Below are 57,267 nucleotides of genomic sequence, written 5' to 3'. Positions count from 1 at the left end.
AATGCAAAAGCGGACGGCCCTGGTGCAACGGGTAGCCGCTGCCCAAAGACCGTCCGCCTGAAATCGGTCAACCTGCTATTTTAAGCGCTAATCGGACCCTCTTTTGGCTCCCGCTTGACGCGGAACGCTGCGGCGTACATTGCCGGCAGCGCCAGCAGGGTCAATACCGTCGCCACGATCAGGCCGCCCATGATGGCCACGGCCATCGGCCCCCAGAACACGCTGCGGGAGAGCGGAATCATCGCCAGCACGGCCGCCGCGGCGGTCAGCACGATCGGCCGCAGGCGCCGCACGGCCGATTCGACGATGGCGTCCCAGGCCGGCACGCCGGCCTCGCGGTCGCTTTCGATCTGGTCGATCAGGATCACCGCGTTGCGCTGGATCATGCCCATCAGCGCGATCACGCCCAGGAGAGCCACGAAGCCGAACGGCCGGTTCAGCACCAGCAGCGCACCGGCCACGCCGGCGATGCCCATGGGGCCGGTGATGAACACCAGCAGCGAGCGGCTGAAACTGTGCAGCTGAAGCATCAGCAGGGTGAACACCACGAACAGCATGATCGGCACGCCCGCGACGATGGAGGCCGAGCCCTTGCTGCTTTCCTCGACCGCGCCCGCCACCTCGATGCGGTAGCCGCCCTGGCCGGCCGCGTGCCAGCCGGCTTCGAGCTGGCGCAGCTTCGGCAGCAGCTGTTCGGTCACCGTGGCGCCCTGCAGGCCTTCGACCACGTCGCCCTGCACCGTGATGGCGTAGTCGCGGTTCTCGCGCCACATCACGCCGGGTTCCCAGCTGAACACCGGCCGCGCGATCTGGGTCAGCGGAATCGAACGGCCCGACGTGGTGGGCAGATAGGCGTTGCCGATGTCCGAGATGGCCTCGCGCTCGTCCGCCGACTGGCGCAGCACGATATCGATCAGCAGGTCGTTCTCGCGGTACTGGCCCACCGTGGTGCCCGAGAACATCGTCTTGGAGGCCTGGGCGATCGCCTGGCTGGTGACGCCGAGCGCACGCGCCTTGGCCTGGTCGACCTCCAGCCGGATCACCTTGACCGATTCGTTCCAGTTGTCGTTCACGCCGCGCATGTTGGCGTTCTCGCGCAGCGCGGCCTTGACCTCGTCGGCGTGCGCGCGCAGCTGCGCGGGCTCGGTGCCGATCACGCGGAACTGCACCGGGTACGGCACCGGCGGCCCGTTGGGCAGCAATTTCACGCGGCCGCGCACTTCCGGGAACTCCTGTGCCAGCAGGGCCGGCAGCTTGATGCGCAGGCGCTCCCGCACCTTCAGGTCCTTGGCCAGCACGATGAGCTGCGACACGTTGGTCTGCGGAAACACCTGATCCAGCGGCAGGTAGAAGCGCGGCACGCCGGAGCCGATCCAGGTGCTGACCGTCTTCACGCCCTCTTCCTTCATGATGCGCTGCTCGACCCGCTTGGCGACCTCTTCGTTCGCGGGGAACGAGGTGCCCTCGGGGAACCAGATGTCGACCATGATCTCGGGCCGGCTCGAATCCGGGAAGAACTGCTGCTGCACCTTGCCCATGCCGAAGATGCCCAGCGCAAAGATCAGCACCGTGGCGCCGATGGTCAGCCATCGATGCTGCACGCACCAGTTCACCGCGCGGCGGAAGGTGTTGTAGAACGGCGTGTCGAACAGCTCGTGCGGAGGCGCGTCGGGGTCGTGCGGCTTCACCTTGAGCAGCAGCGTGCCGAGGTAAGGCACGAAATACACCGAGACGATCCACGACAGCACCAGCGCGATCACCGTCACTGCAAAGATCGCGAAGGTGTATTCGCCTGTCACCGACTTGGCGATGCCGATGGGCAGGAAGCCCGCTGCGGTGATGAGCGTGCCGGTGAGCATGGGCTTGGCCGTCACGTCGTAGGCGAAAGTGGCGGCGCGGACCTTGTCGTAGCCCTCTTCCATCTTACGCACCATCATCTCGACCGCAATGATCGCGTCGTCCACCAGGAGACCGAGCGCGATGATCAGCGACCCCAGCGATATCTTGTGCAGCCCGATGCCGAAGTAGTTCATGGCCAGGAAGGTCACGGCCAGCACCAGGGGGATGGTGATGGCCACCACCAGCCCCGGGCGCATGTCGATGTACCAGCCGAAGCGCCCACCCTTGTGCAGGCCGAGCGAGATGATGCTCACGGCCAGCACGATGGCCACCGCCTCGATCAGCACGCCGACGAATTCATTGACCGAGCTGGACACCGACACCGGCTGGTCCTGCACCTGCGCCAGCTTGACGCCGGCCGGCAGGCGCTGGTCGATCTTTGCGGTGGTGGCGCGCAGCGCCTTGCCCAGCGCAATGATGTCGCCGCCCTTGGCCATGGAGACGCCGAGCGCGATGACCTCCTTGCCCTGGTGGTGTACCTTGACCGCCGGCGGATCGACGTAGCCGCGGTGAATCTCGGCAATGTCGCCGAGCTTCAGCTGGTTGCCCGAACTGCCGCGGATCGGCATCTCGCGCAGCTGCTCGACGCTGGTGAACTGCCCGGCCACGCGCACCTGCACCACGTCGGCGGGCGACTGGATCGTGCCGGCGCTTTCCACCGCGTTCTGGGAGCCGAGCTGGGCCAGCACCGCATTGAAGTCCAGCCCCAGCTGCGCCAGTCGCTTCTGCGAGATCTCGATGTAGACCTTTTCGTCCTGCACGCCGAACTGGTCGACCTTGGCGACGTCCTTCACGCGCAGCAATTGCTGGCGCACTTCGTCGGCCAGGGTCTTGAGTTCGGCATAGCTGAAGCCTTCGCTCTCCAGCGCGTAGATCACGCCATAGACATCGCCGAAATCGTCATTGAAGAACGGGCCCTGGATGCCTGCGGGCAAGGTGTTGCGGATATCGCCGATCTTCTTGCGCACCGTGTACCAGACGTTGGCCACGTCGCCAGGCTTGGAGGAGTCCTTGATCTGGAAAATGATCTGCGACTCGCCGGGTTTCGAATAGCTGCGGATCTTGTCGGCATACGGCGCTTCCTGCAGCGTGCGTTCGAGCCTGTCGGTCACCTGCTCGGCCACCTGCTGCGCGGTGGCGCCGGGCCAGTAGGTGCGCACCACCATCGCACGGAAGGTGAACGGCGGGTCTTCGTCCTGGCCAAGCTGGAAGTAGGCAAAGGCTCCCAGCACCATCAGCACCACCATCAGGTAGCGCGTGAGGGGCGAGTGGTCCAGCGCCCATTTGGAGAGATTGAAGCCTGCGGGCTTGTCGGTGGTCGCAGCGCCCTGCGTCATTTGGCGGCACCTGCTGCGATCTCCTTCTTCGCGGCCGAAACGGCCTCGGCGGACTGCGCGGGTTCCTTCGCATTGGCGGCGGCCGCGGCCGCCTCCTTGCTCTGGTAGATGGTGACCTTCTGTCCCGGCGAGAGCACGTGCACGCCCGCGGCCACGACCATCATGCCGGGCGCCAGCCCGCCGCCAATCACGGCCTCGTTGCCGTCGGCCGTGGCCACCTGCACCGGCTGCGAACGCACCGTCATGCTCGGCTTGTCCAGCACCCAGACCGAGGTGCCCTTGCCCTCCTGGCGCAGCGCGCTGGTCGGCAGCTTCATGACCGCGCCGCCCGTGCGTGCCAGCGCCTGCGGGCGCGCGTAGACCGTGGCGCCGAGCTGCGGCGAGGTGGCCGCGTCGATCGCCACCTTGACCGAATAGGTGCGCGTGACCGCGTCGGCGCTGGCCGCCACTTCTCGCACCTGGCCTTGCAGTTCGGTGCCGCCCGACCAGCCGCGCACCGTGACCGGCGAACCGGGCTTGATCAGCGCGGCCCGGTCTTCGGGCACCGCGAACACCACGTCGCGGGCGCCGTCCTGCGCGATGCGAACGACCGGCGTGCCCGCCTGCACCACCTGTCCCGGTTCGGCCTCGATGGCGGTGATGATGCCGGCCACGTCCGCGACCAGCGTGGTGTAGCTGGCCTGGTTGCCTTGCGACGACAGCTGGGCCTGCGCCTGTTCGAGCTGTGCCTGTGCGGCCTTCCAGGTGGATTCGCGGCGCTCCAGTTCGGCGCCGCTGATGAAGTTCTGCTCGCGCAGTTCGCGGTAGCGCTTGAGGTCGGCCGCCGCGAGATCGCGGTTGGTCTGTGCCGCGGCGAGCTGGGCGCGCGCCGCTTCAGCGGCCAGCCGGTAGTCCTGCGGGTCGAGTTGGGCCAGCACCTGTCCAGCCTGCACGTGCTGGCCGAGCTCGGCCTGGCGCCTGGTGATCTTGCCGGCCACGCGAAAGCCCAGGCGCGATTCGACACGGGCCCGAACCTCGGCCGAGAACTCGGGCTGGGCATCGAATTCGCTGGTGCCCACCGTCACCAGCTTGACCGCACGCACGGGTTCCTCGGCTGGTTTCGACTGCGAACAGCCGGCCAGGAACAAGGCGGGAAGCAGCAGCCATGCAATGGCGCCGCGGGCAGGAAATAAGCCGAAGGAGGCGGTCATGAGACACCCTGGAAAGGTCGAACCTGGTCATTACTGACCCACTGGTTAGTAATCTAGGGTAAACCTCAAGGACTGTCAATCGCAGAGTTCGATGATTCGCTAGGTTCGCTGTCCCATCTCGACCAGGCGGTTGTCCGGAAGCTCGAAATAGTCGGACGCCCTGCCCGCATTGCGCTGCAGCCAGCCAAAGAGCACGCGGCGCACGGGGTTCATGCCCGGAAGGTTTTCTTCCCCGACCGAAGCGCGCGAGACGAAGTACGAGGTCTTCATCGAATCGATGGCCAGCCCCTTCTGGTAGGCGAATATCCGCATGAACTCGGGCACGTCGGGCCGCTCCATGAAGCCGTGGCGCGCCGTGACCACCCAGATGCCGTCCATCAGGTGCTCGGCCTCGATACGGATCACCGCATCGACGCGCGGGGTGTCGCAAGCCAGCACCCGCAGCACGATCACCTGCTCGTGCAGCACCTGGTTGTGCTTGAGGTTGTGAAGCAAGGCATGGGGTACCGCCGTGGCGTCGGCATTCAGGAATACCGCCGTGCCTTTGACGCGGTGCGGCATGGCGAGCGCCAGCGATTCGAAGAAGGGCTTGAGCGGCAGGCTTTCGGCCGCGGCGGCTTCCAGCCCCAGGCGGCGGCCCTTGGACCAAGTCGTGAAAAGCACCATCACCCCTGCTGCCACGGCCAGCGTGAGCCAGCCGCCTTCAGCCACCTTGAGGCTGTTGGCAGCCACGAAAGTCAGGTCGACCACGGCAAAAGCCACCACCCCGAGCACCACCGCCACCCTGTTCCAGCGCCAGAGCCCCCAGGCCACGACGCCGGCCAGCAGCGTGGTGGTCACCATCGTGACCGACACCGCAATGCCGTAGGCCGCCGACAACGCCCCCGAACTGCGAAAGCCCAGCACCAGCAGCAGCACCCCGGTCATCAGCAGCCAGTTGACCACCGGCACATAGATCTGGCCGATGGCCGAGCCCGAGGTCTGCACCACCCGCATGCGCGGCAGGTAGCCCATGCGCATGGCATGGGCTGTCAGGGAAAAGGCGCCCGAGATCACGGCCTGCGAGGCAATCACTGTGGCCATGGCAGCCAGCACCACCATCGGCAAAACGCCCCATGCAGGAAAGAGCCGGAAGAACGGGTTGTCGACGGCCGCCGGATCGGCCAGCACCAGCGCGCCCTGCCCGAAATAATTCAGCACCAGCCCCGGCAGCGCAATGAAGAGCCAGGCGAGCCGGATCGCCCGCGCGCCGAAGTGCCCCATGTCGGCGTACAGCGCTTCACCGCCGGTAAAGGCGAGAAATACTGCGCCCAGCACCCCCATCGACTGGAGCCGGTGCTCGACCAGGAAGCCGATGGCCCGGCGCGGATCGAGTGCCGCCAGCACCTGCGGATGCTGCAGCACCTGCCAGCCGCCTGCGAGGGCCAGCACCCCGAACCACAGCAACATGACCGGCCCGAACACCTTGCCCACCACGCCGGTCCCCTTGCGCTGCACCGCGAAAAGCGCGAGCAGGATGACGATGGTGATCGGAATCACCGCACGCTGCAGCACCGGCGCCCGCACCTCCAGCCCCTCGACCGCAGACAGGACGGAAATGGCCGGCGTGATCAGGCTGTCGCCGTAGAACATGGCCGCGCCGACCAGGCCGAGCACCCCGATGGCATTCCACACCCAGGGCCGGGTCCGCGCGCCTCCGGCCGCATTGCGCGCGAGGGCCTGCAGGGCAAGAATGCCGCCCTCGCCGTCGTGGTCGGCGCGCAGAACGAACACCACGTACTTGAGCGTAACCACGAACATCAGGCCCCAGAAGATGAGCGAGAGCAGGCCCAGTACCGCATCGGGCGTGAACGCCACGCCGTGCTCGGGGTTCAGTGTTTCCTTGAAGGCATAGAGCGGCGAGGTGCCGATGTCGCCAAACACCACGCCCAGCGCCGCGATCATCAGGCCGGGCCCTGCCGCGTGAGACGCCTCGCCGTGCGTTGGACTCTGGGCGGCGGGAACCTGTGCCTGTGCATTCATGAAGCGTGCGATGGGATTGGGGTGACACCCGAGCATAGTGCGCGACGGGTGTCGCGGACAATCGCCGCGTGTCTGCACCATCCCCTATTGCCGCGCCGCCGGCGCATTACGAGAATTTCCCCGTGGCCTCCTGGCTGTGCCCGCCCCATCTGCGACCGCCCATTGCCGCGATCTACCATTTCGCGCGCACCGCGGACGACATCGCGGACGAAGGCGATGCCTCGCCCGACCAGCGGCTGGCCGACCTTCGCGCCTACCGCGAAGAGCTCCGCGCCGCTGCGCATGGCAGCGTGCCGGCCTCCTCGCGCTGGCCGTACGTGTTCGGCCCGCTGGCCCACAGCATCGCCCAGTTCGCCTTGCCCGAGGAGTTGCTGGCCGACCTGCTGAGCGCCTTCATGCAGGACATCGAGAAGACGCAGGGCGGCGGAACCTACGCCGACCGCGCCGAACTGCTCGACTACTGCCGCCGCTCCGCCAACCCGATCGGCCGCCTGCTGCTGCACCTGTACGGCGTGAACGACGCCGAGGCGCTGGCGCAAAGCGACGCCATCTGCAGCGCCCTGCAACTCATCAATTTCTGGCAGGACCCGAGCGTGGACCTGCCGCGCGGCCGCTTCTATCCTCCCCTGGCCGACTGCGCCCGGCGCGGCCTGACGCGCGAGAGCTTCAAGGCCTTCATGCCGCTTGCCGATGCGCCGCCCCCGCAGGAAGCCATCAACCTGATCGCGGTCGAGAGCGCGTGGGCACGCGAGCTCATGGCCCAGGGCGCCCCGCTGGTCCACCGCCTGTCCGGCCGCGCCGGCTGGGAGCTGCGCTTCGTCGTCCAGGGCGGCCTGCGCATTCTCGACAAGATCGAAGACCTGGGATTCGACACCTTCTCGCAACGCCCCACGATCAGCAAGACCGACGCCCCCTTGCTGGCCTGGCGCGCCCTGCGGATGCGGAGACAATTGCCGCCCATGAAAGCGCCCCTCCGATGACTCCCGAGCAATACGTACAAGACAAGGCCGCCGCCTCGGGCAGCAGTTTCTATTACGCGTTCCTGTTTCTTCCCAAGCCGCGGCGTGCCGCGATCACGGCGTTCTATGCCTTCTGCCGCGAGATCGACGACGTGGTCGACGAGGTCAGCGACCCCGGCGTGGCGGCCACCAAGCTCGCCTGGTGGCGCACCGAGGTGGCGCAGTCTTTCTCCGGCCCGCCGCGCCACCCCGTGATGCAAGCCCTGGTGCCGCATGCAGCCGCCTACGGCATCGAGCCCAGGCAGCTCAACGAGGTGATCGACGGCTGCCAGATGGACCTCGACCAGACCCGCTACCTCGACTTTCCCGGCCTCGCGCGCTACTGCCATCTGGTGGCGGGTGTGGTGGGCGAAGTCGCGGCGCGCATCTTCGGCCAGACCGATCCGCAGACCACCGCCTATGCGCACAAGCTGGGGCTGGCACTGCAGCTCACCAACATCATTCGCGACGTTGGCGAAGACGCGCTGCGCGGCCGCATCTACCTGCCCGTGAACGAACTGCAGAAGTTCGACGTCAAGGCGCACGAGATTCTCAACCGCGTGCATTCGGAACGTTTCGTGGCGCTCATGAAGTTCCAGGCCCAGCGCGCGCACGCGGCGTACGACGAAGCCCTCGCCCTGCTGCCCGCCGTGGACCGCCGTGCGCAAAAGCCCGGCCTCATGATGGCCAGCATCTACCGCACGCTGCTGCGCGAGATCGAACGCGACGACTTCCAGGTGCTGAACCAGCGCGTGAGCCTGACGCCCGTGCGCAAGTTCTGGCTGGCTTGGAAAGTGCAGGCGCTGGGGCGCATTTGAAAACCGCCGTTGTCGGCGCCGGCTGGGCCGGGCTCGCCTGCGCCGTCGAAGCCACGCGGCTCGGCCATGCCGTGACGCTGTTCGAGACGGCGCACATGGCAGGCGGGCGCGCGCGGCGCGTCGACCACATGCATGGGCTGACGCTGGACAACGGGCAGCACATCCTCATCGGCGCCTACACCGCCACCTTGAAGCTGATGCGCGAGGTGGGGGTCGATGTGGAACAGGCTCTGCTCCGGCTGCCGCTCTCGCTGCGTTTTTCCGATGGCGGCGGCCTGAAGCTGCCGCGGCTGCCTGCACCGCTCGATCTGCTGGCCGGCATTTTCACGGCACGCGGCTGGACGTGGCGGGACAAGTCCACCCTGCTGCGCACCGCCGTGCAATGGCGCCTGCGCGGGTTTCGGTGCGAGCCGGGCACCACGGTTGCCACGCTCTGCGCCGGCCTCACGCCGCGCGTGATGGAAGAGCTGATCGAGCCGCTGTGCGTCTCCGCGCTCAACACGCCGGTCGATCAATCGAGCGGCGAGGTGTTCCTGCGGGTGCTGCACGACGCGCTCTTCAGCGGCAGCGGCGGGGCCGACCTGCTGCTGCCGCGCGTGGACCTCGGCACGCTTTTTCCCGACGCGGCCCTGGCGTGGCTCGCGACGCGCGACGCAACGCTTCGCGTCGGCATCCGCGTGCGCGCCATCTGGCCCGAGGGCGTGGCATGGCGGGTCGACGGCGAGCGCTTCGACCGCGTCGTCCTGGCCTGTGCGCCGTGGGACGCCGCGCGGTTCGTTCGCGCGTCCGGCCTGTCGGACCTGCCGGCGCACCGCTGGTGCGAGACCACCGAGGCGCTGCGCTTCGAGGCCATTGCCACGGTCTATGTGCGCGGCGCCACGCCGCTCGCGGAACCGATGCTGGCACTGCGCAGCCGTCCCCACACCGCACCGGCGCAGTTCGTGTTCGACCGCGGCCAGCTTGGCGGACCCGCGGGCGTGCTGGCCATGGTCGTCAGCGCGAACGAAACTCCGCGCGAGGCGTTGGAACACCAGGCCATGGCACAGGCCGCGACCCAACTCGGTCAGACCGCGCTGCAACCCGTGCAGACCGTGGTCGAGAAGCGTGCCACCTTTGCCTGCACGCCCGGGCTCTTGCGGCCGCCCTCGGCCATCGCCCCTGGCCTGCAGGCCTGCGGCGACTACACCGAAGGCCCCTACCCCGCCACACTCGAAGGTGCGGTCCTGAGCGGACTGGCCGCCGCCAACGCACTGACATCACCATGACCGAATTGCGCTACCTGGATTTCGACTACAGCGAAGACACCGAAGGCCACGGCACCTTCGACGCCATGGCCTCGACCGTGTCCGAAAAAACGCGCGAAGTGCTGGCCGAGATTGCACGGGTTCTGGCCTGGGCCGACGCGGCCTTTCCGGATGCGCGCGGCGCGCTTGACGATGGCGCAATGTGGGACTTCGACCTGCAGCAGACCCGCGAAGAGCCGAACCTCGACATCGTGACCTTCTCACTCAGCGGCACGGCCGACTTCTGCGCTGCGTTTCGCGAGCAGTTCGCGGTGGATTGAAAAGTCCGACAAGCCCGCAGCCGCGGAGGCTGCGCCCCACAACCATCCGGTCCCGGAAAGAAACATGGTCACCTGCTACCTGCGCTACATCGTCGATCCGTACAAGCTCAAGGAATTCGAGCATTACGGCAAGCTCTGGATCCCGCTGGTCGAAAAGTTCGGAGGAAAGCACCACGGCTACTTCCTGCCGTCCGAAGGCGCGAACAACGTGGCGCTCGCGATGTTCAGCTTTCCGAGCCTCGCAACCTACGAACAGTACCGCGTCGATTCGATGCAGGACCCCGAGTGCCAGGCCGCCTTCAGGTACGCCGAGGACACCCGCTGCATCCTGAGCTACGAGCGCAGCTTCTTCCGGCCGGTGTTCTCGTAAGGTGGAAATTCAAGCGCCGAGCGCCACGCACAGCGCGTGCAGGTTCGGCACGATCAGCTGCGGGCGTGCGCCGTGCACCCAGGGCCGCTCGTCGCGCACCAGCCAAGCCGCCTGCATGCCGGCGTTGAGCGAGCCGACCACGTCGAGCTCCGCGTCGTCGCCCACGTGCAGCACGTCCTTTGGCAGCAGGCCGACCGAAGCGGCCGCGGCGCGGAAGATCGGCGCATGCGGCTTGCCGCTGCCGAAGGCGCGCGCATTGAACGCGGTGCGAAACCAGCGGCCCACGCCGGTCAGGTGGATGTCCGCATTGCCGTTCGAGACCGCCACCAGCGGATAGCGTTCGCTGAGCCACTTGAGGGCCGGCAGCGCATCGTCGTACAAGGTCACGCGCTGGCGTTCGGCAAAGAAGGCATCGAAGGCCGGATCCGCCAGCGCCGGGTCTTCGCCCGCATGCTTCAGCGCCGTGCGGATCGATTCGCGGCGCAGCGCGCTCAGATCATGCGCGAGGTCCGAACGCTCCTTGGCGGTGGCTTCGCGCAACTCGCGCAGGACGCCCGGGTTCAGCAGCAGCGACGCGGTCTTGGGTGCTTCGCGCAGCAGCCATTCCTGCAGCACGGTCTCGGCACGCTCGATGGTCGGCCAGATCGGCCAGAGCGTGTCGTCCAGGTCGAGCGAGATCGCCGAGATGCGCTTGATGTCGAGTGGCTCGGCGCCTGCCAGCGCCGTGGAAACGGAAGTCATGCCCGAGAATATCGCATGCCTCAAGACAACGGGAACAACAGTTCCATCGCCGCGCGCACCGCCGTACTCTGGTGCAACCTGGGCTCGCCCGACGCCCCCACCACGGCTGCGGTGCGTTCCTATCTTGCGGAGTTTCTCGGCGACCCGCGCGTGGTCGAAATTCCCCGGCTGCTCTGGGCCTTGATCCTGCACGGCATCATCCTGCGCGTGCGGCCCGCCAAGTCGGCCGCCAAGTACGCGAGCATCTGGATGGCCGAAGGCTCGCCGCTGAAAGTGTGGACGCAGAAGCAGGCCACCCTGCTTGCCGGCTGGCTCGGCGAACGCGGACACCGCGTGGCCGTGCGCGATGCGATGCGCTATGCCAGCCCCTCGATCGCCTCGCGGCTGGACACGCTGCAGGCCGAAGGCGCGGCGCGCGTGCTGGTGCTGCAGGCCTACCCGCAGTATTCGGCCACCACCACGGCCAGCGTGATCGATGCGGTGAACGACTGGAGCAGCCGCCAGCGCCGCATTCCGGAATTCCGTTTCGTCAACCAGTACCACGACGATCCGGCCTACATCGAGGCGCTTGCGCAAAGCATCGAGCGCCACTGGAAAACCGAAGGCCGTGGCGAGGTGCTCCTGATGAGCTTCCACGGCATTCCGGCGCGCAACATCGCGCTCGGTGATCCATACCAGGCGCAATGCCTCGAAACCGCGCGCCTGCTCGCAGCGCGGCTCGGCCTTTCAGCCGCACGGCACCGCGTTACCTTCCAGTCGCGCTTCGGCCGCGCCAAGTGGCTCGAACCCTATACCGAACCGACCCTGCGCGAACTCGGCGCGAGCGGCATCAAGCGGGTCGACGTGGTGTGCCCCGGTTTCCCTGCCGACTGCCTCGAGACGCTGGAAGAAATTGCGATGGAAGGCCGCGAAGCCTTCATGCATGCCGGAGGCGAGGCTTTCAGCTACATCCCGTGCCTCAACGACAGCCCGGCCTGGATCACCGCGCTGACCGGGATTGCCGAACGCAACCTCGCGGGCTGGCCCACCCAGGCCGCGGCTGGCGCTCAGAACCTGCCCAGGTAGTCCATCTTGCCGACGGGCATGCCCATGTGGCGCAGCACGCCGTAGGCCGTGGTCACGTGGAAGAAGAAATTGGGCAGCGCAAACTGGAGCAGGTAGCGCTGCGCCGTGAAATGCGCCTCGCCTTCGCGCGCCTTGATGGTGACGGAGCGTTCCTCCTGGCCGTCGATCAGCGCGCGGTCCACGGTTGCCAGGAAATCCTGCGTCTTCGCGATGCGGGCCAGCAGTTCGTCGCAGGTCTTTTCCTCATCGGGAAAGCTCGGCGCCGTGATGCCCGCGATGCGCGCCACGCCGAGCTTCGAGGCATCGCTCGCGCGCTGGATCTGGCCGGCCAGGGTGAGCATGTCGGGTGCGAGCCTCGCGTCCACCAGCGTCGCCGGGTCGATGTCGTTGGCCTTGGCGTGCGCCAGGCTCTTCTCGAGCACATGGGTGAGCTGGCCGAGCCCGCGGGAGAAGACCGGCACGGAGAGGTCGTACATCGAAAGCGCCATGGCGTAAATCCTTGTGGTTGGAATCGGCGGCGATTGTCTCGCCGACGCGCTCCTACCGACCGGCGGCCCGGATAAACCCTTCAACCAGATCCAGTTGTTCCGGCACGTTGAGCGCGGGCGCGTGGCCGCACCCCTGGATTTCAACCACCTTCAGCAACCCGGCGGCGCCCGGCCCCCTTTGCTGCATCTGCAGTGTGACCTCAGGCAGCACCAGGTCCGACTCGGCTCCGCGCAGGCACAGCACCGGCACCTCGATGACGTCGTAGTGCGGCCAGATGAGGTAGTCGTTCGCATGCGCGCTGAACTGACGGACCATCGCGGGGTCGTAGTGCGGCGTCACGCGGCCGTCGGGCAGGCGGCGCGTGGAGCTTTCGGTCAGGCGGCGCCACTGCGCATCGCTGAGCCAGCCATAGGGCTTGTAGACGGTGCGAAAGAAAAGCTCGAGCTCCGCCACCGTGTCGAACGCGGGGGGGTCGCCGGCATAGGCACGGATGCGCTCGATGGCCGCCTGCGCGAGCTCCGGCGCGTTGTCGTTGAGCGTGAGGCTCGCAATGCGCGCCCTCATGCGCGGCTCGAACAGGCCCGACGCGCAGACCGTGCCGATGGCGCCACCCATGGAGGTGCCGACCCAGTGCACGCGGCCCAGGCGCAGTTCGTCGCACAGCGCGGCGGCCGTGCGGGCGTAGAACGAAAGCTGGTATTCCTCGTCGGGCACCGGACTCCACTGGCTCAGCCCGCGGCCGATGGTGTCGGGGCAGATCACGCGGAAGCCGCGCGCGGCAAAGTGCTGTGCCAGTTCGTCCATGTCGCGGCAGGTGCGCGCAAGGCCATGCCAGGCGATGACCACCGGCGCATCGGGCGCGCCCCAGTCGAGCCAATGGATTTCGCGGCCCGCGAGCTGGGCGTAGCGGGAAACCGGAACGGGAAGATCGTTGCTCATCGTGCGGCCCTCGCCCTCAGCTTGCCGACGATGCCGGTCGGAAAGTAATAGACCGAGAGCACGAACAGCACCCCCAGCCACAAAAGCCACCGGTCGGGCGACAGCAGCGCCGCGAGCCATGGCAGCCCGCTCGCGGCCTCGCTGCCCACGCGCAGCAGGTCTTGCAAATAGCTTTGCGCCACCACGAACAGCACCGCGCCGATGGCCGCGCCGTAGATCGTGCCCATGCCACCGATCACCACGATCAGCAGCACGTCGATCATGATCTCGAAGCTCAGCGAAGTGTCGGGCCCGTTGTAGCGCAGCCAGATCGCGAGCATGGCGCCGGCCAGCGTGGCAAACAGCGCCGACAGCACGGCCGCGGTGGTGCGGTACACCACCACGCGGTAGCCGATGGCCTCCGCGCGGAACTCGTTCTCGCGGATCGCCTGCAGCACGCGGCCGAAGGGCGAATTGACGATGCGCAGCAGCGCGAGCACCAGCACCACCGCAGCCACGAACAGCAGGTAGTAGCACAGCAGCCGGCCATCGAGCGAGACACCGAGAAAGGGTTCTTCGGAGAACTCGAAGCTCGGCGAGATCAGCTCGGGCAGCTTGAAGGTCAGCCCGTCTTCGCCGCCCGTGAAATCCGACAGCTGCGAGGCCAGCGTCTGGAAGGCCGAGGCCACCGCCAGCGTGATCATCGCGAAGAAGATCGCGCGCACCCTCAGCGAGAACAGCCCGATGGCGAACGAGAGCACGAGCGAGATCGCCAGCGACGCGCCGAGCCCGAGCAGCACCGCACCCCAGCTGGGCCCGAGCCGCGTGGCCGAGATGGCGATGCCGTAGGCGCCGATGCCGAAGAACATGGTGTGCGCGAAGCTCACGATGCCGGTGTAGCCCAGGAGCAGGTCGAAGCTTGCGACCAGCACCACGAACACCAGGATCTTGGCCGCGACGCTGAGCGCCTTCACGCCCGGGAAGATGAAAGGCGCAAAGGCCAGCGCGATGAACAGCGCCACCAGCAGCAGCGCCAGCAGGCGGCTCCTCGGCGTGTCGTTGGAGAGAAGTCGTTTCAGGAACATGGCGGCTTCTTCTTTCTCAGCGGTTGGCAACCGGGTACACGCCCTGCGGGCGCCACAGCAGCACGGCCACCATCAGCAGGATGCTTGCGAACTGCGTGAGCGTGGGCAGCAGAAAGCCGATGTAGTTGGTCATGAGCCCCACCAGCAGTGCACCGATCAGCGCACCGCCCGTCGAGCCCAGTCCGCCGATGATGATCACGATGAAGATCAGCACGTTGACCTGCGCGCCCATCTGCGGCACCAGGTTCTGCTGGAACAGCCCCCACATCACGCCGCCCAGCCCGGCCAGCGCACTGCCCACCACGAACACGCCGACGAACAGCCGGCCGATGCGGTAGCCGAGCGACTCGACCATCTCGCGGTCCTGCACGCCGGCGCGGATCAAGAGGCCGATCTTGGTGCGGCTCAGCGTCCATGCGAGCAGGCCGAACACCACGATGCCCACCGCCACCGCAAGCAGGCGGTACTTGCTGATGGCCGCGTCGCCGATCAGCAGCGAGCCGCGCAAGGCTTCGGGCAGCGGCAGCGGCACCTGGGCCGGCCCCCAGATCACCTTGATGAGCTCCTCGCCGATGATCATGCCGCCCATCGTGATGAGGATCTGCTTCAGGTGCTGGCCGTACACGGGCCGCACGATGAAGCGCTCGAAGGCCAGTCCCACCGCGCCCGCCACCGCCATGGCGACCAGCATGGCCGGGAACACGGCGACGAGGTTGCGCCAAAGCTCGCCCGAACCCGTCCAGTCGCCCATCAGGCCGAGCACGCTGCTGGCCACGAAGGCGCCGAGCGCAATGAACACGCCGTGGCCGAAGTTGAGCACGTCCATGAGCCCGAACACCAGCGTGAGGCCCGAGGCGATGATGAAGATGATCATGCCCATCGCCAGGCCCGCGACCGTGAGCGTGAGCCAGGTCGAGAACGAGCCGGTGAGCGGCAGCGCCACCGCCGCGAGGATGGGGGCGAGCAGCAGCGGCTTCCAGTCGAAGTCGAATTTCATAGGGCCAGTCCCAGCAGCGATTGCTGCAGTTGCGCGTCGGCGGAGAACGCGGCCATGGAGCCGCTGTGCACCACGCGGCCGTTGTCCATCACCGCGACGTTGTCGCCCAGGCGCTGGGCGAAGTTGATGTTCTGCTCCACCAGCAGGATCGTCACGCCGCTCGCCTTGAGCTCGGCAAAGGCGTCGATCATGTTGTTGATCATCACGGGCGCGAGGCCCTTGCTGGGCTCGTCGATCAGCAGCAGCTCGCGCGGCTCGACGATGGCGCGCGACACGGCCAGCATCTGCTTCTGCCCGCCCGAGAGCTTGCCGGCCGGATGGTTCCAGAACTTCTCCACCGCGGGAAAGAGCTTGAAGATCCACTTCAGCCGCGTGTCGTCGATCTGTGCGGCGTTCTTGGCGCCGCGCGCGGCAAGCAGCATGTTCTCCTTCACCGTGAGATCGGAGAAGATGCCCATGTTCTCGGGCACGTAGGCGATGCCGAGCTCGGCGATCTGCGGCGTGTGCATCGCGGCGATGTCCTTGCCGCCAAAGCGCACCCTGCCCTCGGATGCATGCCACAGGCCCATGATGGTCCGCAGCGTGGTCGTCTTGCCCGCGCCGTTGCGGCCAAGCAGCATGGTGAGCTGGCCCTTGGGCACCGCGAGATCGACGCCGTGGAGGATGTGGTACGCCCCGATGTGCGTCTGCACGCCTTCGAGGGTCAACAGGTTCTCGTGTTTCATGGCTTGTCTCCTTCCCCCGTGCGGGGGAAGGTCGGGATGGGGGCGGTCACATGCCGCGGAGCGTCCCCGGCGCCGGCCGCAGGCAAGCCGAGGTAAGCCTCCTGCACCACCGGCGAGGCAATCACCTCGGCCGGCTCGCCGTCGGCCACCAGCGTGCCGTTGTGCAGCACGATGATGCGGTCGGCGAGTTCGCGCACCACGTCCATCTTGTGTTCGACCAGCAGGATGGTCTTGGTCTTGTCCTGCTTGAGCTTGCGGATCAAATCGAGGATAACGGGCGCCTCGGCGGCATTCATGCCGGCGGTCGGCTCGTCGAACATGAAGACCTTGGGCTCCAGGGCCATCAGCAATGCCACCTCGAGCTTGCGCTGGTCGCCGTGCGGCAGGCTCGCCACCGTCGCGTATTCCCGCGATTTCAGCGCCACGTCCGCGAGGATCTGGTCCGCGCGCTCGGTCAGCGCCTTGTGGTCGCTCCAGATGCTCCACAGGTTCAGGCCCCGTCGATGCGCGCCCTCGCGCGTGGCCTGCACCGCCAGGCGCACGTTCTCCAGCACCGTGAGATTCGGGAACAGGTTGGTGAGCTGGAAGGCCCGCCCCAACCCCGCATGCGTGCGCGCCGACGGCGACAGGCCCGAGAGCGATTGCCCATCGAGCGACACCGTGCCCGCGCTCGCCTTGAGCTGGCCCGAGATCAGGTTGAAATAGGTGGTCTTGCCCGCCCCGTTGGGGCCCACGATGGCCGTCAGCGTGCCCGGCGCGAAGGCGCAGCTCACGCCGTTGACGGCCACGTGCCCGCCGAAGCGAATGGTCAGGTCTAGCGTCTCAAGCATCGTTGGTCATTGCGAATGAAAGTCGGTGTAGCTCGGCTCAACAGCTGCCGATCACGTAGTAGTTCGGGCCGGTCTGCTTCAGCGTGGTGGTGACGTAGATGTTCCACAGCCCCATCGATTGCCCGGAGCCGTAGGCATAGGTGAGGCCCCACAGCGCGTAGGCGCGCCCGGCCACGGTGTGCGCATAGTTGCTTGCGGTGTAGCAGGTGCCGCCGCCACCGCTTCCGCCAAGGGTGGTGCCCGTGGCCGCAGTTGACATCGCGCCCTGTGCGTTGCTGGCATCCAGCGCCGCCACGGTCCAGCTGTAGGTGGTCGATGCGGCGAGGCCGCTGTCGGTGTAGTTGGTGCCGGCCACTGGCGAGGCATTGACCTTGCTGCCGCCGCGATAGACGTTGTAGCCACTGGCGCCAGAGACGCCGTTCCATCCGATCACCATGCTGCTGCTGGTCGCGCCGGATGTGCCCACGCCGGTGGGAGCCGGCAGTGCCGAGCCGCCGCCGGAGCCGGTCACCCGGTCGACCATGGCCTTGAGCGCCGCCATCTGCGGGCCCGACTTCTTTGCATAGTTCGCGTTGTCGTAGCCCCACCAGTCCCAGCAGCTGTTGGTGGCCGCAGTGCTGGTCTGCGGATAGATCAGCACGATGTTGTTGGTGTCGGCCCAGCGGTTGTAGCCGGTCTTGCGCACGTACTGTTCGCTCACGTCGGTGTAGTTCTGCTTGCAGCCGTGCAGCACCAGGTGCACGCGGCAGGATGCCGTGGTGCAGGCCTGCGGCACGTAGATCCAGCCGGTGGCGGCCACGCCGTGGCCGGTGATGAACTCCGACTGGTTGAACTCCGTGAACGTGCCGCCCAGCGTGCCGTTGTTGCGCGGATTCAGGGGCCCGTAGAGCTGCTGAAGAATTTCGCCCGCAAGGTCGAAACCGCAGTTGTTGATGTAGGGCGCGGCAGTGGTGCTGCAAGCGCCGCCGTAGTCGTCGGTGACCATCGCGTGGCCGGCCCCGATGTCGTTCTTGTACACGGTATTGGCCGCGGGCACGAAGCTCTGGTAGTAGGTTTTCAGGTCGTCCATCACCGCCTGCTTGACGGTGTTGTCCGAGGTGCCGGAAAACAGGTACAGCCTGGAGCCGGTCATGTTCGACACCGGGTCGATCGCGCCGCTGGCGGCCCAGCTGTTGGTGGTGCTCACGAGGGTCGAAACCGGAATGCCGGTGCTGTGCGCCATGCAACGGCCGGTGGCATTGACCACCGAGCCCTCGGCGCAGTAGTACGGCCCGCCGGCCACCACGCCGGCACCGCGCTTGAAGGTGGCCGAATAGGCCACGTGCAATTGCACGGCCATGAAGCCGCCAGCGGACAGGCCCGACACGCTCACCTCCGCCGGATTGGCGCCGAGAGACGGCAGCGGCACCGCCGCCGTCGCAACCTGCGCCCCCATCGTGATCGCCGCGGCCGCGGCCAGTCCCTTCCAGTTCCATCGCATCGCTGCCATCGCTGTCTCCTTCTGTTGTAGGTGTATCGAACGCTTGCTTGCTGACGAATCGGCCGTTGGTGGCGCCGCGCTCGCGCCGCAAGGGCGCAGGCTGGCGCTTCGCCCGGCGGCCATCCGGGGCGAAGGGAGCACGGCCTCGGGGCCGCGGCTGCGCTTTGACGCTCAGTTCAGCGCTTGTTCTTGATGGGGATGTCCATCTCTTCAGGCTTGATCTCGCGCACCAGCTCGGGCACGCCCCATGCAAACGCCGGGTCGTTCTTGATCTTGAAGTGGTACATCGACTGCATCGCCTGGTGGTCTTCCTTGCGGAAAGTCATCTTGCCCTTGGGCGTGTCGAAGCTCATGCCTTCCATGGCGCCGATGAGCTTGTTGGTGCCGGTGTCCCCGCCCGTCTTCTTGAGCGCCGTGACCACCGCCATCGCGGCCGAGAAACCGCCGGCCGTGAAGAAATCCGGCGGCGTCTTGAATTCCTTGTAGTGGGCCGACACCAGCGCCTCGTTGACGGGGTTCTTCGGAATGCCGAAGTAGTAGTACGCCGCGCCTTCCATGCCTGGCAGGTTCTTGTAGGCGGCCATGGCCGGCAGGATGTTGCCGCCGGTGGCAATCTCGATGCCATAGCGCTTCAGGTCGAGGTCGACGATCTTGAACGGATTGCCCGCGCCGGCCCAGACGATCCAGATGATCTTGCGGCCCGGCTGGTCCTTGAGCTTGTCGATCAGGCGCTGCGCGCCGGCGGTGAAGTCGGTGGTGGCGGGCGGCAGGTATTCCTCGTGCACCAGCTTCGCCTTCTTGAGCGCGGCGCCGAAGGCCTTCACGCCGTCACGGCCGAAGGCGTTGTCCTGCGCGAGCGTGGCAACCGTGACACCGGCCTTGTCGATGGCCACCGCGTTGGAGATGGCGTCCTGGCTCGAATTGCGGCCGGTGCGGAAGATGTACTTGTTCCACTTGTCGCCGGTGATCGAATCGGCGACCGCCGGCTCCACGATCAGGATCTTCTTGTATTCCTCGGCCACCGGCAGCATGGCCAGTGCGACGCCCGAAGCCGTGGGGCCCACCGCCAGCGCGGCCTTGTCGTCGGAATACGCGGCCGCCAGCAGCGACTTGCCGAGGTCGGGCTTGCCCTGGTCGTCCTTCTCGATGACCACCAGCTTCTTGCCGTTGACCGTCATCGTGCCGCCGGTGGCGTAGTCCAGGCCCATCGTGAAGCCGGTCTGCGTCTGCTTGCCATAAGCTTCGAGCGGACCGGTCTTGCTGTAGATGTGGGCAATGCGGATTTCGTTGGACTGGGCCCAGGCGGGGGCTGCGGCGGCGCAGGTGGCGAGTGCGGCCAGGGCGACGAGGTGGCGACGGTTCATTCTTTGTCTCCTGAAGTAGGTGACTGAATATTGCACAGTTCGTGCCACCCGCCCAAGCTATTGATAACAAACGCTTCTTCATTGGAGAAGAAGCGCTTCCGCCTGATTTCAGAACATTTGTTGTGTCTTGTTCTTAGGCAGTTGTCTTTTTATCAGTCAGGGTTTACTAGCAGCCTGCCGAGCCGCAATGCAGCGCTGGACAGCCGCTTTTCGAACTACGGGCGACAGGACACAGGACGACGGGACGGCGCCCATATTTCTCCCAGATTCATGCCTACATTCGCACCTGACACCCCTGGCTACTTCTCCCTCCTCCCTCCGACGCGGGGGCTGTCCCTGACCCGCTTCGGCGGGTCTTTTTTTTGCGGCCATTGCACGGGTGGGGCGGCTGCGCCGCCAGGGTCACTCCGGGTGCTTCAGCGAATCGGATTCGTCATCCGTTCATACAGCGTCGCGCGTGAAATGCCGAGCAGCCGCGACGTCGCGAGCTTGTTGCCGCCGGTGCTCGCGAGCGCGGCGGCAATGGCTTTCTGCTCCAGCTCCGCCACCTGTTGCGCCAGCGGCCGCAGCAGCGCCGCCTCTTCGTCGCCCGACGAATGCAGGACGTCGGGCGGCGCGATCTGATCCAGCCCCGCTTCGCGCAGGATGCGTTCGAGCTGCGCGGCATCGATGCGCTGCGAATCGCTGCGCATGGTCACCTGCTCCAGCACGTTGCGCAGCTCGCGGATGTTGCCGCGCCAATGCTGGCCGGCCAGCAGCGCCAGCGCATCGGGCGTGAGTTCGGGGGGCGCCTCGCCGCTGCGCAGCGCCATGTCTTCGCCCAGCGCCTCGACCAGGGCCGGAATGTCGCTGCGGCGCTCGCGCAGCGGCGGCACGCGCAGCGGCAGCACGTTGAGCCGGTAATACAGGTCTTCGCGGAACTGGCCGCGGCGCACCAGCTCGGGCAGGTCGCGCGAGGTGGCGGCGATCACGCGCGCATCGAAGGGCACCAGCTTGTTGGAGCCGAGCGGCTCGATCTCGCCCTCCTGCAGCGCGCGCAGCAGCTTGGCCTGCAGGCCGAGCGGCATGTCGCCGATCTCGTCGAGAAACAGGCTGCCGCCGTCGGCCAGCTTGAATTTTCCTTCGCGGCCGCGGCGGTCGGCGCCGGTGAAGGCACCCGGTGCGAAGCCGAAGAATTCGGCCTCCAGCAGCGTGTCGGGCACGGCCGCGATGTTGACGCTGACGAACTGCCCCTTGGCCCGCGCCGACGATGCGTGAATCGCATGCGCGAGCAACTCCTTGCCGGTGCCGGTTTCGCCAAGCAGCAGCACCGGGCTGGTGGACTGCGCGGCGCGGCGCGCATGGCGCTTCACCTCCACGGCCGCGGGGCTGCTGCCGATGAAGCTGGCAAAGGTGTACTTGGAGCGGCGCTGCCCATCAGCCGCGTGCTGGTACAGCGGGTTGTTGCGCTGGCTCGCCAGTTCGCGCCGCGCGTCGTCGAGGTCGCGCTGCAGCAGCGCAAATTTGCTGATCAGCGGCTGCAGCGTGGTCTCGGGCTGGTCGAACAGCACGATGCCGATGGCGCCAATGACTTCTCCCGCCCTGCCCTCGCGCCCATCGCTTTCGGCGCGCAACGGAATGCGGCTGACGACGAAGGTGCCCGCCTTGTTGGTGAGCAGGTCGACCAATATCGGCTCGCCGGTTTCGAGCACGCGCCGCATCTGCGTGTTGGGAATGACGTCCTCGACCATGTGCCCCATGAACTGGTCGATCGACGAGAAACCCAGGGCCGGCAGAAAACGCCGGTACCCTTCGTTCACCCACACGATGCGCCCGCTGCGGTCGACCAGGAACATGCCCTGGCTGATGCTCGAGAACAGATGGAACATCGAGCGAGCGGCCAGTGCGAGGATGCCTTCGGCATCGAGCGGCAGGGTGGGCGGTGCGGCAACAGGCGGAGCGGCGGACATGCGCGGATCGTAGCGCGCATCAATCGGCGCCGAATCAAGCATCAACGAGCGGCCGAAACATACCCACAATCCACATCCGCCGGCCCATACGAAGAAAGCCCTCATGCAGCCATAAGTAAATCAATCGTTTGATTGCCCCCATGGTCTAATGCCGGCATGAGCGCCCCTGCCCTCCAAGCCCTTTCCGCGCGCGCGCCGCGCAGCGACGGCGTCGAAGCGCGCCAGCGCCTTCTGTATGCCGCGCTCGCCCTCTTCGCCGCCAACGGCTACGCCAAGACCTCGACCCGCGAGATCGCACGCGCGGCGGACGTGAACATTTCGGCCATCAGCTATTACTTCGGCGACAAGGCGGGGTTGTATGCCGCCACCTTCGGCGAGCCGATGGGCGGCAATGCGGGAGACTTCGTTTCGCTGTACGACGCGCCCGACCTGCCGATGGAGGAAGCGCTGCGCATCTTCTTCGCCCACATGATCGAGCCGCTCAAGCAAGGCGAGATCGTGCGGCAGTGCATCCAGCTGCACATGCGTGAGATGCTCGAGCCGACCAGCCAGTGGGCCAAGGAATTCGAGCGCGACATCAAGGCACCGCACATCGCCGTCGCCGGCGTGCTGTGCCGCCACCTCGGTCTTGCGCGGCCGGACGACGACGTGCATCGCCTCACCTTCGCCATCACCGGACTCGCGGTGCAGCTTTTCGTGAGCCAGGATCTCGTCGACGCCATACGCCCCTCGTTGCTGAACACACCCAAAAACGTGGACACCTGGGCGCAGCGCCTCACGGGCTATGCCGTTGCGCTGGTCGAGGCGGAAGCACTGCGCCGCAAAGCCGCCGCCAAGCCCGCGGCGGTATCTGCCGTCCGCTCCGGGAGAAAGAAAACATGAAACGACTCCGATGGATTGCTGCCGCCTGCCTGGGCCTCGGCCTTGCCGGCTGCGGCCTGACGCGCCCGCCGGCCACGGTGGAGGCGCCGTTCCCCGCGCAGTGGCATGTGCCGCTGCCCCACGGCGGCTCGGTGGCTTCGCTGGCGGAATGGTGGAGCCAGCTCGACGACCCGCTGCTGGTCGAACTGATTGCCGCGGCCGAAGCCGCAAGCCCCAATCTCGCGAGCGCCGCGGCGCGCGTGGCCGAGGCGCGCTCCACGCGCGTGCAGGCCGGCGCGGCGCTGCTGCCCAACCTGGACGGCACGGCGTCGGCCAGCCGCGGCGTCTCGGGCTCCTCTTTCGGCTCGGGCGGCACGACTTCCTCGTCCAGCAGCAGCGCGGCCATCGCACCGGTGACCACGCTGCAGGCCGGCCTGCAGTCCAAGTGGGAGATCGACCTCTTCGGCCGCCTGCGCGCCGATCGCGATTCGGCCGAGCAGAAGCTGAGCAGCGCCACCGCCAAATGGCACGACGCGCGCGTGACCGTCGCGGCCGAAACGGCCAATGCGTACTTCGCCGAACGCGCCTGCCAGCAGCAACTGCGCGTGGCCGAATCGGATGCGAAATCGCGCGGCGAAACCGCGCGCCTCACCGACCTGTCCGCGCGCGCCGGCTTCACCGCGCCTGCCGATGCTGCGCTCGCGCGCGCCAGCGCCTCGGACGCCTCGGGCCGCCTCACGCAGCAGCGCGCCCAATGCGCGGTGCAGCGCAAGGCGCTGGTGGCGCTCAGCGGCATCGACGAGCCCACGCTCGAACAGAAGCTCGTGGCCTCGCCCACGCAGCGTGCGCTGCCAGTGGTCGGCAGCATTGCCAGCGTGCCGGCCGATGCCATCTCGCAGCGGCCCGACGTGTACGCGGCCGAACTCGGCGTGGCATCGGCCAGCGCCGACGTGGGCTCCGCCGAAGCCGAGCGCTATCCCAAGCTCAGCATCTCAGGCTCCATCGGCCGCATGCAGATCCGCACCAGCGGCTTCCGGGAATCGCTCGACACCTGGTCGATCGGCCCGGTGTCGCTCACGGTGCCGCTGCTGGACGGTGGCGCGCGCGCGGCCAACAGCGATGCGGCCAAGGCGCGCTATACCGAAGCCGTGTCGCTCTACCGCGCGAACGTGCGGCAGGCGGTGCGCGAGGTCGAAGAAGCACTGGTCAACCTCGATGCCACCGATACGCGCGCCACCGACGCCGACTCCGCGGTGAAGAACTACCAGGCTTCGTTCGACGCCACCCAGGCCCGCTACCAGAGCGGCCTGGCCAGCCTGTTCGAACTCGAGGATTCGCGCCGCACGCTCTTTGCCGCGCAGACTGCGCGCGTCTCGCTGCAACGCGAACGCGCCCAGGCCTGGGTTGCGCTCTACCGCTCGATGGGCGGCGGCTGGGCCCGCCCCGGATCGCCCGCAATGACTTCCAACCCGGCCGCCAAGGTCGCGACGTTGCCATGAAAAATATCAAACGCTCCACCCTCGCCATCGCGCTGCTGGCGCTCGTCATCGTCGTTGCGGCGGCTGTGTGGCTCGCGCGCAAGCCCGCGGACGAAGCCGGCACCCCGGCTGCGGCGGCCAAGGCCAAGCCGGGTGCACCGGCTGCCCGCCCGACCTTGACGGTCACGGTCGCCAAACCCGAGCTCACCGAGCTCACGCTGACGCTCGCGGCCAACGGCAACGTGGCCGCCTGGCAGGAGGCCATCGTGGGCTCCGAGTCCACCGGGCTCCGGCTCGCCGAAGTGCGCGTGAACGTGGGCGACGTGGTGAAGAAGGGCCAGGTGCTCGCCGTCTTCTCGCCCGAGACGGTGCAGGCGGACATTGCGCAATCGCGTGCCTCGCTGGCCGAGGCCAGGGCCACCGCGGCCGATGCTGCGGGCAACGCGGCGCGAGCGCGCACGCTGCAGGCCACGGGCGCGCTGAGCCAGCAGCAGATCAACCAGTACCAGACCACCGAGCAGACTGCCAAGGCGCGCGTCGAAGCCGCCCAAGCCGTGCTGGCCGCGCAGGAAGTTCGCGGACGCAACACGCAGGTACTGGCACCCGACGACGGCGTGATCTCGGCCCGCACCGCCACCGTCGGCAGCGTGGTGGCGGCCGGCACCGAACTGTTCCGGCTGATCCGCCAGGGCCGGCTCGAATGGCGCGCCGAAGTCACCTCGGCCGAGCTCAGCCGCATCGCGGTGGGCACCACGGCCTTCGTGGTCAGCGCCAGCGGCGCGCAGGTGCGCGGCAAGGTGCGCAGCATCGCGCCCACGGTCGATCCGCAAACGCGCGCCGCGCTGGTCTACGTCGACCTGCCGAATGTGCAACAGAACACCGGCGTCAAGGCCGGCATGTTCGCGCGCGGCGACTTCGAGCTCGGCCGCAGCTCCGCGCCCACGGTGCCGCAGACCTCCATCGTTCCGCGCGACGGCTTCAACAACGTCTTCATGCTGCTGCCCGACAACCGCGTGGCGCAGCTCAAGGTGCAGACCGGCCGCCGCGTGGGCGAGCGCGTGGAGATCACCAGCGCGCTGCCCGAGGGTGCCCAGATCGTGGTGCAGGGCGCCGGCTTCCTGAACGACGGCGACCTGGTGCGCGTCGTGCCGGCGTCCGCTCCTGCGGCCGCGGGTGCACAGCCCGCCGCGGCGCCGGCCTCGGCCGCCGCGGGCAAGCAGGACACCAGCGAAACGAAGGCACGCCCATGAACGTTTCCGCATGGTCCATCCGCAACCCGATTCCGGCGGTGATGCTGTTCGTGCTGCTCACCTTCGGTGGGCTGCTCTCGTTCAACGCGATGAAGGTGCAGAACTTTCCGGACATCGACCTGCCGACCGTCACGGTATCGGCCTCGCTGCCCGGCGCTGCGCCTTCGCAGCTCGAGACCGACGTCGCGCGCAAGCTCGAGAACTCCATTGCCACGGTGCAGGGCCTGAAGCACATCACGACCAAGGTGCAGGACGGCGCCGCCACGCTGATCGTCGAGTTCCGCCTCGAGAAGCCGGTGCAGGAAGCCGTGGACGACGTGCGCTCCGCGGTGCAGCGCGTGCGCGCCGACCTGCCGGCCGACGTGCGCGACCCGGTGGTCACCAAGCTCGACTTCGCGGCCCAGCCGGTGCTGGCCTTCACCATCGCCTCGTCGCGCATGGACATCGAGGCGCTGAGCTGGTACGTGGACAACGACATCACCAAGAAGCTGCTCGCGCTTCCGGGCGTGGGTGCGGTGAACCGCGTGGGCGGCGTCACACGCCAGGTGCACGTCGATCTCGATCCGGCCAAGCTGCAGGCGCTGGGCGCCTCGGCGGCCGACATCTCGCGCCAGCTGCGCCAGGTGCAGACCGAAAGCGCCGGCGGCCGCATCGACCTGGGCGGCAGCGAGCAGCCGGTGCGCACCATGGCCACCGTGCAGTCGGCCGACCAGCTTGCCGACATGCAGATCGCGCTCTCCGACGGCCGCCGCGTCCGGCTCGACCAGGTGGCGCGCATCAGCGACACCATCGCCGAGCCGCGCGCCGCCGCGTTGCTCAACGGCAAGCCGGTCGTCGGCTTCGAAGTAGCCCGAAGCCGCGGCGCCAGCGAGGTGGAGGTGGGCCGCGCCATCCAGAAGGCGCTGGCCGACCTGCGCGTGCAGCGCCCCGACATCGAGCTGACGGAGGCCTTCAACTTCGTCGACCCGGTGGAAGAGGAGTACGACGGCTCGCTGCACCTGCTGTACGAGGGCGCGATCCTGGCCGTGATCGTGGTGTGGCTGTTCCTGCGCGACTGGCGCGCCACTTTCGTCTCGGCCGTGGCATTGCCCATGTCCGTGATTCCGGCCTTCATCGGCATGCACCTGCTGGGCTTCTCGGTCAACGTGATCTCGCTGCTCGCGCTCTCGCTGGTGGTCGGGATATTGGTGGACGATGCCATCGTGGAGGTGGAAAACATCGTGCGCCACCTGCGCATGGGCAAGTCGCCTTACGAGGCGGCCATGGAGGCGGCCGACGAAATCGGCCTGGCGGTGATCGCCACCACCTTCACGCTGATCGCGGTATTCCTGCCCACGGCCTTCATGAGCGGCGTGGCCGGCAAGTTCTTCAAGCAGTTCGGCTGGACAGCCTCGCTGGCGGTGTTCGCGTCGCTGGTGGTGGCGCGGGTGCTCACGCCCATGATGGCGGCCTATATCCTGAAGCCGGTGGTCGGTGCCGAAAAGGAGCCGCGCTGGCTCACCGCCTACATGCGCGCCGTGGAATGGAGCACGCACCATCGCTTCAAGACGATGGTGCTCGCCACCCTCTTCTTCTTCGGTTCGCTGGCGATGATCCCGCTGCTGAAGACCGGCTTCATTCCGCCGGACGACAACTCGCAGACACAGATCTATCTTTCGCTCGCTCCCGGCTCCACGCTCGCGCAGACCACCGCGGCCGCGGAAGAAACGCGGCGCCGCGTGATGCAGATCAAGCACGTGAAAAGCGTCTACACCACCGTGGCGGGCGGCAGCGCGGGCGGCGATCCCTTCGCCAACTTCGGTACGCCCGAAACGCGCAAGGCCACGCTCACCATCAAGCTCGACGAGCGCGGCGACCGCCCGCGCAAGCAGATGATCGAGAACCAGATCCGCGCGGCGCTCGAAACCCTGCCCGGCGTGCGCAGCACCGTGGGCCTCGGCGGCTCGGGCGAAAAATACATCCTCGCGCTCACCGGTGAAGACCCGGCGGCGCTGGCCAGTGCGGCCAGCGCGGTCGAGAAAGACCTGCGCACGGTTCCCGGCCTCGGCAACATCACCTCGACCGCGAGCCTCGTGCGCCCCGAGATTGCCGTGCGCCCCGACTTCGCACGCGCCGCCGACCTGGGCGTGACCAGTTCCGCCATCGCCGAGACGCTGCGCGTGGCCACGCTGGGCGACTACGACCAGGCGCTGGCCAAGCTGAACCTCGCGCAGCGGCAGGTGCCCATCGTGGTGAAGCTCGAAGACTCGGCACGGCAGAACCTCGACCTGCTCGGCCGCCTCTCGGTGCCCGGCGCACGCGGGCCCGTCATGCTGAGTCAGGTGGCTTCGCTGACGATGGAAGGCGGCCCGGCCGTCATCGACCGCTATGACCGCTCGCGCAACGTCAACTTCGAGATCGAGCTTTCGGGCGTGGGCCTCGGCGATGCCAAGACCGCGGTCACGGCGCTACCCTCGATCCAGAAGCTGCCGCCCGGCGTGCGCGTGACCGAAGTGGGCGATGCGGAAGTGATGACCGAGCTGTTCGCGAGCTTCGGCCTTGCGATGCTCACGGGCGTGCTGTGCATCTACATCGTGCTGGTGCTGCTCTTCAAGGACTTCCTGCATCCGGTGACGATTCTTTGCGCACTGCCCCTGGCGCTTGGCGGCGCCTTCGTGGGCCTGCTCATTGGGCAGAAGGCGCTGTCGATGCCGTCGCTGATCGGGTTGATCATGCTGATGGGTGTTGCCACCAAGAACTCGATCCTGCTGGTGGAGTACGCAATCGTGGCGCGCCGCGACCACGGCATGACCCGCTGGGAGGCCCTGCGCGATGCCTGCCACAAGCGCGCCCGGCCGATCATCATGACCACGCTGGCCATGGGTGCGGGCATGCTGCCGATCGCCATCGGCCTGGGCGCCGCCGATTCGAGCTTCCGGTCACCGATGGCGATGGCGGTGATTGGCGGGCTGATTACGTCGACCGTGCTGAGCTTGCTGGTGGTGCCGGCTGTGTTCACTTATGTGGACGACATCGAACACTGGATTCGGCGTACGGTGCGCAAGGTGCGGGGGCAGCCGGCCGATCCGCATATCGATGATGACTTGGTTGAGCGGACGGCTGGCTGACTCTTGACTCTCTTTGAGAGGGGGCGGCCTCTTTGATGCTGCGCGGTGTTTGTTTTCCGAGGCCGGGATATCCGCCCGGCGGCGGACTCACTTTCTTTTGCTTCGCCAAAAGAAAGTAAGCAAAGAAAAGGCGACCCTACTGTCTGCGTCCCTCCGCTTCGCTACGGGCAACCTGCGGTGCTCGACTCCGGCGGGGGTCCGCAGAACTCGCTTCGCTCAAACAGCTGCGGCCCTGATCCCGCCTCCATCTGCGCTCCTCGGCGCATACAGAAGGGGTGGGAGCGGGCAGCCTTCGCTCTCGCTCGGCCCCAACAGCCAATACCAACCACCGCGGCGCGCAGCGCCGCGGTGGCCTGGTGGCCGAGCGAAGCAAAGGCCCGTTCGGTCTCCCAGCCCCTCTGTATGCGCCGAGGAGCGCAGGGTTTCGCGGATCAGGGCTCGCAGCTGTCTGAGCGAAGCGAGTTCTGCGAGACCCCGCGAAACCCGAGCACCGCAGGTTGCCCCGTAGCGCAGCGAAGGGGTCGCAGACAGTGGGGTCGCCTTTTCTTTGGCTACTTTCTTTTGGCGAAGCAAAAGAAAGTAGCTCGCCCGCCGGGGCGAGGCCCGGCCTCGGGAAACAAACGCCGCACAGCGGCAAAAAACAACTACCCTTCGCCCCCTAAAAAGAGGGCAAAGTCAGACCGCCAGCCGAGCCAACTTCCGCTCACTCATGCGCTTGGCCACGCGCGGCAACACCAGCACAGCCACGATGATGACCACCAGCGTGATCGACATCGGCCGCTGGAAGAACACCCCAGCACTGCCCTCTCCGATCGACATGGCATTGCGCAATTGCGCTTCGGCGAGCGGCCCGAGGATCATGCCCACCACCACGGGAGCGGTCGGGAAGTCGAAGCGCCGCATCACCACGCCGAGCAGGCCGATGGCGTAGAGCAGGAACAGGTCGAACGCGCTCTGGCGCATGCCGTAGGCACCCACCGTCGCGAAGATCAGGATGCCCGCGTAGAGCTGCGGCTTGGGAATCTTCAGCAGCTTGACCCACAGCCCGACCATCGGCAGGTTCAGCACCAGCAGCATCACGTTGCCGATATAGAGCGACGCGATCAGCGCCCACACCAGCGCGGCCGAGGTGGTGAACAACTGCGGCCCCGGCTGGATGCCGTAGTTCTGGAACGCGCCGAGCAGGATGGCGGTGGTGTTCGACGTCGGAATGCCGAGCGTGAGCAGCGGAATCAGCGCCGCGGTCACGGTGGCGTTGTTGGCGGCTTCGGGGCCGGCCACGCCTTCGATGGCGCCAGCGGTACCGAACTCGGCCTTGTCTTCCGGCTTCTTGGCCAGCTTCTTTTCCATCGCATAGCTCAGGAACGTCGGAATCTCCGTGCCGCCCGCGGGAATGCAGCCGAAGGGCGTGCCAATGGCGGTGCCGCGCAACCATGCGGGAATCGAGCGTTTCCAGTCGCGCTTGGTCATGTGGACGCGGCTCAGCTTGTTCTGGCCTTCGACCACCTTGCCCTCGTAGAGCACCGCGTACAGCACTTCGGCCACCGCAAACAGGCCGACCGCCACCAGCACGATCTCGATGCCGTCGAGCAGTTCGGGGATGCCGCCGGTGTAGCGGCCCTGGCCCGAGATCTGGTCGAGGCCGACGCAGCCGGCCGCGAGGCCGATGAACAGCGCCGTCATGCCGCGCAGCGTGCTCTTGCCCAGCACCGCGCTCACCGTGGTGAAGGCCAGCAGCATCAGCAGGAAATACTCGGGCGGCCCGAGCTTCACGGCAAACTCGGCCACGAAGGGCGCGAACAGCGTGACGATGACGGTGGCGATGGTGCCGGCCACGAAGGAGCCGATGGCGGCGGTGGCGAGCGCAGCGCCTGCGCGTCCGCTCTTGGCCATCTTGTTGCCTTCCATCGCCGTGACCATGCTGGCCGTTTCACCCGGCGTGTTGAGCAGGATCGACGTGGTCGAGCCGCCGTACATGGCGCCGTAGTAGATGCCCGAGAAGAAGATCATCGAGGCCGTGATGTCGACCTTGCCGGTAATGGGCAGCAGCATGGCCACCGCCACGGCCGGGCCGATGCCCGGCAACACGCCGACGGCCGTGCCGAGGGCGCAGCCCACCAGGCACCAGAGCAGATTGACCGGGGTGATCGCCGCGGCGAAACCCGTCATGAGTGCGTTGAAGATTTCCATGTCAGATCCAGCCCGTGGTCGTGAGGCCCGGCAGGTTGATGGCCAGGAACTTGGTGAACATCCAGAACACGGGCGCCGAGATGAGGGCACCGGTCAGGAGGTCGATGGCCCAGGTGCGCGGCTGGTTCGCCGAAGGCTGGCCGCTCGCGCGGCGCAGGCCCTGCACGGCCAGCACGTAGCACAGCGTGCAGCTCAGGATGAAGCCGAGCTGGGTGATGAGCGCCGCATTGAGCAGCAGGCCGGCCGACACCCAGACGAAACCCGGCCAGTAGGCATGTTCGGCGCCCGTAGGTGCGTCGAGCTCGCGAAAGCCGCCGGTGCGTGCTTCCCAGAGGATCCAGCCGCCGCACAGCGTGAGTACGCCCGACACCAGCCAGGGCAGGAAGTTGGGGCCGACGCCGCCATAGCCGGCCTCGGAAGGAATGCCGATGGCGCCGAAAGCCAGCGCCAGGCCGGTCAGCAGCACGCCGGCGCCGACCAGGGTTTGCGGCCAGACAGCCGCGGGTTGCGGCGAGACCGAGGATTCTGGAGTTGTCATTTTTTGCTCCGCAGTCAGGGAAAAGAATGGTGGGCCGCTGAACGGCGTCCCACGATTCGAAAGAGCCCCCGCCCCCTTCCAGAAACACCGAGGAACCGGCTCCGCCGGGCCTCTGGTGTTGCCCCCGGTAGGGGGCTGGCGTAGCGACACGAAGTGCGCGAAGACTGGGGGCGAGCCAAATTCAGATCATTCCGGACTTGGCCATGATGGCGCGCAGGCTGGCGAAGTCGTCATCGACGAACTTGGCAAAGGCCTCGCCCGAAAGCACGGCCGGCGTCCAGTCGTTCTTCTTGAGCGATTCGGCCCACGACGGGCTCTTGAGGGCAGCCAGCACCATGTCGGTCAGCGCCTTGCGCTGCTCGGCGGTGATGCCAGGGGCGCCGTAGACGCCGCGCCAGTTGCCGATCTCGACGTCGATGCCCTGCTCCTTGAGCGTGGGCACGTTGATGCCCGGCAGACGCTGGGCAGACGTGACGGCGACAGCTTTCATCTTGCCGGCGGCAATGTACTCGGCGAACTCGCTGTAGCCGCTGCCGCCGATGGTGACGTTGCCGCCCAGGATGGCCGCCGTGGCCTCGCCGCCGCCCCGGAAGGCCACGTAGTTGATCTTGGACGGATCGGCGCCGACCTTCTGCGCGATCATGGCCGCGGCAATGTGTTCGGTGGAGCCGCGCGAACCGCCGCCCCACTTGACGCTGCCGGGGTCTTTCTTGAGCTGCTCGACCACGTCCTTCATGGTCTTGAAGGGCGAATTGGCCGGCAGCACGAAGACGTTGTATTCGGTGGTCATGCGCGCGATGGGCGTGGCCTGCGACAGATTGACCGGCGGCTTGCCGGTGATGATGCCGCCGAGCATGACGGAGCCCATCACCATGAGCGCGTTCGGATCGCCCTTGGAGCCGTTCACGAACTGGGCCAGGCCCAGTGCGCCAGCGGCGCCGCCCTTGTTGTCATAGGTGACCGTGTCGGCCAGCTTGGCTTCGGTCATTGCCTTGCCCAGCGCGCGGCCCGTGGTGTCCCAGCCACCGCCCGGGTTGGCTGGAATCATCATCTTGACGTTGGCTGCGGCGCGCGCCGACAACGGCAGCGCTCCGGCGGCGGCCAGCGCGGCCAATGACTTCAAAAAGGTGTCGCGACGCATCGATGTCTCCTGGTAACTAAAGAAAACCTGACTTGGACCTGAGCCGCTATCATGCGCCGCCCTGCTGTCAGTTGGCTGTCCACCGGACTGGGGAAAACACCGAAGTACCATTCCCCCTTTCACACCCATGAAGCTGCTGCTGGTCGAAGACGATCCCTCGATGCAGGTCACCCTGCAGCGCGCCCTCGCCCGCAGCAAGATCGACGTGCGCATCTGCGGCGACGGCGCCTTGGCCGTCGAGCAATGGCGAGCCCTGGAGCCCGACGTGGTGGCGCTCGACCTGAGCCTGCCGAACCTGGACGGCCTCCAGGTGCTGGCCGAGGCGCGCGCTGCGGGGCTGCGCACGCCCGTGCTGCTGCTGACGGCCCGCGGCACGGTGGGCGACCGCATCATGGGCCTGAACGCCGGCGCCGACGACTACCTGCCGAAGCCTTTCGATCTCGACGAACTGGAGGCGCGCATCCGCGCCCTGCGCCGGCGCCACCAGAACGCCGGCGCCGACGCGATCCTGAATCCGCAGGAAGTCGGCGGCCTGCGCTTCGAGCCCGAAAGCGGCGCCATCTACCACCGCGGCGGCATCCTGGAACTCACGCCACGCGAACTGGCGCTGCTCAAGGCGCTGATGATGAAGCCGGGCCATGCGGTCAGCAAGGAACGGCTTTTCGAGCTCGTGTTTCCAGGCGAAACCGACGTGCAGTACGAGGCTGTCGAGGTGGTGGTCTATCGCCTGCGCAAGAAGCTCGTGGGCACCGGTGCCGCGCTGATGACGCTGCGCGGCCTGGGCTATCTCTTGCGCGCGGAGTCATGAGGGCGGCCCTGTCGCTGCGCGCGAGGCTGCTGTTCGGCATTCTCGCGCCGGTGGCGCTTTTCATCGTGATCAACAGCGTGAGCCTGTACCGGCAGAGCCTGGCCGCCGCCACCACCGCCTACGACCGCACGCTGCTCGCTTCGGCCAAGACCATCGGCGAGCAGCTCGACGTGGAAGGCTACGACGAAGGAGCGCGGCTGCGCGCCATCGTGCCCTATTCCGCGCTCGAGGCCTTCGAGGCAGACAACCGCAGCCGCCTTTTCTACCGTGTTTCCGCCCTCGACGGCGAAATGGTCTCGGGCTTTGCCGAACTGCCGTTCTGGCGCGGCCGCATTCCCGATCGCGGAGCCTATTCGGCGCTGGTCGATTTCTACGACGCACGCTTTCGCGGCCAGCCCGTTCGGATGGCTGTGTTGCTGCAACCCGTGTCCAGCGGCCGCGGCCGCGGCATGGCCGTGGTGCAGGTGGCCGAAACCCTCGAGCTGCGCGAAACGCTGGTGCGCAAGCTGCTCGTCGACATGCTGTGGCGGCAGCTGCTGCTGATGGGCGTCATCGCGCTGGTCACGGTGCTGGTGGTGCAGCGCGCCACGCGGCCGGTGCGGGAGCTCGGTGAAGCCATCGAGAAGCGCGCGGCCGACGATCTTTCGCCGATCGATGCACCCGACGCGCCACGCGAACTGCGGCCGCTGGTCGATGCCACCACCGAGGTCATGGGCCGGCTGCAGCGCCTGCTCGACCACCAGAAGCGCTTCGTGCGCGACAGTGCCCATCAGTTGCGCACGCCGCTGGCCGTGCTCAAGGCGCAGGTGCAGTCGGCAAGGCGCGGCGATGTGGCGCCCGAACAGGCACTGGGCGAGATCAGCCAGACGGTGGAGCGTGCCACCACGCTCGCCAACCAGATGCTGTCGCTCGCCAAGGTGGAGCAGCTGCGTCAGCAGCCGGAATCGGTTCCGCTGGAGCTCGGCGCGGTGGTGCGCCAGATTGCGCTGGACCTCTCGCCGCTGATTGCCGACAAGTCGCTGGATTTCGAACTGGACGTCGACCACCCCGTGACGGTCCGCGCGCACCAGTGGATGCTGCAGGAACTCACGCGCAACTTGTTGCACAACGCCATCAAGCAGAGCCCCCGGGGTGGCGCGCTTTCCGTCATGGTGCGCTCCGACGCGCACGAAGCCGTGCTGACGGTGCGCGACGAGGGACCCGGCATTTCGGCCGAACTGCGCCAGCGCCTGTTCGCGCCCTTCTCCGCCGGCGACACGGCCAGCGGCTCCGGGCTGGGCCTCGCGATCTGCCGCGAGATCGTGCTGGCGCTCGGCGGGCGCATCAGCCTGGACAACCGCAGCGCGCAGGAAAATTCCGCACAGGTGGTCGGGCTCGACGCCGTCGTGCGGCTCCCGGTCTACCGCCACAATTCTTGAATATGGATCGCTTGCGCATCGACAAATGGCTCTGGGCCGCCCGTTTCTTCAAGACGCGATCCCTGGCTGCGGATGAAATCGGCAAGAACCGGGTGCAGGTCAACGGCGACATCGCCAAGGCCTCCCGCGAGGTCAAGGCGGGGGACACCGTGGCCATCCGTCTCGGGGCCGTGACGCGCACGGTCACAGTGCTCGGCTTGAGCGGCCAGCGAGGCCCGGCGCCCGTGGCGCAGCAGCTCTATGAAGAAACGCCGGAGAGCATTGCGGCGCAGGCCGCGATGCGGGAACAGCGACGCATGGGCAGCGAACCGGCACTGGCCATCGTGCAGGGCCGGCCCACCAAGCGCGATCGGCGCGAACTCGACGGCGCGGCACGGCATGCCGACTGGGACAACCGCTGGAGCGCTTCCATCGATCCGGACGACGAGACCGATCGCTGATCGCGTACGCTGCGTGTCTTTGCACGGAGCCCGGGTTCATGGCCAACCTCAAGAAATACCGCGTCGGCAGCAAGTTCAAACTCTCGCAGGTGAGCCCCGCCGAAACCCCCTTTCTCGAGGGAAACACGGCCGCGCAGGTCGCCGAGATCGACGCCCTCGCGGTCGAGCTCGACGAAATGCAGGATCTGCTGCATGCCGAAGGCCGCCGCAAGGTCCTGCTGGTGCTGCAGGGCATGGACACCAGCGGCAAGGACGGCACCATACGCTGGGTCTTTTCGCGCACCTCGCCGATGGGCGTGCGCGTCACGGCCTTCAAGGCGCCCAGCGACGACGAGCGCGCGCACGACTACCTCTGGCGCTGTCATGCGGTCGTGCCGCGCAGCGGTGAAATCGCGGTGTGGAACCGCAGCCACTATGAAGACGTGCTGGTGCCCGTGGTCGAAGGCTGGATCGACAAGGCCGAGACCCAGCGGCGCTACGCGCAGATCAACGATTTCGAGCGTCTGCTCGCCGAAACCGGCACGGTGATCGTCAAGTGCATGCTGCACATCGACAAGAACGAACAGCGCGAACGCCTGCAGGCGCGCATCGACACGCCCGGCAAGGAATGGAAGTTCGATCTGGGCGACCTCGAGGTGCGCACCAAGTGGAACGCCTACCAGCAGGCCTACGACAGGGCGCTGCGCGCCACCTCGACGGACCACGCGCCCTGGTATGTGATACCCGCCAACCACAAGCGGCACCGCAATCTCATGATCGCGCAGCTGCTCATGAAAGCCTTGCGGCAGATGAAGTTGAAGGCGCCCGCCGCCGACCCCGCGCTCAAAGGCATGATCATCAAGTGATCAGGCGAGCGCTGGCGGTTGCCGCGCCGGCATGGGCGAGCGTCAGGAGCGGCGGACGGCCGCTTGGCCCAGCACGCGGCACTTGCCGAACTCGCAGCGCACGGCCCACGTGGCGCCGTTCGAACACGGCACGCTGTAAGACTCGTAGCCCGGGCCCTTGGCCGTCAGTTCAGCCCGCGGCTGAATGCTGCATTGGCCGGCCTTGGCAAGAATTTCGGCGTTGTAGGTGTCAACGCCCGTCCTGCGCGGCGCCAGCACGATCTCGGGGTTGAAGGCATGGCCGTAGAACGTGTCGCGCACGTTGGGGTCGAGATTGCGGTAGCCGCGCTTGGCCATGCAGTGCACCAGCGCGATCTGCTGATGCTCGGCAATCAGGCTGGCATCCGGCCGGTAGGACATGTCGATCGCCGCCGCCGAAATACCCGTGTACGAAGCCGCGGCGACGATGCCCTGCCCGTGCACCGTGATCAGGCCCAGGCCCAATGCCAGCCACATGGCGTCGCCGGACTCGCTACGCGCGGTGATCCGCATCGCCGCAGTGCGGCAATCGGCCACGTCGCTGTCGTAGCGAGCCTTGTCGACACCCTCCATGGCCACCATGGGCACATAGGACAGCCCCGATCCTGTTCCTGGCTGCGTCGGAGTCGGCGGCGTGCTGACGCACCCGGCCAATGCAACAACGGCGCACACGATGCTCAGCAGCAGCTTCATGGAATTTCCCTCGTCCTCTTTCGCGATATTTCCGCCGATTTAACCATACACATGGTTACTTTTGCGCCAATTTTGTCGCAAAGCCGCGACGGCCGGCCCTTTGAATGCTTTCGGCTTCAGGCTCCGGGATTACCGCGGGACTCGTGGCAACGCTGCCTTTTTTCATGCAACGATCCCCCCACACGCGCCGCCGGTTTCCAGTAACAAGGAGCGGCCCCACCACTGCATGAACACGAACCCCGGCAACGCGATCCGCGAACTCTATTCAGCCCTTTGGCACTTTGCGGCCGGCGCCCGCGGGCAACTGCTGGGGGCTACGGCACTGCTCGGCGCATCCCAGCTGATCCGGCTGGCCCTGCCCTACCTGGCGGGCCAGGCCATCAACGCGCTGCAGCGCAACGACTTCGGCGCCGCCGGCCGCTGGATCGCCACGCTGGCAGGCGTGTACATCGGCGCGTGGGCCTTGCACGGCCCCGGCCGCATCTTCGAGCGCAACGTGGGCGTGAAGGTGCGCGAGGCGCTCGCCGACCGGCTTTATGCCCGCCTTGCCGCAGCGCCGCTGGTGTGGCACGACAGCCACCATTCGGGCGAACTGCAGCACCGCGTGCACCAGGCCAGCCGGGCGCTGTCGGACTTTGCGCAGAATCAGTTCATCTGGCTCACGAACGCCGTCAACTTCGTCGGGCCGCTGTTCGCGCTGGCGCTGTTGTCGCGCAGCAGCGGCCTCACGGCCCTGGCAGGCTATGTACTCATCGCCATCGTCATCGTGCAGATCGACAAGGCGCTGATGCGCCTGGCCCGCGCCGAGAACGACGCCGACCGCCGCTATGTGGCGGCCCTGCTCGACTTTCTGGGCAACGCCTCGACGGTGATCGGCCTGCGCCTGCAGGGTGCCTCGCGGCTGCTGCTGCGCCGCCGCATGGCCGCCATTTCGAAGCCGCTCAAGCGCACGGTCGTTCTCAACGAGGGCAAGTGGTTCGCGGTCGATCTGATGGGCCTGGCACTGACCTGGGGGCTGGTGGTGATCTATGTCTGGCAGGCGCGCACGCCGGGACAGGCCGTGATGCTGGGCGCGGTGTTCATGATCTACCAGTACGCGCAGCAGGCCGCCGGCGTGGTGACGTCGGTCGCGGCCAATTTTTCGTTCTTCGCGCGCATGCATACCGACTACAGCAGTGCCGAGCCGATCTGGCAGGCGCCCACGGGCAACGCGGGGGAAACCCCGCCCGACCGGGTGCCCGAGCATGAGCGTATCGATCCCGAGGCTGCATGGAAGACCCTGGAGGTCGACGCCTTGCAATGGAACTACGCCCCGCGCGGCGCGGCAGCGCCGTCCGACGGCGAGCCGGAGCCCGGTGGACTCAAGGCCGTGGCGCTGACGCTGCGCCGCGGCGAACGCATCGCGCTTGTCGGCGCGAGCGGCGGCGGCAAGAGCACGCTGTTGCGCATCCTTGCGGGCCTGTATGCGCCGCACGGAGGCACGCTCGCCATCGACGGCCAACCTGCAGACTGGGCGCGGCTGCGCCGCATTGGCACGTTGATCCCGCAGGAAACCGAAGTGTTCGAAGCCACCGTGCGCGAAAACCTTTCATTCGGACAGCCGCTCGCCGACGAAGCTCTGCACGCGGCGTTGCACGTAAGCGCATTCGACGAAGTGCTCAGGGCCACGAATGGCGATCTGGAAACCCCCGTGTCCGAGCGCGGCTTCAATCTGTCGGGCGGGCAGCGCCAGCGCCTTTGCCTGGCGCGCGGCGTTCTTGCGGCGCAGGGCAGTTCGTTACTGCTGCTCGACGAGCCCACGAGCGCGCTGGACGCCGGCACCGAGGCACGTGTGCTGGAGCGGATTGCCAATGCCTTCCCGCGCGCCTGCGTGATCGCGTCTATCCATCGCCTGAGCCTGCTCGACCGCTTCGACACTGTGGTGGTGATGGAAGCCGGCAGGGTGCTCGACGCCGGGCCGCGCGACGCGGTTCTGAAGCGCCATCCGCTGCTGCAGCGGATGGCCGCTCCCAGCGAGGAGGAGGTTCCGCAATGAAAACCGCCCTTGCGGGGCGTCAATGAAAAACGCCCCTTGCGGGGCGTTTTAAAGCGTTGAAAACGCTTGGCTTGGCGGAACCGGAGGGATTCGAACCCTCGATGAGGCTCTACACCCCATACTCCCTTAGCAGGGGAGCACCTTCGGCCACTCGGTCACAGTTCCTGAAAGAAGCCGAGATTATGCCACCGTCAGGCGGCCGGTTGATCCAGATCGAAGGCTTTGTGCAACGCGCGCACGGCCAATTCCATATATTTTTCGTCGATCACGACCGAGGTCTTGATCTCGCTGGTCGAAATCATCTGGATGTTGATGCCCTCTTCGCTCAGCACGCGGAACATCTTGCTGGCCACGCCGACGTGGCTGCGCATGCCGATGCCGACGATGCTGACCTTGCAGATCTTGGTATCGCCCACGATCTCGGTCGCGCCCAGCGAGGGCATGACCTTCGACTGCAGCAGGTCGACGGTCTTCGCGTACTCGTTGCGATGCACGGTAAAGCTGAAGTCGGTGCGGCCGTCCTTGCTGAGGTTCTGGATGATCACATCGACTTCGATGTTGGCGTCCGCCACGGCACCGAGGATGTGATACGCGATGCCCGGCTTGTCGGGCACGCCGAGCACCGAGATCTTGGCCTCGTCGCGGTTGAAAGCGATGCCGGATACGACGGCTTGTTCCATGTTTTCGTCTTCCTCGAAAGTGATCAGCGTGCCGGACTTGGCCTCTTCATTGATGTCGATGTCCCACGGCGTGAAGCTCGAGAGCACGCGCAGCGGCACCTTGTACTTGCCGGCGAATTCGACCGAGCGGATTTGCAGCACCTTGGAGCCCAGGCTCGCCATTTCGAGCATCTCTTCGAAGCTCACGGTCGAGAGGCGGCGCGCGTCGGGCTCCACGCGCGGGTCGGTGGTGTAGACGCCATCGACGTCGGTGTAGATCAGGCACTCGTGCGCCTTCATGGCGGCGGCAATGGCCACGGCGGAGGTGTCGCTGCCGCCACGGCCCAGCGTGGTGATGTTGCCGTCATCGTCCACACCCTGGAAACCGGTGATGACGACGACCTTGCCGGCGTCGAGGTCGGCGCGCACGCGCTCGTCGTCGATGCTCTCGATGCGGGCCTTGGTGTAGGAGTTGTCGGTGCGCACCGACACCTGCCAGCCGGCATAGCTCACGGCTTCCATGCCTTCGGCCTGGAGGGCAATGGCCAGCAGCGCCGACGAAGCCTGCTCGCCGGTCGAGGCAAGCATGTCGAGTTCGCGACCATGCGCCTCGCTGGGTTTGCTCGGCGCAAGCTCCTTGGCCAGGCCAAGCAGGCGATTGGTTTCGCCGCTCATTGCGCTCGGGACCACGATCATCTGGTGGCCGGCGCGTGCCCATTTGGCGACGCGCTTGGCGACATTCTTGATGCGCTCGGTCGAGCCCATCGACGTACCGCCGTATTTGTGAACGATCAATGCCATGGGTGAATTCAGAGAAAAAGAAAGGGCCGCTCCACTCCGGAGTGCAAGCGCGGCGCCCTGCAAGCCGTCAGCGCGAAGCCTTGGGCGAGGGCCCGGAATTGTACCAATGCAGAAAATCGCCCCTGCGCTCGATGAAACCGCCGGCCACCTTCAGGTGGATGCGATGGCCGCGGGTGGTGCAGGCATGAACCTGACCCAGCAGCTGGTCCAGCTGCGCCGCGCTGGGCGCACAGCCGTGTGCCTGCATCAGCCAGTGCCGCAGCACGTTGGCCTGCCGCGCGCGTGAAAGCGCCTGCAGTCCGGCGATGCGGGGCGGGTCTCCCACCGCGGCCAGGTCCTGTGCCGCGAGTTCATTCAGCAACTGCTGCGCCTGCGCCGCATGGCCGATGCTGCGGGCAAAGGTGGCGCGGAATTGCGGAAAAGCCTGCGCCAGCGCGGGCAGCAGCACCGCGCGGATCCGGTTGCGCGTGTAGCGCTCGTTCTCGTTGGTCGGGTCCTCGATCCATGGCAAATCGAGGCCTTCGAGCCAAGCCCGGATGTCCGCGCCGGGGACGGCCAGCAGCGGCCGATAGATGTCGAGCCCGTGGCGCTGCGCATGGGTGGGCATCGCGGCCAAGCCCGGGAGCCCGGCACCCCGGGACAAAGCCAGCAAGAGCGTTTCGACCTGGTCGTCCGCGTGGTGCCCCAAGGCTATGGATTTGATAGCACCGACAGGTTCACCGGTGCGGGCCATTGCCGCAAAAGCTTCGTATCGGGCGCGCCGGGCCGCATCTTCAGGGCTGTCGCCCTGCGCATGCCGGGCATCGACACGGTGCACCACCAGCGGCACGCCGAGGCGCTCGCACACCGCGGCGCAGTGCCGTTCGAAATCGTCGGCTGCGGCCTGCAGGCCGTGGTGCACGTGAAAGGCGATGACCTGCCCGGGCCAGGCCGACGCGCACGCGGCCAGCAAGGCCGTGGAATCCGCGCCGCCGCTGAAGCCCACCGCCAGCGGCAGATGCGCCGGCTCGAACGCGGCCATCGCGCGTTCGAAGGCTTCGTTCATGGGACGCTTGCTTATCTGCCGGTGTCGGCCTTGGTGTCGTTGAAGCGGCCGTAGCTCTGCAGGCGCTCATAGCGGCGATCGAGCAGTTCCTTCGGCTTCAGGTCGCTGACCTGGCGGAATGCATCGTTGAGCGCGCGCTTGAGGAAAGCGGCCATCTGGCGATGGTCGCGGTGCGCGCCGCCAACCGGCTCATTGACGATCTTGTCGACCAGCCCCAGGGCCTTGAGGCGGTGCGCCGTGATGCCGAGGGCATCGGCCGCTTCCTGCGCCTTGTCGCTGGTCTTCCAGAGAATGGAAGCGCAGCCTTCGGGGCTGATTACCGAGTAGATGGAGTACTGCAGCATCACGAGCTGGTCGCCCACCGAGATGGCCAGCGCGCCGCCGGAGCCGCCCTCCCCGATGATGGTGACGATGATCGGCACTTCGAGCTGCGCCATCTCGAAGATGTTGCGGCCGATGGCTTCGGACTGGCCGCGCTCCTCGGCATCGATGCCCGGGTAGGCGCCGGGCGTATCGACGAAGGTGAAGACCGGCAGCTTGAACTTTTCGGCCGTCTTCATGAGGCGCAGGGCCTTGCGGTAGCCCTCGGGCTTGCTCATGCCGAAGTTGCGTGCGGTGCGCTCCCGGGTGTCGCGGCCCTTCTGATGGCCAAGCACCATGCAGGGCGTGCCGTTGAAGCGCGCGAGGCCACCCACGATCGAGAGGTCGTCGGCAAAGTGCCGGTCGCCGTGCAGTTCGACGAAGTCGGTGAAGATCTCGTTGACGTAGTCGAGCGTGTAGGGGCGCTCCGGATGCCGGGCGATCTTGGTGATCTGCCAGGGCGTCAGGTCGCTGTAGATGTCCTTGGTGAGCTGCTGGCTTTTCTTGCCGAGCTGGTCGATTTCCTCCGAGATGTCGACCGCCGATTCGGTCTGCACATAGCGCAGTTCTTCGATCTTGGATTCGAGTTCAGCAATGGGCTGCTCGAAGTCGAGGAAGGTTCGTTTCGCCAACGTCTTCTCCTGTTGTTCAATATGCGACCGGTACCGGGTCGAGCGATCGCCAAATATACCAAGTCGCCACGCTGCAATACGGCGCCCAGGCCACGGCAACGTCGCGGGCATCGCTTCGGCTCACCGGATCGCCCGAAAAATAGTTGACGCTGATGCCGTTGAGCAGCCCGAGGTCGTCGACCGGCAGCACATTGGGGCGCATCAGGTGGAAGATGAGGAACATTTCGGCCGTCCAGCGGCCGATGCCGCGGATGGCAACCAGTTCATCGACGATGAGCTCGTCGGCCATGTCCTTCCAGGCGTCGACATGCACCGCGCCGGAATCGAAATGGATGGCCAGGTCGACCAGGTACTCGACCTTGCGGGCCGACAGCCCTGCCCCGCGCATGTCGTCGACCTTGAGCTTGAGCACGTTGGCCGGCGTCAGTTTGCGCGGCAACACCGCGAACTTGTCCCAGACCGTTTGCGCGGCTTTCACCGAAATCTGCTGGCCCACGATGCTTCGCGCGAGCGTGGTGAACGCGTCGCCGCGCGATTCGAGGCAGGCATCTCCGAACTTCGGAATCAACCGCTTCATCACCCGATCCTTCTTGGCCAGGTGCTTGCAGGCCTCTTCCCAATAGTCCGGCGTGTAGATCTTTACCGTCGGATTCTTGGAAGCGGGCATGGGGTTGGTCGTTCCGTTCACTGCGCGGCGGCCCAGGTCGTGCCCGTGGGCGAATCCTTGAGCACAATGCCCTGCGCGAGAAGTTCGTTGCGGATGCGGTCGGCCTCGGCGAAGTTCTTCGCGGCCTTGGCGGCCGCGCGCGCGTCGATCTGCGCCCGGATGGTGGCCTCGTCCAGCGTCGCGCCCGCGCGCAGGAAGCTCGTCGGATCGCTCTGCAGAATGTTGAGGCAGCCGCCCAACGCCTTCAGCAGCCCGGCTTGCGCGGGCGATTGCGTGCGGTTCACCTCGCCCGCCAGGTCGAACAGCACCGCAACCGCCTCGGGCGTAGCAAAGTCTTCGTCCATTGCGGCCTTGAAGCGCGCCGCATAGGGATCGCTCCAGTCGACGACCACGTCCTCCGGCGCGACGAGGTCGAGCGCCGTATAGAGCCGCTTGAGCGAATTGCGGGCATCGTCCAGGTGCACGTCGCTGTAGTTGAGCGGACGGCGATAGTGCGCCCGCACCACGAAAAAGCGAATGGTCTCGGCGTCGTACTTCTTGAGCACATCGCGGATCAGGAAGAAGTTGCCAAGGCTCTTGGACATCTTCTCGTTGTCGGTCACGATGAAGCCGTTGTGCATCCAGTAGTTGGCCAGCGGCTTGCCGGTGGCACCCTCGCTCTGCGCAATCTCGTTCTCGTGATGCGGGAACTGCAGGTCTTCACCGCCGCCGTGGATGTCGAGCGTTTCGCCGAGCAGTTCGCAGGCCATGGCCGAGCATTCGATGTGCCAGCCTGGACGGCCAGGGCCGAATTCGCTGGCCCACTTCACTTCATCGGGCTCGCTGGCCTTGGCGCTCTTCCAGAGCACGGGGTCGAGCGGGTCGTCCTTGCCATCGAGCACAGCCACGCGTTCGCCCGCGTGCAGCTCGTCGATGGACTTGCCGCTGAGCTTGCCGTAGCCCGGAAACTTGCGAATTGCGTAGTTCACGTCGCCGTTGTCCGAGCGATAGGCCAGGCCCTTCTTCTCGAGCGTGCCGATCATCGACAGCATCTGCGGGATGTAGTCGGTGGCGCGGGGTTCATGCGTGGGGCGCTCGATGCCGAGCGCATCGGCGTCTTCGTGCAGCGCGTCGATCATGCGGTCGGTGAGCGAGCGGATCGTCTCGCCGTTCTCGACGGCGCGGCGGATGATCTTGTCGTCGATGTCGGTGATGTTGCGCACATAGGTCACGCCGTACCCGCTGGCCTTGAGCCAGCGCTGCACGAGATCGAACGCAATCATGGAGCGGGCGTGGCCCAGATGGCAGAGGTCGTAGACCGTCATGCCGCAAACGTACATGCGCACCTTGCCGGCTTGCAATGGGGAGAATTCCTCCAGTTCACGCGAGAGCGTGTTGTAGATGCGCAGACTCATGAGGCTCGGAAAGCGTCGCTTCGCGCACGTGCGGCACGGGCGAACGACGGTGTATTTCAGGGGTGACGGGGCAGTGGCTGCGAGGGGTTGGACATGGCCCCTCGGCTACAATGCAGCGCAGTATAAACGGCTACTGCCGTGTCCTTCCGGGTGTTTTCGAGGCCCGCATTTCCCAATCCTGCCGAGGCTTCATGAAGCACGTCGCATTCACCAAATTCTCCCTCGCCTTTGCACTGCTCTTCAGCCTGTGGGGTTCCGCCGCGTATGCCAACGACTACGACGACGTGAACACCCTGCTGCGCCAGGGCAAGTCGAACGAAGCGCTCGCCAAGGCCGATGCCTACATTGCCGGCAAGCCGCGCGATCCGCAGATGCGCTTTCTGCGCGGCGTGATCCTCACCGAGCAGAAAAAGCAGAACGAGGCCATCGCCGCGTTCACGCAGCTGACGCAAGACTTCCCGGAATTGCCCGAGCCCTACAACAACCTGGCCGCGCTCTACGCATCGCAGAGCAAGTTCGACCAGGCGCGCGCGGCGCTGGAACAGGCGCTCAAGCTCAACCCGAACTACGCCACCGCGCACGAGAACCTGGGCGATGTCTACGCCCGCCTCGCGGCCCAGGAATATGTGCGCGCGCAGCAATTTGCCAGCACCAATGCCAGCGTTGCGCCCAAGCTCTCGCTGATCCGCCAGATCTTCACCCCCAAGACCGAAGCCGATGCAGCGGCACTGCCCGCGGCACCGCCCGAAGTTCGCAAGCCGGTCGGCCGCGCCAGCAAGTAGTCTGCGCGCAGCCGCCAGCGACGCGTTGGTGCCGCGGCAGCTTGCATTGACCGGCCCGAGCCCCACATCATTCGCACACCGGAGCTTTCCTTGACGACCCAAGTTCTCATCCAATCCGCCCGATTCAGCCGCCGCGCCGCGCTGGTGCTGGCGTCCGCCCTCGCCTTCGCCGGCGCCGCACATGCAGAGGCCGGACCGCGCGTGAAGCTAGACACTTCGGCGGGCGACATCCTGATCGAACTCGACCAGGCCAAGGCACCCAAGACGGTCGAGAACTTTGTTCAGTACGTCAAGGACAAGCACTACGACGGCACCGTGTTTCATCGCGTGATCGACGGCTTCATGATCCAGGGCGGCGGCTTCACGCCCGAAATGCAACAAAAGCCAACCCGTGCCCCCATTGCGCTCGAAGCCAGCAACGGCCTCAAGAATGACAGGTACACGATCGCGATGGCACGCACCGGGAATCCGAACTCGGCCACCTCGCAGTTCTTCATCAACGTGAAGAACAACGATTCGCTCAACGCGCCCAGCCCCGATGGCTACGGCTACACCGTGTTCGGCCGCGTCGTGGCCGGCACCGACGTGGTCGACAAGATCCGTGCGGTGCAAACCGGTAACAAGGGCGGCATGCAGAACGTGCCGCTCGAGCCCATCATCATCAAGTCAGCCACACTGGCGAAGTAATTTCCGAACATCCGAAAGAAGGACTCCCTCATGAGCAATCCCAAAATCGAACTCCACATCAAGAACTACGGCGTGATCACGCTCGAGCTGGACAGCGTCAAGGCGCCGAAGTCGGCCGAGAATTTCGTCAACTACGTGAAGAACGGCCACTACGACAACACGGTGTTCCACCGCGTGATCCCGGGCTTCATGGTGCAGGGCGGCGGCTTCGAGCCCGGCATGAAGCAAAAGCCCACCGGCGCCGAAATCGAGAACGAAGCCAACAATGGCCTCAAGAACGACAACTACACCGTTGCCATGGCGCGCACGAGCGCACCGCACTCGGCCACCGCCCAGTTCTTCATCAACGTGGCCGACAACGGCTTCCTGAACCACACCGCTCCCTCGGCCCAGGGCTGGGGCTATGCGGTGTTCGGCAAGGTCACCGGCGGCACCGACGTGGTCGACAAGATCAAGGCCGTGAAGACGGGCCGCAAGGGCTTCCATGACGACGTGCCGCTCGAAGACGTCGTGATCGAAAAGGCCGTGGTCGTCTCGGAATAAAGACCGGCGCGGCATGGGCTCGGACATGGCGGCCCCCCCGGCTTTCAAGGAGCTGCTCGCCCCGCCCGCATGGCGCACCGTCGACCTGATTTCCGACCTGCATCTGCAGGCCGGCGAGCCCGCCACCTTCGAGGCCTGGCGGGGCTATTTGGAGACCACGCCGGCCGATGCGCTGATCATCCTCGGCGACCTGTTCGAGGTGTGGGTGGGTGACGACGCGGCCGACCTGCCCGGCTTCGAGGCCGAATGCGCCGAGCTGCTGCGCCGCACGGCCGAGCGGCTGCCGGTGTACTTCATGCACGGCAACCGAGACTTCCTCGTCGGCCCGGCGCTGGCCGCCCGATGCGGCTTCACGCTGCTGGACGACCCCACGGTGCTGGTGCTGCACGGTGAACGCTGGCTCCTGAGCCACGGCGACATTCTTTGCCTGGACGACACCGACTATCTCAAGTTTCGCGGCCAGGTGCGCACGCCTGAATGGCAGGCCGCGTTTCTTGCCAGGCCGCTCGCCGAACGCCGCGCACTTGCGCGCTCCATGCGCGCGCAAAGCGAGGACCGCAAGCGCGACCCGTCGGCGCGCTGGGCCGACGTGGACGGCGGCGCCGCCCGCCAATGGCTTCATCAGGCGCGTGCGCGCACGCTGGTGCATGGCCACACGCACCGCCCCGCCAATCACGACCTGGGCGACGGGCTGCAGCGCATGGTGCTGAGCGACTGGGACGCCGCGGCCCATCCGCCGCGCGCGCAGCTGCTCTGCCTTTCCACCGCCGGCGCGCAACGCGTCGACCTGCGCTAGCGCGGCCCATGTTCAAGTGGCTGCGCCGGCTGCGCGCCCTGCCCCCGATTCCCGAAGCTGCCTGGCGTGCCACGCTCGAGCGCTATGCTTTTCTAGGCGCACTGCCCTTCGACGCGCAGCAGCGGCTGCGCACCCTGGCCGCCGAATTTCTGCGCGACAAGGAATTCCACGGCACCCAGGGCTTCGTCATCACCGACGAGGTTGCGCTGGCCATTGCCGCGCAGGCGGTGCTGCCGGTCCTGAACCTGAAGGGCGGGCTGGACTGGTATGACGATTTTGTCGGCATCGTGGTGCACCCGTCCGAGGTGGTCGCGCGTCGCAAGATCGTCGACGAAGCGCAGGTGGTGCACGAATACGACGAGGTGGTGGCCGGCGAGGCCATGGACCGCGGACCGGTGATGCTGAGCTGGCAGGACGTGCTCGCAAGCAGCATCACGGCGGGCGGCGGCTACAACGTCGTGATCCACGAGTTCGCCCACAAGATCGACATGCGCGGCGGCGACGCCGACGGCTGTCCGCCGCTGCCGCCAGGCTTTGCGGGCAAGCGCAGTGCCCGCGAATCCCGCGCCGCCTGGATCGCAGTGCTGCAGCCCGCCTATGAGGATTTTCGCGAGAAGACGATCCTCGCCGACCGCTTCGGCGCCGAAGCGCCCTGGCTCGACGACTACGGCGCGACATCGATCAGCGAATTCTTCGCAGTGGCTTGCGAGGCCTACTTCGTGAATCGTCCGAACTTCGCCCGCGACTTCCCTGCGGTGCTGGTTCTCTTCGACGAGTTCTTTCGGGCCGAACAGGCCTGAGCGCCCATCGCAATCTGCGTTTCCTTGCTTACGTGCACGATGCGGCCCGCGTACCCTGTCCAGGGGATGAGTTGCCAGCGCGGCATCTTGTCTTTGCAAGCCCCAGGCGTAGCATTGCTGCTGCCATCGCCCACCACGGCAGCGTTGCGCGCGTGATGACCTGAAGCGTCGCCATCGGGGGCGGCGTTGCTTCATGTGATGCATCCCCCGCGGACTACACAGGAGCGAAAAATGGTGACCTATATCGGTATGCTGAATTTCACGGACAAGGGCATCCAGAGCGTCAAGGAAACCACCAAGCGCGCCGCTGCCGCCAAAGAAGCGGCCAAAAAGCTCGGCGTCAATATGCGCGACATCTACTGGACCATGGGCGACTGCGATGTGGTCTGCGTACTGGAGTCCGAGGACGAGCAGGCGCTGGCCGCATTCAGCCTGGCGATTGCCATGCAGGGCAATGTGCGCACCCGCTCCCTGCGCGCCTACACCGCCGGGGAAATGGACGCCATCCTGGCCAAGCTGCCTTGAGCTGGCTCGATGGAGCGACGAGTCGGATCTGTAGCGGTCCTTGATCGACGAAATGAAAAAGCCCGCGCGCGGCGGGCTTTCTCGTGAACTTGCACCTACGCCTTACTTGCGTAGCAAGGCCTTCAGTGCGTTCTGCAAGCGGCGCGCGCTCGCAGTGTCGTGCGCCGCAGCCAGCACCTTGCCTGCGTCCTGGCCCCAGGTCTGGGCCGGTGCCGGGTCGCCCCGCTTCGTCAGCAGCTTGAGTTGCAGGGCGCGGCGCGCGTCGAGCTGCTCGGCGGGCGTCGGCACTTCGGCAGCCATTTCCAGGCGCAACAGTGCTTCGGCTGCTTCATCGGGAGCGGCCTTGGGTGCCGAACCGATGGCTTGAGACCAGCCGCTGCGCACCGCAGGCGTCACCGCACGCCCCAGTTCCTGGACGCTGGGCAGCTTTGAGGCATCGCGCTGTTCCCATGCGCCAAGCACTTGCGTCAGCGCTTCACCATGTGCCTGCGCTGCCAGCTTGCGCAGCGCCATGTCCGCACGCTCGAGGGCTTCGCGCTGGGCGCGGAAGGCGGCATCGCCGAGCCTCGGGCCGCGGTCCTCGAAGCGCGGCGGACGATCGCCGAAGCGTCCGGCCGGCGCACCGCGGTCGCCGCGGGCATCGGGACGAGGACCGCCGCGATCGCCGGGGCGACCCGGACCACCAGGACCTGGCCGGCCGCCGTCACGCCGGTCGCCGAAGCGGCCTGCACCACGGCCTGCGGGTGCCGCATCCGTCTTCTTGCTGCCAGGACGGTCGTCGCCGCGCATGGCCACGACTGGCTTGGGTGCAGGCTTCGGTGCCTGGCTCTCTACAACAGCCGCTTCGCCGGCCTCGTGTGCCGCGTCATCGGTGCGCGCAGCGGCGTCGGCGCCGTCGGCCGGTGCCACGAGGTCGGGAGTCGCAGTTTGAGCGGCCTCGACATGTGCAGCCGGCAAGGCTTCCGCATCGCTGGAGCCCGGCGCCTGCTCGGCGCTTTCGCCGAATTCGGCCGCCGCCTGTCCGGGCGCGACCACTTCGGTTGCGCCGACCGAGGGGCCGTCGCTGGAAGCAGCCCGGGCCTGCTCGGGCTTCGCGGCGGGTGCCGGTGGGGGCGCTTCGCCGCGCAACGCGGCTTCCAGGCGCGCGATGGCGGCGCGGATCTTCTGCACGTCGCCGCCGGCGTTGGCCGCATCGAGCGCCTTGGAAGCCTCAAGCACGTGGCGATCGTGTTCGCTCATGGCAGAGGCAGACTTCTCGCGCTCTGCCGTCTTGCGGTTGAAGGCTTCGTCGATGGGCGCGCGGAACGCGTCCCACAACTTCTGTTCGTGGCGGCGGTCGAGCGGCACGCTCTGGGCTTCCGCCTGCCAGCGCTGCTGCAGCGCCTTGACGGCATCGATGCGCAGCATGGGTTGGGCCCCGAGTTCGGCAGCCTCCGCGATCATGGCCTGGCGCCGTTCGATGCTGGCTTTTTGTGCGGCCTCGAAGGGAGCACGCGCGGCACCGAAGGCTTCGTTCCACTGCGGCTGCAGCTCCGCGAAGACCTTCTCGCCCACATGACCGGCATCGCGCCAGCGGTCGGCAAACTGATGCAGCGCGCGGTTGTGCGCCTTCAGGTCGGAAGAGGCGGCATGCTCCGCCGCCCAGGCCTTGACCTCCTCGATGAGAGCCACGCGGTGGGCGCGGTGCTCGGCTGCATCGGCGCGAACCTTCTCGAGCCAGGCTTCCACCACCTTGTGGGCTTCGTTGCAGGCTTCGTCGAAGCGCTTCCAGAGCGCGTGGTTCGGCACGCCGCCCTGATCGGCCTGCTTCCACTGGTCGCGCAGCGAGCGCAGCGTTTCCTGCATCTTGCGGCCGCCGAGCGCCTGGCCTTCGGGGCGCTTGAGCAGGCCTTCGGCCTTGGCGACGAGGTCTTCGCGCACCTTGTCGGCGCTCCAGCGCTGCCAGCCTTCGAGCTCGCCCGCGGCGACCAGCGCGGCATGCACCCGTGCTTCGAGCGGTGCATCGACCAGCTTGCCATGTTCCTTGAGCACTGCGCGCAATGCGGCAGCCGCACCGGCGCTGGCCTTGCCGTGGCCTTCGGCGGTTTCCTGTTCGAGCTTGGCGAGCGCAGCCTGCACGGCATCTTGCGCGGCGGCGCGTACGGACGGGTCGACCTTGGGGGCGGCGGGCTTGGCAGGCGCGGGCTTGGGGGCCACCACCTCGCCGCGGGCGGCACGCAGTTCATCGGCCCAGACGGGCACCGGCGGCAGGGAGGCAGTGGCATCGGCCGCCGCAGCCTGCGCCTGGGCCAGCGCACCGTGGAACGCATCGGAGACGACCAGCAATTGCGCCTTCGACGACTCGAGCTGCGGAGCAAACCTGGCGTCGAGGCTGTTCCAGTTGGCATCGGCCGTGATGTCGGCTGCCTGCTGCTGCCAGTGGGTCACGTCGGCGCGCAGCGATTCCTCGGCGGCTTGCGCATCCTGCCAGCTCTTGGTCGACAGCACTTCGAAGCGCTGTGCGAGCAGCACGGCGGCCTCGCGGTGCACCTGGGCGCGGTGCTGCAGGTCTTCGATGCCCTTGACGCGCTCGGCGAGTTGCACCTTGAAACCCGCCAGCGGCTCGCGCGAGAGTGGCGCACCAGCCTTGGCGGCATCGCGCTGCCAGGCGAGCGCATCGGCAATGTTGAGCTTGGACTGGGCCAGCAAGGCCTCGGCCTTTTGCGCCCATTCGGCGGCAATGGCTTCCTGGCCCTTGGCGCGCTTGAGCTCGTCGAGCTTTTCGCGCAAGAGGCGCGCCGCACCCTTGTCGCGGCCGCTCAGCTCCTTGAAGACTTCCTGCATTTGCTCGGGCGCGGGGTTGCCCGCGAGCCAGTCGCGGATGCGCGCGGCGCGCTCGCCCGAAGTTGGCGCGGTGAAGGCGCCGCCGGTGAGCGTGTCGAGGGCCTGGAGGTCGTGTGGCTTGGAAGAAGTAGAGGTCACTTGCGCGAAATCGTTGTCTGAAGAGAGAAAGCGAAGGCGCCGGCAAAGGCCGGCGCACATCGACATTTTCACCCAGTTGTGGCGGGCGGTTGAATTACATGCCGCAACAGCAGCCAAATGGCCGCGGGAATATCGGTGCCGACTGCCTACATATATAGCGCGGCCGCATGAAAAACCAAGTGTCTCCTGGTCATTTCATGGCCAGCTTGAGTTCGGCGCCGGGCTTCCAGTCGGCACCGCTCGCCGTGGCTTTCACGGCGCCAAGGAACAGGCGTTCGCTGGGCAGCTTTTGCGCAAGCAGGTAGTCGCGCACCACGGCGCCGCGCTCGACCGCCAGTTGCCGGATCGACTCCTCGTCGACCGGAACGCTTGCGAGCAGCAGGTTTTCCATCTCCTTCAGGGGGAGGTCCTTGGCGAGTCCGACCATGTTGCGCGGCTTGGTGATGTCGGCGCGCTTGTACACGGCGGCCAGCAGCTCGGGGTATTCGGCATCGGTGACCGGCGGCACGTCGGTGCCCGCCTGGCCGGCGCGCACCACCACGCGCCGCTTCTCGGCCTGGGCCAGCTGGCGCAGGCGCTGGCGCTGGTAGGCGTCGCGCTCCCGCTCGAGGCTGGCCGTGCCGACCACGGTCATCTGCAGGGCCGGGCGCTCCGTCAATGCCTTGACGACCTTGTCAAGGCTCTCCTTTGCGCTGGCGCTGAGCTCCGAGCTTCCGGGTTCGAAAGCGATGGTGCTCGATTCGCTGCTGCCGCCGCCCAGTCCGCCGGTCAGAAGATTGAAGGGCGCGGTCGCCGCTTTCACGATGAGGTTGACCACGGCCTTGAAGATCAGCGGGCCGATGCTGAACTGCGGATCGTTGAGCGAGCCGCTGAGCGGCAGGTCGACATCGATCACGCCGTTGCGGTCGGCCAGCAGCGCCACCGCGAGGCGCACCGGCAGGCTGTTGGGCGCGCCCTGCACTTCGTCTCCGAACTGCAGCTGGTTGAGCACCAGCTTGTTGGTGGCCGTCAGTTGGCCATCGGGCGCCACCTTGTAGTTCACGTCCATGCTCATCTTGCCGCGCTCGATACCGTGGCCCGAATAGCGCACGGAATATGGCGAGAGCGGGGCCAGGTCGAGGTCGCGCATCTTGGCCGTGATGTCGAGCTCGATCGGCTTGACCAGCGGGTTGAGCTTGCCGGTAATTTCCAGCGCGGCGGTCTGCTGCGCCTTCCCGCGCAGTTCCAGGTCGGCCAGCGCGGGCCGGCCGCTCTCTCCCTTGGGCGGATTCGACGAGAAGGAGCTGAGCTTGCCGGTCAGTTCGCTCAGGTCGGCCGAGTAGTTGGGCTTCACGAACAGATCGGTGAAGTCGATCCGGCCGTTGACGAGACTCATCGGGCCGAAGTTGATGACTGGCTTGGGCCCGGCGTCGGCTGCGGCCTGCGCTGTTGCAGCGGGCGCCGAGGCCGGCCTGGCCGGCTCCGGGCTGCCGCCGACCATGGACTCGGCCGACACCGGCGCGCCGCCCACCTGCGGCGGTGGCCGGGTGGTGGTGCTCGTTCCGCCCAGGCTCCTGCGGGTCTTTGCCTCGGTGGTGGCCGCTGCGGCGGCATTGGCCTCCGCTTCGCCCTTCTTGGTGAGGTTCACAAGGTTCAGGCGGCCTGTGGGATCGACGATCACGCGGGCGAAGAAGTCGGTCAGCGTGGTTTCGCGCACGTCCACCGCCGGCGCCGCATTGGGCGCCAGGCTCACCTGCAGGCCGCGCAGGCTCAGGGTCTTCCAGCTCAGCAACTGGTTGTTGTTGCGGTCGAAGCCGGGCGATTGCGTGAGCGAGATGCTGTTGGCCCGGAAGTCGTCGAGCGCAGTGTCGCCCGCCAGCTTGAGGGTCATGCCTGCCGGTGCGCTCGCAAAGCGCACGGTGCCGCGGTAGCTCGCGAAGGCACGGCGGATGTCCACGTTGAGGGCATCGGCGTAGTAGGCCTTGAAGGCATGGGCGGGAAACGATGCCACGTCGAGCCGGCCCTCGGCCGCGAGCGGCTTGAGCACCAGGTTGCCCTTGTAGTCGAAGCGGCCCGGCTCGGAACGCCGCGAACCGATGCGGCCCGAAATCTGCAGGGGCGACACCGTGGCGGTGTCGGGTGCGACTTTCTGGGCGTTCACGTTCAGCGCCGTGATCTCGACCGCGACCGGCGTCGCGCTGGCCTTGTCGGCATAAGAAAGCGTGCCGTTCTCGACCGCCAGGGTGCCGATGGTCAAGGCCCAGGGCTTGGTGTTGGCGCCGGGCGGTGCCGTTGCGGGGCCCGCGCCGGCAGGCTTGGGCGCAGCCACCTTGGCCTGTGCCGTGGCCCCGTTGCCGGCGGCCGGCGCCTTGAGCCAGCGCTCGAACATCCAGCGCTTTTCGTTGTCGCGCTCGACGTTCACCTTCGGGTTGGTGGCCGTGAACGAAGCCACGTTCAGCGTGTGCTTCGTCATGTCGACTTCGGCATCGACCAGCTCGAAGCGGCCGACGCTTGCCAGCGCGGTCTTTGCCTGGGTGAGCGCGAGGCCGTCGGCGGCCAGGCGGCGGGCCTTGAACCTGAGATCGGGCTCCGCCCAGACGATGTCGATATGCCCGCTGAGCTTGCCGTCGAGCGTGGGCTCGAGGCTGTGCGCCAGGTAAGGTGCCGCCAGGGACAGCGGCAGCGCATCGACTTCGGTCTGCACGTCGGCCTTCTTGTCGGTGGCGCTGCCCTGGAACTTGAGCGTTGCGCCGCCAATGGCAGTGCTGCCGCTGAACTGGGCCGGCTTCTCCATGGGCCAGGTGACGCCGGTCAGGTCGAGGCCGAGCGCGCTCGCCTCGACGGCCGCCGCGGGCTGAACCGTTTCATCGCGCCACCCGATGCGCCCACCGCTGAGGGCGACCTTGTCGACCTGGACCTTCAGCTTCGGCTTTTCAGCCGTCTTTCCGGCCGGGGCGCTGGCTGCGGACGCAGGCGGCGCCACCTTTTCGGCGGCCCCCGTGGCCGGGTCGGTGGCGAGCAGGTTGAGCCGGCCTTGCGCATCGCGTGCGACCGCAAGCTGCGGGTTGGACAGTGCAACTTCGCTCAGATGGAATACCGACTCCAGCGGACGCACGTCCGCCAGCGCCAGCTTGAGCGAGTCGAAGCCCAGCAGGTCCCGGCCCCGGGCGTCGCCCAGCCTGGCCCCCTGCGCTTCGACCGTGCCGGTGATCTTGAGGCCGGCCGTGGCGGCTTGCTCGAAGTCGATTTTCAGGTCGGCGTCCAGGCTGCCCGCCTGCAGCTTCACAGGCAGGCCGCCCGGCAGGTAACCCAGATAGGGCGCGAGGTCGAGGCCCTTGAACTGCAGATGGGCGTCGGTCTTGCGGCTTTTCGCGAACGGCGTGGTGAGGGCCGCCGAATCGAACTTGCTGCCGTTGAGCGCGAACGCGAGCTTGGGCTCGGTGTTGACGTCGCGCTTGGAGGCGAGGTTGCTCAGGAAGGGCACGTTGAGCACGAAATCGCGCAGCTCGTGCTTGCGCTTGACCGTCTGGTCATCGAAGTCGACCGCGCCGTTCTTGATCGAGATGTTGTAGATCGCGAAGCGCGCCGGCTCCGCATTGGGGTCGGACGGCGGAACGGCAGCCAGCTTGGCCAGGATGTCGTCGATGTCGTACTTGCCGTCGGCAAGGTGCGTGAGCAGGATGGCCGGCGATTCGATGGTGACGGCGTCGATCACCGGCGCCAGGCGGGCGAGCGATTGCAGTTCGGCGTCGGCATAGATTCGCTTGACGGCCACCTGGGGTCGGCTGCCGTCGGCCGTGGCAATGCGCAGGTCGTCCAGCGCAAGTTCGAGGGTCCAGGGCTTGAAGTCGATCTTGCCGACCGTGACCTGCCGACCGAGCTTCTCGCTCGCGATCTTCTGAAGCTGGCTCTTGGCGATCGGCGGTACCGCCAGCCAGGCCACGATCCAGAGCGCCAGAAGAGCAAGCACCGCGACGATCCCACGTCGCACCCATTTGTTTTGTTTGAGCGAAGCTGCATCCATCGAGGGAGTGTGCCGCAAAGAAAGAACAAGGCAGAAACAAGAAAGCCCGGCAATCAGACGAATGTCTCATTACCGGGCTTGATGGCGGGCCTAAGACCCATGCCATCGATTCGCGCGACCGGAAGTCAATGGTTCCTGCCGTGCTGGCAGCAAGAGATTGCCGCCGTGGGTCCTCTGTCATTCGAGCCTTCGACTTGCACCTCGGGCTACCTGACTTCGGAACACGCCTGATCACTCAGGCGTGTCCAGATTAGGCGCCCCTCCCCTGCATTGCAATCCCATCCACCAAGGGATTACCCTTGGGTAGGCCTGCTCAATGGGAACAATCTGTTTAAATATGTAATTGCATAAGAACAAGGCTTCTTATGCTTGACCGGGTATTTAGCCACGCTAGAATCCGGCCTGCCCCTGGCTGCCCAGACCCAGCAGGGGCCTCCTGAATCCGCCGCCGAATTCCCCCGGCTTGATCAGGTCGCCGCGCTCCTACCCCTACACCTCCATGCGCGGAGCCTGATTCGTACCAATCCAAGCGCCGCAGCCTTCATCCACCGCCTTCCAGCGTTGCGAACAGGTGCCGCACAGAAAGGAAGAGCGATGAACAAGGCGTTTGATGCCACGGCCCGCGGGCTGAGGACCTTTGCGTCCGATGTGGCAGACGGCTTTTTTGAAATCACCCACAACGGGTTTGCACTGGTCGGCCTGGCCATCGTGTTCGCGGCCCTCGCCCTCGTGGCACGCCCGGACCTGCGACAGACCGGTGAGGAGCAACTGATGGGCTGGCTGCAATCGCGCAAGCCGGCACCGGAAGCCACTGACCTCGAGCCGACCGCCATCGTGCGCACCACGGCCGCAAGCCCCGGCGACCTGCCCAAGCAGCAGGCCGCCGTGGCCTATTGGCTCAGCAAGAAGTACCGCGTGGCGGCCGAACCGCTGAGCGTGCTGGTCGCCGAGGCCTATCAACTCGGCAAGCGCACCAAGCTCGACCCGACGCTGATCCTCGCCATCATGGCCGTCGAATCGAGCTTCAACCCATTTGCCCAGAGCCAGGTGGGCGCCCAGGGCCTGATGCAGGTCATGACACGCGTGCACGGCGACAAGTACGAAAGCGCGGGCGGCACGCTCACCGCCTTCGACCCGGTGACCAACATGCGCGTTGGCGTGAAGGTCCTGCAGGAATGCATTGCCCGCGCCGGATCGCTCGAAGGCGGGCTGCGTTACTACGTGGGTGCCGCCAACCTCGAAGACGACGGCGGCTACGCATCCAAGGTGCTCGCCGAGCACGAACGGTTGCTGCAGGTGGCCAATGGCCGCAATCCGCCCACGACGGCGCCGATCGTGCGCGCGCAGCCGATTCCCGTTGCGACGCCCCCGAAGCGGCAACAGGCCTCCGAGCCGGCCGCCGACCCGCAGAAGGTGGCCCTGCTTTCGGAAGTTTCCTGAGCCCCTCGGCGATGGTCAAAAGCGTGGGGTGCGCTACACTTCACCCCGTACGCGACTGGCGATAGGCGCAGCACCCCTCGGTGCCCCGCGCTGACGTGGAATACCACTGGGAAGCGTGCCGCCTGGCATCCATACAGGCGTTCAGCCGTTCGCCTGGGCAGCCCTTGTTTGGTTGAAGAACAAGGACCTCGTCTTCAAAGGACTGCCATGTACCACCGCAATATCCTGGTCGAACAGACCGACCCCGAAATCTGGGCTGCCATCCAGGCCGAAAACGCGCGCCAGGAACACCACATCGAGCTGATCGCGAGCGAAAACTACGCCTCGCCGGCCGTCATGGCCGCCCAGGGCTCGCAGCTCACCAACAAGTACGCCGAAGGCTACCCCGGCAAGCGCTACTACGGCGGCTGCGAACACGTCGACGTGGCCGAGCAGCTCGCCATCGACCGCATCAAGCAGATCTTCGGCGCCGACGCCGCCAACGTGCAGCCGCATTGCGGCGCCTCGGC

47 protein-coding genes, 1 tRNA gene and 1 riboswitch (1 of these 49 only partly in view) are annotated in these 57,267 nt (G+C 66.8%); of the genes, 23 read left to right on the top strand and 25 right to left on the bottom strand.

The window, feature by feature from the left end; genetic code table 11:
- Positions 1–80 precede the first annotated feature (80 nt).
- The 3 genes from ACAM55_RS09790 to ACAM55_RS09780 all read right to left on the bottom strand — a co-directional run bounded on the left by ACAM55_RS09790 (position 81) and on the right by ACAM55_RS09780 (position 6,370).
- Complete coding sequence (locus tag ACAM55_RS09790; RefSeq protein ID WP_369655828.1) at positions 81–3,236, bottom strand: efflux RND transporter permease subunit; 3,156 nt, start codon at positions 3,234–3,236, stop codon at positions 81–83.
- Entirely contained in the window at positions 3,233–4,426 is a 1,194-nt protein-coding gene (locus ACAM55_RS09785) for an efflux RND transporter periplasmic adaptor subunit (protein WP_369655827.1), read from the bottom strand. Before ACAM55_RS09785 ends, ACAM55_RS09790 begins: the two co-directional genes overlap by 4 nt.
- A 99-nt stretch (positions 4,427–4,525) precedes the next feature.
- Positions 4,526–6,370: a potassium transporter Kup gene (locus ACAM55_RS09780; RefSeq protein WP_369656366.1), complete on the bottom strand. Its 1,845-nt coding sequence runs from the start codon at positions 6,368–6,370 to the stop codon at positions 4,526–4,528.
- A 200-nt stretch (positions 6,371–6,570) separates the two neighbouring features.
- On the opposite strand from ACAM55_RS09780, the gene hpnC reads away from it, so the two are divergent.
- The 5 genes from hpnC to ACAM55_RS09755 all read left to right on the top strand — a co-directional run bounded on the left by hpnC (position 6,571) and on the right by ACAM55_RS09755 (position 10,198).
- Entirely contained in the window at positions 6,571–7,428 is an 858-nt protein-coding gene (gene hpnC / locus ACAM55_RS09775) for a squalene synthase HpnC (protein WP_369656365.1), read from the top strand.
- A complete protein-coding gene (gene hpnD / locus ACAM55_RS09770; RefSeq protein ID WP_369655826.1) occupies positions 7,425–8,264 on the top strand; it encodes a presqualene diphosphate synthase HpnD in 840 nt (279 codons plus the stop codon). The genes hpnC and hpnD overlap by 4 nt, the downstream gene beginning before the upstream one ends.
- Positions 8,261–9,529 (top strand): hydroxysqualene dehydroxylase HpnE, encoded by a 1,269-nt coding sequence (hpnE, locus tag ACAM55_RS09765; RefSeq protein WP_369655825.1) that lies wholly within the window; start codon positions 8,261–8,263, stop codon positions 9,527–9,529. The genes hpnD and hpnE overlap by 4 nt, the downstream gene beginning before the upstream one ends.
- Entirely contained in the window at positions 9,526–9,828 is a 303-nt protein-coding gene (locus ACAM55_RS09760) for a hypothetical protein (protein ID WP_369655824.1), read from the top strand. Before hpnE ends, ACAM55_RS09760 begins: the two co-directional genes overlap by 4 nt.
- Before the next feature lie 64 nt (positions 9,829–9,892).
- On the top strand, positions 9,893–10,198 hold the full coding sequence (locus ACAM55_RS09755) for an NIPSNAP family protein (protein WP_369655823.1): 306 nt from the start codon (positions 9,893–9,895) through the stop codon (positions 10,196–10,198).
- A 9-nt stretch (positions 10,199–10,207) separates the two neighbouring features.
- Here ACAM55_RS09755 and ACAM55_RS09750 read toward each other — a convergent pair whose 3' ends face one another.
- Entirely contained in the window at positions 10,208–10,939 is a 732-nt protein-coding gene (locus tag ACAM55_RS09750; RefSeq protein WP_369655822.1) for an HAD family hydrolase, read from the bottom strand.
- Between the two features lie 15 nt (positions 10,940–10,954).
- Here ACAM55_RS09750 and hemH point away from each other — a divergent pair, with 15 nt between their 5' ends.
- On the top strand, positions 10,955–12,004 hold the full coding sequence (hemH, locus tag ACAM55_RS09745; RefSeq protein ID WP_369655821.1) for a ferrochelatase: 1,050 nt from the start codon (positions 10,955–10,957) through the stop codon (positions 12,002–12,004).
- Here the strand turns inward: hemH and ACAM55_RS09740 are convergent.
- From ACAM55_RS09740 to ACAM55_RS09700, 9 genes are all read right to left on the bottom strand, one after another.
- The gene (locus tag ACAM55_RS09740) at positions 11,986–12,492 is read right to left on the bottom strand and encodes a DUF1993 family protein (RefSeq protein ID WP_369655820.1); all 507 of its coding nucleotides are present in this window, start codon (positions 12,490–12,492) and stop codon (positions 11,986–11,988) included. The two genes, hemH and ACAM55_RS09740, sit on opposite strands and share 19 nt — an antisense overlap.
- A 52-nt stretch (positions 12,493–12,544) precedes the next feature.
- Positions 12,545–13,432, bottom strand: coding sequence for an alpha/beta fold hydrolase (locus ACAM55_RS09735; RefSeq protein WP_369655819.1), 888 nt, complete (start codon positions 13,430–13,432; stop codon positions 12,545–12,547).
- Entirely contained in the window at positions 13,429–14,496 is a 1,068-nt protein-coding gene (locus tag ACAM55_RS09730; protein ID WP_369655818.1) for a branched-chain amino acid ABC transporter permease, read from the bottom strand. Before ACAM55_RS09730 ends, ACAM55_RS09735 begins: the two co-directional genes overlap by 4 nt.
- A gap of 16 nt (positions 14,497–14,512) precedes the next feature.
- On the bottom strand, positions 14,513–15,493 hold the full coding sequence (locus tag ACAM55_RS09725; RefSeq protein ID WP_369655817.1) for a branched-chain amino acid ABC transporter permease: 981 nt from the start codon (positions 15,491–15,493) through the stop codon (positions 14,513–14,515).
- Positions 15,490–16,218 (bottom strand): ABC transporter ATP-binding protein, encoded by a 729-nt coding sequence (locus tag ACAM55_RS09720; RefSeq protein WP_369655816.1) that lies wholly within the window; start codon positions 16,216–16,218, stop codon positions 15,490–15,492. Before ACAM55_RS09720 ends, ACAM55_RS09725 begins: the two co-directional genes overlap by 4 nt.
- Positions 16,215–17,048 carry an ABC transporter ATP-binding protein gene (locus ACAM55_RS09715; RefSeq protein ID WP_369655815.1) on the bottom strand — a complete coding sequence of 278 codons (834 nt, stop codon included), beginning with the start codon at positions 17,046–17,048 and terminating at the stop codon, positions 16,215–16,217. Before ACAM55_RS09715 ends, ACAM55_RS09720 begins: the two co-directional genes overlap by 4 nt.
- A gap of 37 nt (positions 17,049–17,085) precedes the next feature.
- Complete coding sequence (locus ACAM55_RS09710; RefSeq protein WP_369655814.1) at positions 17,086–18,537, bottom strand: PHB depolymerase family esterase; 1,452 nt, start codon at positions 18,535–18,537, stop codon at positions 17,086–17,088.
- Positions 18,538–18,704: 167 nt separating this feature from the next.
- Positions 18,705–19,892, bottom strand: a complete 1,188-nt coding sequence (locus ACAM55_RS09705; protein WP_369655813.1) for a substrate-binding domain-containing protein — start codon at positions 19,890–19,892, stop codon at positions 18,705–18,707.
- A gap of 416 nt (positions 19,893–20,308) precedes the next feature.
- Positions 20,309–21,841: a sigma-54 interaction domain-containing protein gene (locus ACAM55_RS09700; protein ID WP_369655812.1), complete on the bottom strand. Its 1,533-nt coding sequence runs from the start codon at positions 21,839–21,841 to the stop codon at positions 20,309–20,311.
- A gap of 156 nt (positions 21,842–21,997) precedes the next feature.
- Between ACAM55_RS09700 and ACAM55_RS09695 the strand changes: the two genes are divergently transcribed.
- The 4 genes from ACAM55_RS09695 to ACAM55_RS09680 are packed head-to-tail and all read left to right on the top strand — an operon-like array spanning position 21,998 to position 28,537.
- Positions 21,998–22,723 carry a CerR family C-terminal domain-containing protein gene (locus tag ACAM55_RS09695; RefSeq protein ID WP_369655811.1) on the top strand — a complete coding sequence of 242 codons (726 nt, stop codon included), beginning with the start codon at positions 21,998–22,000 and terminating at the stop codon, positions 22,721–22,723.
- Positions 22,720–24,201, top strand: a complete 1,482-nt coding sequence (locus ACAM55_RS09690) for an efflux transporter outer membrane subunit (RefSeq protein ID WP_369655810.1) — start codon at positions 22,720–22,722, stop codon at positions 24,199–24,201. Before ACAM55_RS09695 ends, ACAM55_RS09690 begins: the two co-directional genes overlap by 4 nt.
- Entirely contained in the window at positions 24,198–25,430 is a 1,233-nt protein-coding gene (locus ACAM55_RS09685) for an efflux RND transporter periplasmic adaptor subunit (protein WP_369655809.1), read from the top strand. The genes ACAM55_RS09690 and ACAM55_RS09685 overlap by 4 nt, the downstream gene beginning before the upstream one ends.
- Complete coding sequence (locus tag ACAM55_RS09680) at positions 25,427–28,537, top strand: efflux RND transporter permease subunit (RefSeq protein ID WP_369655808.1); 3,111 nt, start codon at positions 25,427–25,429, stop codon at positions 28,535–28,537. Before ACAM55_RS09685 ends, ACAM55_RS09680 begins: the two co-directional genes overlap by 4 nt.
- Before the next feature lie 675 nt (positions 28,538–29,212).
- On the opposite strand, the gene ACAM55_RS09675 is transcribed toward ACAM55_RS09680, so the two are convergent.
- From ACAM55_RS09675 to ACAM55_RS09665, 3 genes are all read right to left on the bottom strand, one after another.
- Complete coding sequence (locus tag ACAM55_RS09675; RefSeq protein WP_369655807.1) at positions 29,213–30,727, bottom strand: tripartite tricarboxylate transporter permease; 1,515 nt, start codon at positions 30,725–30,727, stop codon at positions 29,213–29,215.
- 1 nt (position 30,728) lies between these two features.
- Positions 30,729–31,265: a tripartite tricarboxylate transporter TctB family protein gene (locus ACAM55_RS09670; RefSeq protein ID WP_369655806.1), complete on the bottom strand. Its 537-nt coding sequence runs from the start codon at positions 31,263–31,265 to the stop codon at positions 30,729–30,731.
- Positions 31,266–31,446: 181 nt separating this feature from the next.
- Complete coding sequence (locus tag ACAM55_RS09665; protein WP_369655805.1) at positions 31,447–32,406, bottom strand: tripartite tricarboxylate transporter substrate binding protein; 960 nt, start codon at positions 32,404–32,406, stop codon at positions 31,447–31,449.
- Between the two features lie 127 nt (positions 32,407–32,533).
- Between ACAM55_RS09665 and ACAM55_RS09660 the strand changes: the two genes are divergently transcribed.
- The 4 genes from ACAM55_RS09660 to ACAM55_RS09645 are packed head-to-tail and all read left to right on the top strand — an operon-like array spanning position 32,534 to position 35,917.
- A complete protein-coding gene (locus ACAM55_RS09660; RefSeq protein WP_369655804.1) occupies positions 32,534–33,214 on the top strand; it encodes a response regulator in 681 nt (226 codons plus the stop codon).
- Positions 33,211–34,632: a sensor histidine kinase gene (locus ACAM55_RS09655; RefSeq protein ID WP_369655803.1), complete on the top strand. Its 1,422-nt coding sequence runs from the start codon at positions 33,211–33,213 to the stop codon at positions 34,630–34,632. Before ACAM55_RS09660 ends, ACAM55_RS09655 begins: the two co-directional genes overlap by 4 nt.
- Before the next feature lie 2 nt (positions 34,633–34,634).
- Positions 34,635–35,072, top strand: a complete 438-nt coding sequence (locus ACAM55_RS09650) for an RNA-binding S4 domain-containing protein (RefSeq protein WP_369655802.1) — start codon at positions 34,635–34,637, stop codon at positions 35,070–35,072.
- A 38-nt stretch (positions 35,073–35,110) separates the two neighbouring features.
- Entirely contained in the window at positions 35,111–35,917 is an 807-nt protein-coding gene (locus ACAM55_RS09645; RefSeq protein WP_369655801.1) for a PPK2 family polyphosphate kinase, read from the top strand.
- 42 nt (positions 35,918–35,959) lie between these two features.
- Here the strand turns inward: ACAM55_RS09645 and ACAM55_RS09640 are convergent, their stop codons facing one another.
- Complete coding sequence (locus ACAM55_RS09640; protein WP_369655800.1) at positions 35,960–36,628, bottom strand: hypothetical protein; 669 nt, start codon at positions 36,626–36,628, stop codon at positions 35,960–35,962.
- 226 nt (positions 36,629–36,854) lie between these two features.
- Between ACAM55_RS09640 and ACAM55_RS09635 the strand changes: the two genes are divergently transcribed.
- Positions 36,855–38,663 (top strand): ABC transporter ATP-binding protein, encoded by a 1,809-nt coding sequence (locus ACAM55_RS09635; protein ID WP_369655799.1) that lies wholly within the window; start codon positions 36,855–36,857, stop codon positions 38,661–38,663.
- 72 nt (positions 38,664–38,735) lie between these two features.
- Here ACAM55_RS09635 and ACAM55_RS09630 read toward each other — a convergent pair.
- The 6 genes from ACAM55_RS09630 to cysS form a co-directional block, all read right to left on the bottom strand.
- Positions 38,736–38,828 (bottom strand) — tRNA-Ser (locus ACAM55_RS09630).
- Between the two features lie 26 nt (positions 38,829–38,854).
- Entirely contained in the window at positions 38,855–40,123 is a 1,269-nt protein-coding gene (locus ACAM55_RS09625; protein ID WP_145745019.1) for an aspartate kinase, read from the bottom strand.
- 67 nt (positions 40,124–40,190) lie between these two features.
- Positions 40,191–41,168 carry a tRNA lysidine(34) synthetase TilS gene (tilS, locus tag ACAM55_RS09620; RefSeq protein WP_369655798.1) on the bottom strand — a complete coding sequence of 326 codons (978 nt, stop codon included), beginning with the start codon at positions 41,166–41,168 and terminating at the stop codon, positions 40,191–40,193.
- A gap of 11 nt (positions 41,169–41,179) precedes the next feature.
- Positions 41,180–42,160: an acetyl-CoA carboxylase carboxyltransferase subunit alpha gene (locus tag ACAM55_RS09615; RefSeq protein ID WP_307576649.1), complete on the bottom strand. Its 981-nt coding sequence runs from the start codon at positions 42,158–42,160 to the stop codon at positions 41,180–41,182.
- A gap of 16 nt (positions 42,161–42,176) precedes the next feature.
- Positions 42,177–42,827 (bottom strand): DNA-3-methyladenine glycosylase, encoded by a 651-nt coding sequence (locus tag ACAM55_RS09610; protein ID WP_369655797.1) that lies wholly within the window; start codon positions 42,825–42,827, stop codon positions 42,177–42,179.
- 17 nt (positions 42,828–42,844) lie between these two features.
- Positions 42,845–44,221: a cysteine--tRNA ligase gene (gene cysS, locus ACAM55_RS09605; protein WP_369655796.1), complete on the bottom strand. Its 1,377-nt coding sequence runs from the start codon at positions 44,219–44,221 to the stop codon at positions 42,845–42,847.
- Positions 44,222–44,412: 191 nt separating this feature from the next.
- Between cysS and ACAM55_RS09600 the strand changes: the two genes are divergently transcribed.
- From ACAM55_RS09600 to ACAM55_RS09575, 6 genes are all read left to right on the top strand, one after another.
- A complete protein-coding gene (locus ACAM55_RS09600; RefSeq protein ID WP_369655795.1) occupies positions 44,413–45,003 on the top strand; it encodes a tetratricopeptide repeat protein in 591 nt (196 codons plus the stop codon).
- 141 nt (positions 45,004–45,144) lie between these two features.
- Positions 45,145–45,690, top strand: a complete 546-nt coding sequence (locus tag ACAM55_RS09595; protein ID WP_369656364.1) for a peptidylprolyl isomerase — start codon at positions 45,145–45,147, stop codon at positions 45,688–45,690.
- A gap of 30 nt (positions 45,691–45,720) precedes the next feature.
- Positions 45,721–46,233 (top strand): peptidylprolyl isomerase, encoded by a 513-nt coding sequence (locus tag ACAM55_RS09590; protein WP_369655794.1) that lies wholly within the window; start codon positions 45,721–45,723, stop codon positions 46,231–46,233.
- Positions 46,234–46,258: 25 nt separating this feature from the next.
- Positions 46,259–47,029 carry a UDP-2,3-diacylglucosamine diphosphatase gene (locus tag ACAM55_RS09585; protein WP_369655793.1) on the top strand — a complete coding sequence of 257 codons (771 nt, stop codon included), beginning with the start codon at positions 46,259–46,261 and terminating at the stop codon, positions 47,027–47,029.
- Positions 47,030–47,037: 8 nt separating this feature from the next.
- A complete protein-coding gene (locus ACAM55_RS09580; protein WP_369655792.1) occupies positions 47,038–47,829 on the top strand; it encodes a zinc-dependent peptidase in 792 nt (263 codons plus the stop codon).
- 231 nt (positions 47,830–48,060) lie between these two features.
- On the top strand, positions 48,061–48,354 hold the full coding sequence (locus ACAM55_RS09575) for a GYD domain-containing protein (RefSeq protein WP_369655791.1): 294 nt from the start codon (positions 48,061–48,063) through the stop codon (positions 48,352–48,354).
- A 102-nt stretch (positions 48,355–48,456) separates the two neighbouring features.
- Here the strand turns inward: ACAM55_RS09575 and ACAM55_RS09570 are convergent, their stop codons facing one another.
- Positions 48,457–51,315, bottom strand: coding sequence for a DUF349 domain-containing protein (locus ACAM55_RS09570; RefSeq protein WP_369655790.1), 2,859 nt, complete (start codon positions 51,313–51,315; stop codon positions 48,457–48,459).
- 190 nt (positions 51,316–51,505) lie between these two features.
- The gene (locus ACAM55_RS09565) at positions 51,506–55,318 is read right to left on the bottom strand and encodes a DUF748 domain-containing protein (RefSeq protein ID WP_369655789.1); all 3,813 of its coding nucleotides are present in this window, start codon (positions 55,316–55,318) and stop codon (positions 51,506–51,508) included.
- 594 nt (positions 55,319–55,912) lie between these two features.
- Here ACAM55_RS09565 and ACAM55_RS09560 point away from each other — a divergent pair.
- Positions 55,913–56,758: a transglycosylase SLT domain-containing protein gene (locus tag ACAM55_RS09560; RefSeq protein ID WP_369655788.1), complete on the top strand. Its 846-nt coding sequence runs from the start codon at positions 55,913–55,915 to the stop codon at positions 56,756–56,758.
- 41 nt (positions 56,759–56,799) lie between these two features.
- A riboswitch (ZMP/ZTP riboswitch) is annotated at positions 56,800–56,924 on the top strand.
- A gap of 41 nt (positions 56,925–56,965) precedes the next feature.
- Positions 56,966–57,267, top strand: partial view of a serine hydroxymethyltransferase gene (gene glyA, locus ACAM55_RS09555; protein WP_369655787.1) — the beginning only. It continues 943 nt past the right edge of the window; the window shows 302 of its 1,245 coding nt (coding positions 1–302); it begins with the start codon at positions 56,966–56,968; the stop codon falls past the right edge of the window.

This window comes from Variovorax sp. V213 (assembly GCF_041154455.1).
Classification (GTDB): Bacteria; Pseudomonadota; Gammaproteobacteria; order Burkholderiales; family Burkholderiaceae_C; genus Variovorax.
Note: the sequence above shows the minus strand (reverse complement) of the source record. Positions and strands in the feature narration are given on the sequence as shown.

Coding starts and splice junctions, on each gene's coding strand:
- ACAM55_RS09730 (WP_369655818.1), bottom strand. CDS start 14,496: ATGTTCCTGAAACGACTTCTCTCCAACGACACGCCGAGGAGCCGCCTG.
- ACAM55_RS09625 (WP_145745019.1), bottom strand. CDS start 40,123: ATGGCATTGATCGTTCACAAATACGGCGGTACGTCGATGGGCTCGACC.
- ACAM55_RS09785 (WP_369655827.1), bottom strand. CDS start 4,426: ATGACCGCCTCCTTCGGCTTATTTCCTGCCCGCGGCGCCATTGCATGG.
- ACAM55_RS09755 (WP_369655823.1), top strand. CDS start 9,893: ATGGTCACCTGCTACCTGCGCTACATCGTCGATCCGTACAAGCTCAAG.
- ACAM55_RS09645 (WP_369655801.1), top strand. CDS start 35,111: ATGGCCAACCTCAAGAAATACCGCGTCGGCAGCAAGTTCAAACTCTCG.
- ACAM55_RS09740 (WP_369655820.1), bottom strand. CDS start 12,492: ATGGCGCTTTCGATGTACGACCTCTCCGTGCCGGTCTTCTCCCGCGGG.
- ACAM55_RS09675 (WP_369655807.1), bottom strand. CDS start 30,727: ATGGAAATCTTCAACGCACTCATGACGGGTTTCGCCGCGGCGATCACC.
- ACAM55_RS09685 (WP_369655809.1), top strand. CDS start 24,198: ATGAAAAATATCAAACGCTCCACCCTCGCCATCGCGCTGCTGGCGCTC.
- ACAM55_RS09780 (WP_369656366.1), bottom strand. CDS start 6,370: ATGATCGCGGCGCTGGGCGTGGTGTTTGGCGACATCGGCACCTCGCCG.
- ACAM55_RS09690 (WP_369655810.1), top strand. CDS start 22,720: ATGAAACGACTCCGATGGATTGCTGCCGCCTGCCTGGGCCTCGGCCTT.
- ACAM55_RS09660 (WP_369655804.1), top strand. CDS start 32,534: ATGAAGCTGCTGCTGGTCGAAGACGATCCCTCGATGCAGGTCACCCTG.
- ACAM55_RS09590 (WP_369655794.1), top strand. CDS start 45,721: ATGAGCAATCCCAAAATCGAACTCCACATCAAGAACTACGGCGTGATC.
- ACAM55_RS09665 (WP_369655805.1), bottom strand. CDS start 32,406: ATGCGTCGCGACACCTTTTTGAAGTCATTGGCCGCGCTGGCCGCCGCC.
- hemH (WP_369655821.1), top strand. CDS start 10,955: ATGCCTCAAGACAACGGGAACAACAGTTCCATCGCCGCGCGCACCGCC.
- ACAM55_RS09585 (WP_369655793.1), top strand. CDS start 46,259: ATGGCGGCCCCCCCGGCTTTCAAGGAGCTGCTCGCCCCGCCCGCATGG.
- ACAM55_RS09670 (WP_369655806.1), bottom strand. CDS start 31,265: ATGACAACTCCAGAATCCTCGGTCTCGCCGCAACCCGCGGCTGTCTGG.
- ACAM55_RS09710 (WP_369655814.1), bottom strand. CDS start 18,537: ATGGCAGCGATGCGATGGAACTGGAAGGGACTGGCCGCGGCCGCGGCG.
- ACAM55_RS09575 (WP_369655791.1), top strand. CDS start 48,061: ATGGTGACCTATATCGGTATGCTGAATTTCACGGACAAGGGCATCCAG.
- ACAM55_RS09640 (WP_369655800.1), bottom strand. CDS start 36,628: ATGAAGCTGCTGCTGAGCATCGTGTGCGCCGTTGTTGCATTGGCCGGG.
- ACAM55_RS09650 (WP_369655802.1), top strand. CDS start 34,635: ATGGATCGCTTGCGCATCGACAAATGGCTCTGGGCCGCCCGTTTCTTC.
- ACAM55_RS09720 (WP_369655816.1), bottom strand. CDS start 16,218: ATGAAACACGAGAACCTGTTGACCCTCGAAGGCGTGCAGACGCACATC.
- ACAM55_RS09600 (WP_369655795.1), top strand. CDS start 44,413: ATGAAGCACGTCGCATTCACCAAATTCTCCCTCGCCTTTGCACTGCTC.
- ACAM55_RS09560 (WP_369655788.1), top strand. CDS start 55,913: ATGAACAAGGCGTTTGATGCCACGGCCCGCGGGCTGAGGACCTTTGCG.
- ACAM55_RS09725 (WP_369655817.1), bottom strand. CDS start 15,493: ATGAAATTCGACTTCGACTGGAAGCCGCTGCTGCTCGCCCCCATCCTC.
- ACAM55_RS09565 (WP_369655789.1), bottom strand. CDS start 55,318: ATGGATGCAGCTTCGCTCAAACAAAACAAATGGGTGCGACGTGGGATC.
- tilS (WP_369655798.1), bottom strand. CDS start 41,168: ATGAACGAAGCCTTCGAACGCGCGATGGCCGCGTTCGAGCCGGCGCAT.
- hpnD (WP_369655826.1), top strand. CDS start 7,425: ATGACTCCCGAGCAATACGTACAAGACAAGGCCGCCGCCTCGGGCAGC.
- ACAM55_RS09610 (WP_369655797.1), bottom strand. CDS start 42,827: ATGCCCGCTTCCAAGAATCCGACGGTAAAGATCTACACGCCGGACTAT.
- ACAM55_RS09705 (WP_369655813.1), bottom strand. CDS start 19,892: ATGAACCGTCGCCACCTCGTCGCCCTGGCCGCACTCGCCACCTGCGCC.
- ACAM55_RS09635 (WP_369655799.1), top strand. CDS start 36,855: ATGAACACGAACCCCGGCAACGCGATCCGCGAACTCTATTCAGCCCTT.
- ACAM55_RS09735 (WP_369655819.1), bottom strand. CDS start 13,432: ATGAGCAACGATCTTCCCGTTCCGGTTTCCCGCTACGCCCAGCTCGCG.
- ACAM55_RS09680 (WP_369655808.1), top strand. CDS start 25,427: ATGAACGTTTCCGCATGGTCCATCCGCAACCCGATTCCGGCGGTGATG.
- ACAM55_RS09695 (WP_369655811.1), top strand. CDS start 21,998: ATGAGCGCCCCTGCCCTCCAAGCCCTTTCCGCGCGCGCGCCGCGCAGC.
- ACAM55_RS09700 (WP_369655812.1), bottom strand. CDS start 21,841: ATGTCCGCCGCTCCGCCTGTTGCCGCACCGCCCACCCTGCCGCTCGAT.
- ACAM55_RS09655 (WP_369655803.1), top strand. CDS start 33,211: ATGAGGGCGGCCCTGTCGCTGCGCGCGAGGCTGCTGTTCGGCATTCTC.
- ACAM55_RS09760 (WP_369655824.1), top strand. CDS start 9,526: ATGACCGAATTGCGCTACCTGGATTTCGACTACAGCGAAGACACCGAA.
- ACAM55_RS09580 (WP_369655792.1), top strand. CDS start 47,038: ATGTTCAAGTGGCTGCGCCGGCTGCGCGCCCTGCCCCCGATTCCCGAA.
- ACAM55_RS09790 (WP_369655828.1), bottom strand. CDS start 3,236: ATGACGCAGGGCGCTGCGACCACCGACAAGCCCGCAGGCTTCAATCTC.
- ACAM55_RS09715 (WP_369655815.1), bottom strand. CDS start 17,048: ATGCTTGAGACGCTAGACCTGACCATTCGCTTCGGCGGGCACGTGGCC.
- cysS (WP_369655796.1), bottom strand. CDS start 44,221: ATGAGTCTGCGCATCTACAACACGCTCTCGCGTGAACTGGAGGAATTC.
- ACAM55_RS09750 (WP_369655822.1), bottom strand. CDS start 10,939: ATGACTTCCGTTTCCACGGCGCTGGCAGGCGCCGAGCCACTCGACATC.